Origin of the sequence: Zeaxanthinibacter sp. PT1 (genome assembly GCF_028464225.1) — a bacterium.
Taxonomy (GTDB): Bacteria; Bacteroidota; Bacteroidia; order Flavobacteriales; family Flavobacteriaceae; genus Zeaxanthinibacter.
The window spans coordinates 1-57,671 of sequence record NZ_JAQPCN010000002.1 but is presented as its reverse complement, the minus strand read 5'-3'; the positions used below and the strand labels follow the sequence as shown (position 1 = coordinate 57,671).

Below are 57,671 nucleotides of genomic sequence, written 5' to 3'. Positions count from 1 at the left end.
TACTGTATACCAGACGAATGAAGGTGTGATCACCTGCGCACCACTTGCATAACTGTGCAATCCGGCCAGGTAAAAGTTTACCCCGAAATAGGTCATCATAATACTTGCAAAGGCGATAATACTCAGGAAATTAAAGGTCCATCTGCCTCTTAGTCCCGGGATCAGCCTTGTATGGATCACGAAAGCATAAATCATAATAGAGATCAGTGCCCAGGTTTCTTTGGGGTCCCATCCCCAGTACCGGCCCCAGCTCTCATTGGCCCATTGTCCTCCCAGGAAGTTACCTATAGTCAGCATAATAAGGCCTACAGTAAGCGCCAGCTCATTAATGATGGTAAGTTCTTTTAGCGCATGAGACATTCGTTTTTTATTCTTTTTGTTGGTGAGGATCATCAGCAATAGGGACACTACACCCAGGATCATTCCTACGGTAAGCGGTCCATAGCTCGCCACGATCACTGCCACGTGGATCATCAGCCAGTAACTGTCCAGCACAGGCTGCAGGTTGGCAATAGAAGGGTCTACCCAGCTCTGGTGAGCTATCCATAATAACATACTGGTCACGAAAGCAGAAGCTGAGATGGTAAGCTCGCTTTTTCTCCCCAATAAAAGACCCATTCCCATGGTGGCCCAGGAAACGTACAGGATACTTTCATAGGCATCACTCCAGGGAGCATGACCCGAAATAAACCAACGCAGAATAAGTCCGCCGGTATGCCAGGCGAAGAACAACAGTATGACTCCCTTAAAGAAATAGGTCGCGACTCGCCAAAGGGATCTATCCTTGAAGATGCGGAAAATCAGTACGACGAACATCAGCAGACCAACCAAGGCGTAATACTTATACAACCGATTAAAAATGTCTAACTTGTTGTAAATGACCTCGGCTTCTACCTTTTCAGGAGAAGGAAGTATTTCATACCCATGATTTTTCTGGTTCTGCTCAAAGGCGGCTAATAGTTTGTCGGCCTCTGAATAATCACCGGTTTTGGTCGCTTCCCTGAGCGACATCAGGTAATAGGGCACTGCGTTCCTGACAAAATTAGCATAAAGGGAATCCCCTACCTGGTAAGATCCGGACCTGAACTCTGTGGCAGATATCCATTTATTATTTTCATCATTGAGCAGTGGGAAAACCTTTATGATCTCTCCACTGAGAGCCCTGTTCAGCAAGCCTAACCTGAGATCAACATCTTTAAAATCTTTCTGAAATTTATCCGGGGTGTTGGTCGCATAGGCTTCTTCCAGGTAACTGGCCAGTTTATACTGCCCTTTCTCATCAAAGAAATCCGTGGCTTTTACGTAATCCTGATCTTCTGGCACACCGATGACGTGCCTTATACTATCATTGGCACCTTTCTTATCCAAAGCGATGAAATCAGTATTGTACCAGGCCGGTGGATTCATCATCATGGAAAGCAGAACCTGGTCCGAATTCAGGTTTTTATAGTCGTCTTTAAAACTGAGTTTTCGCAGTAATTCGGAAGAAAAGGTATTGATGGGCTTCATTCGACCTCCATCATCCTGTATGACAAGCTTGCCGAATTTCTCAGCATGTTCCTCGGCTACAGTAGTAGCCTTTATGAGGGAATCTATCTGTTGCTGGGCGGGTGAGAGATCGTGTATGTGATCATCGTCTTGCTGGGAAAAGGCGGATGTACCACATAAGAGGAACAGACCGACCATTAAGGCAGCTTTTTTCTTCTTCAACTTGTCCAGAGAATTGGCTAAGTCCTTAAAGCGGGTCTTGCCGAAGAACATGATTCCCATCAAGCCAATATACAGTAAGAAATAACCAATATAGGTGATCCAGGTTCCCCAGAAGTCATGGTTTACGGAGAGTACGGTTCCTTTTTCATCCGGGTCAAAACTCGCCTGGAAAAAGCGGTATCCCTGGTGATCTAACACATGGTTCATATAAATATCATAATCAAATGGGCGCTCGTCTTCAACAGTCACTTTACTCATAAACGAAGCATATCCTTTTTCTGTCCCGGGGTATTTTTCCGCGATAAAATCATTCAGGGTGATGCTGAAGGGGAGTTCGTGAACTTTTGATCCATATCCCAGGGTAAATTCCAGTCCTCCTACTTCGAACTTGTCGGTAAAATTGGTAGATCCTTTACTTCCCAAAACCTTCTTCTGAACTTTCTCCCCATTTGTTTCCACTTGCAGGACCAAGGCATCCTGGCTCATGTCTGTAACTTCTTCTTCGGGGATCCTGACCACCCCGTATGTGCCTGTTACCACCGGGTCCGGGATAACAAACTGCATAGTACCAACGGTGTACAGTGCTCTTCGCTGCAAGGTTTGCAGGCTGTCTTTGATGAGTGTACCACGCTGCTGATCGGCCATCCTCAGGTAATCTCCCTCAAATGGAGAACGGATCTGGTAAGAATCCCCCTCCTGGAAAATATTGATGGCGCCCTCTGTGGGCTTATTAAGGGCAAACAGAACATTATGAATACTGGATACTTTCCCGGATTCGAGGAAATGTTCGTGCCTGTTCCCATCACCGGCCTCGACGATCTTCAGATAGGTCTTTCCTTCCTCCCCGGGAATAAGTCCTTCCTTTGCTCCACGTATGAATTCTACGAAACTGATCTTGAAATCCTGTCCTCCAAAATCTCCTTTCCAGGGTAGGTTAGATTTCATAGCCTCAGAGGTTACAATAAGGTCATCTTCCAGGGTCTTTCGCTTAACACTCCCGTCTATCTCCCCATCCACAAAGGCTGTCAGGTATGTTTTGTCAGAATAAAAGACATTTTCTGTCTTACCTTCCCTGATAGGCATCATTCCTTCAAAACTGATATACCGGGTAACGAAAGCCCCAATAATGATCAATATCCAGGAAACATGCAGCATTAATACAGCCCATTTCTCTTTTCGCAGTAAGCGGTACCTACCGATATTCCCGATAAAGTTGATCACGAAGAACAACATGATCAATTCAAACCAGGTGGCATTATAAATCCAGATCCGGGCAGTTTCAGTACTATACCAACTCTCTATAAATGTACCAAAGGCCATGGCCGTGGCAAAAGCGATAAAGAGTATTGCGGTAAAACGAGTGGAGAACAAGAAATTCTTGAAGATGTTTGTCATTATGGCTGAATGCTTTGCATTTACATATTCAGGCTGCAAAAATACAGCATTTACAACTATTTTATGCCAAATTAACATCTTAGTAGTATAAGTACCATAGGTAGGGCCACCAAGTATGGTGTTCATGGTGTAATTGCCGTTCTCCGCAGCTATAAATAGGCCAGGATTTTATTTAATGTGTATTTTTACCACATGATCAAAGTCGTACTTATCGGCACCGGGAATGTCGCCAACCAACTGTTCCAAACCTGGAGAACGGTACAGGAAGTAGACCTCATCCAGGTCGTCGGTAGAAGCGAGGAAAAACTACAATCATTTGCTCCCTTTACGGAGACCGGGCAAGTGCACAAAATAAATCAGGAGGCCGATATCTACCTCCTCGCCATCAGCGATGATTCCGTGCAGGAAGTAGCTGCCCAACTAAACATAAAGGATAAACTCCTGTTACACACTGCGGGAAACCTGTCCATTGATGTATTTGACAAAACGCAACGTTGTGGCGTTTTTTACCCACTTCAGACCTTTAGCAGTTCCCGGCAGGCCAATTTCAGGGAGATCCCTATCTGTATAGAGAGCCGGGATAAGGATGACATGGAACAAATAAGAAGGTTGGGGCATACGCTGTCGGAAAAAGTGGTCGAGATTTCCAGTGAGCAGCGACAGCAACTGCACCTCGCCGCCGTATTCGCCAACAATTTCACGAATCACCTCTTGAAAATTTCCCAGGAACTCCTGGAGGAGAACAAGTTAAACTTTGAGCTACTTCGGCCATTGATCAGGGAAACTACGGCAAAACTAGAACAACTTTCTCCATTGGATGCACAGACCGGCCCGGCCAGAAGAGCGGATTACGGAACCATGGATAAACACCTGGATCTCCTTAAAAATGAACTACATAAAGATATATATCGCCTGATCAGCAAATCGATCCAAACCAACTATGGAAACAAGTTATAAAACACAATTAAAAGACATAGACACTTTTGTTTTTGATGTAGATGGAGTGTTCACTGACGGGAATATCCTGATTACCTCCGAGGGTGAGTTACTCCGGAAAATGAATATGCTTGACGGATTCGCCGTACGCACAGCCATCGATGCAGGTTATGCTGTTTGTATCATTAGCGGAGGGAAGAATGAGGGGGTCCGTAAACGTATGCAAGGCTTAGGAGTAACCGACATCCACCTGGGTGTGCAATTTAAAGAAGAAGCCTTGGATGAGTATATGGATATCTATGCAAAAAAACCTGCCAATACACTTTATATGGGAGATGACCTACCGGATATCCCTGCGATGAAAAAAGTGGGACTTCCTGTTTGCCCGCAGAACGCCGTTGCAGAAGTAAAAGCCGTGGCCAAGTACGTTTCCCATAAATCCGGTGGAGAAGGTTGTGTCAGGGAGGTGATAGAACAAGTACTGAAAGTTCGGGGCGATTGGCCGGTTCACTAAAACTGATAACCATACAAGAATGTTGCACAGCTTACTAAAGGGAAATAAAATCATCCTATCCTCGGCATCTCCCAGGAGACAGCAATTTTTCCAGGAGCTGGGGATCCCTTACGAACTCCGGCTAAAACCAGTCGAGGAAATTGCACCGGATCATTTAAAAGGAGCCGCGATTGCCGAGTATCTCGCCCAGCTCAAAGCAGATGCACAGGCAGACGGGCTGGCCAAAGGAGAGATCCTGGTCACGGCTGATACCATCGTATGGCACCGGGACCGCATGCTGCCCAAACCAGCTGATCGGGAAGAGGCTGTACAGATGTTGAGGGATTTATCCGGGGATTGGCACCAGGTAATATCCGCAGTCTCCATGTCTACAGTTGAAAAAAGAGTGACTGATCACCGAACCACCGGGGTTAAGTTCAAGGTGCTTAGCGAGGAGGAGATTACCTATTATGTAGACGAGTATCGCCCATACGATAAAGCAGGGGGATACGGGATACAGGAATGGATCGGGCTGGTCGCCATTGAAGAGATCAGGGGATCCTATACTAATGTTGTTGGTTTGCCCACCACTATGGTTTGCGATATGTTAAGGCTAATTGCAGGCTGAAGCAAATTGGGTATTTTTATAAAAACTATTACGATGAAAAAGTCTTCTATACCGGGTGCTTTAACACTGGCTGCAATGTATGTCCTGTTGTTCTTATCCTGTAAGGATCAAGGCACAGGAACTGATGACATAGCAAAGAACCGGGCAGATGAGGCTAAAGATCAACAATTTGAGAAACCCGCCCTGACCCCAGATTTTAAGTCGTATTGGTTTGCCGGGGAGGCAGAGATCAGCTCTTACCAACTGGAGCAAGCGAGGTATGGGGAGCTGAGGGAAGGTGACGCAGCCCTGATATATGTAACAGAACCTTTTGTAAAAGACAAACAAGTTAAAGCCGATAATAGTGATCCTTCCAATATCACGGTACTGAAATTGAACAGCACTAAAAACTTTCTTACTGGGATCTACCCCTACTCTATCATGACCAGCACTTTTTACCCCTTAAACGGGCAGGCTCATGCCTTGAAAGTGACCAATAGTGTGCAGGAATGGTGCGGGCAGGTCTTTGCACAGCTCAACAACAGGGATAAGTTCCAGGTGAATGCTTATTCCTATTTTGAATCAGAGGGAGACCAGGAACTGGCTTTGGATAAGGATATCCTGGAAAATGAAATATGGACTCAGCTCAGGGTAGACCCCGAAAGCCTTCCCATCGGTGAGACCAGGATGATACCTTCATTTGAATACCTGCGGCTGGCGCATAAAGAATTGAAAGCTTACGGCGTCAGCACAAGCCGCTACGCTGATGGCGAACACATGGTATTTGAATTGCATTACCCGGAGCTGCAGCGCAGGCTGAAGATCATCTACCTGGGTGAATTTCCATACCAAATAGAAGGGTGGACCGAAACCTATCCCAGTGGCTTTGGAGATGCAGCGGAGCTGATGACTTCTACAGCGAAAAAAATTAAAACAATGAACATCCCTTACTGGCAGAGAAACAAAAATAAGGATGTAATTTTACGCGATAGTCTTGGATTATAAACCTCTATGAAAGAATTACTTTTTACATTTAAAAATGAACTGGCCAGCACGGGTATTATTCTGCTCCTGATGCTCTTGCTGAAATTTGGAATCACCAAAACCGTCCGAAAAGTAGGCCGACTCAGTGACATCCACGAGGTCCGCACCCGCCTCATTACAAAATACCTGTCTTTTGGACTGACATTCCTCGGAATCGTCGCGATCATCTTTGTATGGGGAGTTAACATCAGGGATATAGGCCTGGTTTTTTCTTCCATCTTCGCCGTGATAGGTGTAGCCCTTTTCGCCTCCTGGTCCATAATAAGTAACGTCACGGCAGGGGTGATTCTCTTCTTTACCTTTCCGTTCAAGATCGGAGACCGGATCAAGATCTTTGATAAGGAAATCGATTATGAAGGCAGCCTGCTCATCGAAGATATTCGCGCTTACCATATACACTTAAGAAAGGATAATGGGGAATTAATGACCTATCCCAACAACCTGCTCTTGCAAAAGGCAGTTTCCCTGATCGATACTTACGATCACACCCGTGAAGGCAGCGATGCTTTGTAATTGTTAAAGAAGTTTTAAATGGAAAAGCTTCGCTGTTAAAGTTTCTATATTTGAGTACCGACAAAAGCTAAACAAACATGCGTATTTTACTGGTTTTCCTTCTTGGATTACAATGTATTTCCTTTCCGGCACTGGCCCAGGCACCACCACCACAATCTTCCTCCGATATCTACCAGAACCTGAAAGAATTGAATTTCTTTGGGAGGGCCCTGTATATCGCTGCCCACCCGGATGACGAAAACACCCGCCTGATCGCTTACCTTTCTAAAGAACAGAAAGCCAGGACTGCCTACCTCTCTGTCACCCGTGGTGATGGAGGACAAAACCTGATTGGCCAGGAACTCAGGGAACTGTTAGGAGTCTTAAGAACACAGGAACTCCTGGCCGCCCGACGTGTAGACGGAGGTGAACAGTATTTTACGCGAGCAAATGATTTTGGCTACTCCAAGCACCCCGACGAAACCCTAAAGATCTGGGATAAGGAAGCGGTACTAGGCGATGTGGTTTGGGTGATCCGAAATTTTCAACCCGACGTGATCATCAATCGATTTGACCACCGGACTCCCGGTTCTACACATGGTCATCATACTTCATCTGCCATGCTGAGTACCGAGGCATTTGACCTTGCAGGAGATGCAACGGCCTACCCTGATCAATTAAGCGAGGTAGACCCCTGGCAACCTAAAAGACTGTTTTTTAATACTTCCTGGTGGTTTTATGGCAGCCAGGAGAATTTTGAAAAAGCGGATAAATCCAATATGCTGACCTTTGACACCGGGATTTATTACCCGGTCTTGGGAAAGTCTAATAACGAGATCGCCGCCCAGGCGAGCAGCCAACACCTTAGCCAGGGATTTGGCCGGATGTTACAGCGGGGCTCAGAGAATGAATATATAGAATTACTGAAAGGGGATTCATTTGCATCCACCAAGCAACTTTTTGATGGTATAGACACCAGCTGGTCCCGTATTGAGGCGGGCGAAGAAATCGGTCAGCTGTTATACCCCCTCGAGAATAATTTCAATTTTAAAGACCCTTCGGTACACCTTCCGGACTTACTGAAAGCACACGGTATGCTGAGCGCACTGGGTGACAGCAGTTGGAAGGATCAAAAACTTAGGGAACTGGAACAGATTATCCTGTCCGTAAGCGGCATATTCCTTGAAGCAGTTGCAGACGAGCCAAGCAGCTATCCCGGGGGTGCCGTGACCGTAGCGCTTGAAGTGATTAACCGCAGCAAGAATGATGTGACATTAGTTTCCGCTGATCTCACTGCTACTCCACTCCAATCGTTTGATAAAAAACTTGAGGACAACCAAAAATTAACCGAATCCCTGGAACTCACCATCCCTGCAGATGCAGCTTATTCCAGTCCCTACTGGCTAAATGAAAAAGGTAGCCTGGGAATGTATAAAGTAGAAGACCGATCACTCATCGGGCAACCGGAAACCCCAAGGGAGTTTAAAGCTGTTTTTAAACTGGATATTGCAGGTTATCCCCTGGAAGTGACACGCTCCATCATCCATAAATATTCAGAACCGGATAAGGGTGAGATCTACAGGCCATTTGAAATATTACCCGAAGTGACGGCTAGGTTCAGTGAACCCGTATTCATTTACACGAACGGGTATCCGCACCTGATCCCGGTTCGTATCAGGGCCAACAGGAACAATGTCAAAGGATCTATCGCCCTGGATACCAAAGATGGCTGGTCTACAGAGGAGACAAACATTCCTTTTGAAATAGCAAATAAGGGAGATGAGATCACCGTAAATTTCTCATTGACCTCTCCAACTACTGAAAGTGAAAGCGAGATCAGACCGGTTATCAGTCTTGACGGTAAGAAGTTAAGCCGTGAACTGGTGACTATAGATTACGATCATATTCCTACCCAATCAGTGCTCCTGCCGGCCAGCGCCAAAGTAGTACGCCTGGATATTAAAAAGGCCGGGGAAGATATAGGTTATATCGCGGGCGCTGGAGACCTGGTCCCTGAAAGCCTGAGACAGATCGGGTATAAAGTTAGTATGATAGACCCCGCTTCTATTCAAAAAGGAAGCCTGGACAAATACGATGCAATTGTGGTGGGGATCCGCGCCTATAATGTTTTGGATGAATTAAAATTTAAACAACCTTTCTTATTTGAATACGTAAAAAAAGGAGGCAACCTGATACTCCAGTATAATACTGCAGGGCGAAGGGATGCCGATATGGATTTCTTAGCCCCTTACCCGCTTCAATTGTCCCGTGACAGGGTTTCTGATGAGAATGCGCCGGTTGATATTATAGCCCCGGATCATCCCCTGGTTAATAAACCGAACCCCATAAATCAGGAGGATTTTGAAGGCTGGGTGCAGGAGCGCGGACTATATTTCCCGGGATCCTGGGACCAGGCCTTTACCCCCATTCTTTCCATGAATGATTCCGGGGAATCGCCAAAAAAAGGTTCCCTATTAGTAGCCCCATACGGAAAAGGCCATTATATTTACACTGGGCTGAGTTTTTTCAGGGAGCTTCCCGCCGGTGTCCCGGGCGCTTATAAATTATTTGCCAATATGTTATCTCTGGGCAAAAAGACCAAGTCCGAGAAACAAGCCACAAAAGGTTAGCATGGAAGAGAAATTTGTTTGGAAGAAATCTTACACCTGGGTATTATTACTGAATGCCACTTACATCCTCATTTTCTATTACCTAATGACGACCTTTAGCTAATATGGCAACACTTGATTGGATTATATTAGCGACCACCCTGATCTTTATCGTGGCCTACGGGGTCTGGAAGACCAAGGGTAGTAAAGATGTAAACGATTATGTTCTCGCAGGCAATACCACTCGTTGGTGGACTATAGGTTTGTCCGTAATGGCCACCCAGGCCAGTGCCATCACCTTCCTCTCTACTCCAGGACAGGCCTTCCATGACGGGATGGGGTTTGTGCAGTTCTATTTTGGACTTCCACTGGCCATGATCATCATCTGCATGGTCTTTATTCCAATTTACCACAGGTTAAAAGTTTACACCGCCTACGAATTCCTGGAAAATCGTTTTGACCTTAAAACCCGGACCCTGGCGGCTATCTTATTCCTTATACAGCGAGGTATGGCCGCGGGGATTACCATCTTTGCGCCCTCCATCATTCTATCTGCTGTTTTGGGTTGGGATTTGAGAACCCTGAATATCATCATCGGGATCCTCGTTATCATCTATACTGTCACCGGGGGCACCAAGGCGGTGAGCGTCACCCAGAAACAACAGATGTTCATCATTATGTCCGGGATGTTCATCGCATTCTTTTTTATCCTGGGATACCTGCCCGAGGATATCAGTTTTGGAAAAGCATTAAAAATTGCCGGGGCCAATGGTAAACTAGAAATTCTCAATTTTGACCTGGATACGGATAGCCGGTATACCATCTGGAGTGGACTAACCGGCGGACTCTTCCTTATGCTTGCGTATTTTGGAACCGATCAAAGCCAGGTGCAACGTTACCTGAGCGGTAAGTCGGTCCGGGAAATGCAGCTCGGCCTTATTTTTAACGGGGTCCTTAAGATCCCTATGCAATTCTTCATTCTCCTGGTCGGAGTTATGGTCTTTGTCTTTTACCAGTACAACAATTCTCCCCTGAATTTTAACCCGGCCGCTACCAATGCCGTAATGGAATCACCTTATGCTGATGATTACAAAATGCTGATAGAAGGCCACCGGGAGATAGAGCAGGACAAAAAGATGGCACAGGACCAGTTTGCTTCAGCCCTGGAAATAAAAGAATACGCCGCTATCGTGGCGGCTGAACAACAGATCGCCGAGATCAACGAAATGGAAAAGAATAACCGTGCGGCAGCCAGGACCTTGATTAACAAGGCAGATAGTACGGTAGAGACCAATGACAAGGATTATGTATTCATCCATTTTATACTACACCAGCTTCCAAGGGGACTGATCGGACTATTATTGGCTGTGATACTTTCTGCAGCCATGTCCTCAACTGCATCTGAGCTCAATGCCCTGGGAACTATCAGTGCACTGGATCTGTATAAACGCTATAAAACCGGTGATTTTACACAGGAACACTTTGTAAAGGTATCTAAGTTTTTTACCCTGGTCTGGGGAATTGTAGCCATCCTCATCGCATGTGTAGCCAACCTTTTTGACAACCTGATACAATTGGTGAACATTATCGGATCTATCTTCTACGGAAACGTGCTGGGTATATTCCTGCTGGCCTTCTTCTTTAAGTACGTAAAAGGAAACGCCGTATTTATAGCCGCCCTGGTAACACAGGTGATCGTGATCGTCGGCTGGTACTGGGACTGGATGTCCTACTTGTGGCTCAATGCATTCGGATGTGCTATGGTCATCCTGATCGCTTTTATCCTGGAAGGATTTGATCGCTTGCTCAATAACCCTCCCATCAGAACATAAAAAAACCCGGGATCTCCCGGGTTCTTAATAATATCGTCAGCTAAGGCTTACATCGCACCCCATTCTTTCAGGGAATCCTTATTCAGTTTTACGTAATCCTGGTTTCCTGCTTTCTGCGCAACTTCCAGTGATTTTTTAGCAGCTTCTATCGCCTTATCCTTCTTGCCCATTTTGGCATAGATCAGTGATTGTTTCCTCATGACCCAGAAGCCGTCAGGATTCATTTCTACCGCCTTCTCAATCCACTTGCTGGCTTTTTCAAGGTCCTTACCTTCTTCCAGGTAATAGCTCGCAGCGGCATAATAGTCATTTGCCCCCGGCCCGTTCATGACACGATCAATACTTGCCATAGCCTTTTCTTGGGTAGGTACTGTAAAAGGAACCCCTACATAGGTATTATCCCAGATGATCCCCAGGGTAGCTCCGTTGTTGTGAAGGTCATCGATAGTCATGGTAAAGGTTTCCACATCCATTTCCATGGTATGGACATCTGCAGTTGCCGTAGCAGCTACCTTGCTATCATCCCATTCCTGGGGAGTACCCCAGTTATTAGTGTCCGAGTAGAACATAACTTCCCAGCTACTTTCACCAGGCTTCGTAAAGACAGCATAAGTGCCGGCCTTCAGTGTCTGCTCGCCGATCTTTACGTCATCACTAAAAGTAATCTTTGTGTTTTCATTGGCCCCAGTACGCCATACTTCGTTGTAAGGCACGAGATTTCCAAAAATGGTTCTCCCTCGCATTGAAGGACGGGAGTATTCTACAGTTACATCAGTAAGACCTACCTTCTGTTCCAAGGTTGAAGAAGGACTGGGCGCAGGTGCCGAGATCTGGGCACTCATGCCCAACGTCAATAATACAGTGGACAGGAATAATGTTAATCGTTTCATTTTGTTTTGAAATTAGTTTGTATACCTACAAAGCTAGCCATAATGATAGCTGAAATTGTTAAGGAATCCTTAAATAAAGTATGGTTTCGTGGGCTGGAAGCTTATTTTGAGTTCGGTGAAGTGCGGATGTTCATGCTCATTTACTACGTCTTCTTAAACTTTAATGTATATGACGTTTTAATTGCTTCCGGCTGCGTCGTCTGCAGTGTCAATTGTATACAAATTAGCATCAAAGGCAGTAAAATTCTCAGAAGATAAGTAATACTTATTAGGACCTGCGGCAGTAATTGCCTCTACTTGTGAGAAGTTAATATCCAGTCCTTTCTTACGCACCTCCCCCGCAAAAATATTCTCTGTTGTCATTCCGGAAACACTTACGACAAACGGCTGCAGCAAGCGGGAATACCCGGAGAGGTATATGAATCTCGAATCTGCATTATATGTAGCCCCCGTGATCAGTCCATTGATAGTAAAAGTGCCGATGTGCCGGGCAATATGCTTACCGGGAGATTTTGGGATAGCATAGGCACGAGTGGTTTCGGACTGCCACGACTTGGTAAAGACCACCAGCTGATCCTCCATCACCAATAGCGCCTCGGCATCCCACTCGCTTCGACCAACTCGTTTAATCGCTTCCCGGTCTTCATAAGTGTATTCGATGCGCTCCGCAGTTACTTCGTCCTGAAGTTCCATATCTGACTTTGCTATTTTATAGATCACCAGGTCCTCCCTGTCCCCAAAAGTATTGCCGATATCTGCTATATAAACATAAGACTCATCCTGGTCCATGTCTTCCCAATCCCTGTTTTCTGCGTTTCGCAAGGCTACGGAACGGATGACGGCACCTGTATCGGTGTCTAGCTGGTAGATCCGGGCATCACGGCCAGAATCGTTATGGGTGTATAATTTCCCGTCGTAAAAGGCAAGTCCGGACGTTTCTTTTACTTCCGATGGCAGCTCGGCCACCACCTGGGTAGGCTGCTGTAACTGAAGGGAGAAGATAATCCATAGGTATATTAAAAACGGCAGCATAGCGGGCATTCATCAAATTTGGGCGAAAATTACAAATTAGGCAATCATCATGCCAATAACATAACAAATAGAACCCCTTATTTAAGAGCAGTTTAACTACCCAGGTTGAAACCCGAACATCTCACTTAAACAAATTTACTATTTGTTTAACATTTATAATTTTTTATTGAACAATAATCAGGTTAATTTTATGATTAAATAGCGTTATGTACCAAATCAGAACTACCCAGGCAGTGCCCATAACAGCAGGAAAAGCCTGGGACTTTCTTTCAGACCCTGAAAATTTAAAAAAACTGACCCCGGAACACATGGGTTTTCACATCCTCTCGGGGTCAGAACGACCGATGTTTCCCGGCCAGATCATCGAGTATAAAATATCGCCATTCCCCGGAATTACCACCCGCTGGGTGACCGAAATATCGCATGTGCAGGAGGGTGAATACTTTGTCGATGAACAGCGATTTGGCCCTTATGCTTTCTGGCATCATAAACATATGATACACCCTTCCCCGGAAGGAGTCGTCATGGAAGACATTGTAGACTACAAACTCCCTTTTGGACCTATTGGAAAATTGGGACATACCTTACTGGTGAAAAAGCAATTGAAACGTATATTTAAGTATAGATCCGAAAAACTCAGCCAGATGTTCGGCTCCATTCCAGGACAGGCCAATACCTTCGAATTAAAAACGATTTAAAATGAAAAAGAAAATACTGATGATCGGCGGTTCCCACGGGATCGGCAAATCCACCGTAAAAGAAATACAGGACACTCACGAAGTTCATGTGGCATCCAGGACCAATGACGGGCTGGAGGGTCTCAATGTACACTATCATAAATTGGATGTGCTGGCAGACGATTTAGATACCTCGGCTTTACCAGGCAGCTTAGACGGGTTTATATACTGCCCGGGTAGTATCACCCTGAAGCCCTTTAAAATGTTGAAGCTAGATGATTTCCGCTCAGAAATGGAACTCAACTTTTTCAGCCTGGTCAAGATTCTACAGGCCGTCATGCCCAAGATGACCGAAGGGGGATCCGTGGTGTTGTTCAGTACTGTAGCCGTTGGGACCGGGATGCCCTATCATGCCAGCGTCGCCGCTGCCAAAGGTGCTATAGAAGGCTTCGCCAGGGCCATGGCTGCCGAGTACGCTCCTAAGGTGAGGATAAATGTGATTGCCCCCTCACTGGTCGATACTCCATTATCCTCCCGACTCCTCAGCAACGAGAAAAAGCAGGAAGCTATGGCAGAGAGACACCCTTTAAAGCGGTTTGGAAAACCGGAGGACATCGCCGCCATGGCGACCTTCTTATTGAGTGACGGAAGCAGCTGGATGACCGGTCAGACTCTCAGTATTGACGGCGGTCTTGGTGTATTAAACCTTAACTAAGATGAAAGAACCCATCTCTATTTTCTGGTTCAGAAGAGACCTTCGCCTTGATGATAATGTAGGTTTTAGGAATGCTTTAAAAGGGGATTACCCTGTTATGCCGTTGTTTATCTTTGATACAGAAATACTGGATAGTTTACCCGAAGACGACGCCAGGGTGACTTTTATCTTTGAACGTTTACAGCAAATGAGGCAACAGTTGCAGGATGAACACGACAGTTCTATTGCACTGCTCCATGGAGAGCCCCTACAGCTCATAAAAGACCTGTGCTCAGAATACCAGGTAGCGGAAGTATATACCAACCATGATTATGAGCCCTACGCCACCAAAAGAGACCAGGAAATAAGAGATTTCCTGGATGATAATGATATAGTATTCCACACTTTTAAGGACCAGGTTATTTTTGAGAAAGATGAAGTGGTGAAAGATGATGGTGACCCTTATGTGGTTTACACGCCCTATATGAAAACCTGGAAATCCAACTTTAATACCTCTGATCATCTGAAGATCTATTACACTAATTCTTACTTAAACAACCTTGTAAAGCACAGCAGACTTCCCAATCTTACCTTAGCCGATATGGGGTTTAAAAAATCAGGTATACAGGTACCCGATTACGATGTAACCCCTACTTTGATCGATCAATACGAGGATACGAGGAATTACCCGGCAAAGGACGGTACCTCGCACTTGGGGCCGCATTTAAGGTTCGGTACGGTTTCTATCCGAAAAATGGTGAAGAAGGCATTGGATAGTAAAAATGAAACTTTTCTGAACGAGCTGATCTGGAGAGAGTTCTTTATGCAGATCCTATGGCATTTTCCGAATACCACGACCGATGCATTCAAGAAAAAATACGATCGCATCCAATGGCGCAATAACGAAGCAGAATTCGAGAAGTGGAAGACGGGGAATACCGGCTTTGAACTCGTAGATGCAGGCATGCGCCAATTGAACAAAACAGGTTATATGCACAACAGGGTACGGATGCTGGTATCCGGCTTTCTTTGTAAACATTTACTGATCGACTGGCGTTGGGGGGAGGCCTATTTTGCTGAAAAGCTCCTGGATTACGAGATGAGCAGTAATGTGGGGAACTGGCAATGGGCGGCAGGCAGTGGTGTTGATGCTGCTCCCTATTTCAGAATTTTTAATCCAATGACCCAGGTAGATAAGTTTGATAAACAACGAGCCTACATTAAAGCGTATGTGCCTGAAGTAGATACTGATGATTACCCCGAAAAAATGGTAGATCATAAGGAAGCGCGCGAACGCTGTCTCGCTACCTATAAAAAGGCTTTGAACCAGTAAATTGAAGCTGATAAAATTGATCAGGGCTCCACGTATATAATTTTTTCATCAATAGATTTTACTATCTTTAAAAACCTCGATTTTCGAGTTTTTGGTGATGCACACCTAAGGTGCTCATTACCAGTTATAAAGTTTTTGTTAAAGAACTTTAGACGTAAACAATATTGTACTAACCACTGAAATTTTTACCAAAAAACCGATGAAAAAAATTCTCCTTCCCCTCTTGCTGCTGATCGCCACCGCGGCATCTGCTCAGAAAATGAATACCCATAAAAAAGCCATTGTTGCTTCTGTAGAAAAACATAAATCAGAACTGATCAGGATAAGTGACTCTATCTGGGGCCTTGCCGAGACCGCTTTCGAAGAAGACCAATCCAGTAAGATATTGGCAGATTATGCCGAAAAGAATGGATTCACAGTGGAAAGAGGCGTTGCCGGAATGCCTACGGCTTTTGTTGCCACCTATGGTTCCGGTAGTCCTGTTATCGGGGTGCTGGGCGAGTTTGATGCGCTACCTGGAATTTCCCAGAAAGCTCAACCTACCAAAGAGCCGTTAAATGAAGGGGCCGCCGGTCACGGTTGCGGGCATAACCTCTTTGGAGCCGGTAGTCTTGGTGCTGCTATAGCGGCAAAAGAACTCATAGAGTCCGGGAAGCTCAGTGGGACCATTAAGTTTTTTGGCACCCCCTCCGAAGAAAAGTTTTTTGGAAAGATCTGGATGGTCAGGGAAGGATTATGGGACGATGTTGATGTGAATTTAAGCTGGCATCCCGGTGCCAATACCGAAGCCGATGTACAAAGTTCACTGGCATTAGTCGACTTTAAAGTAGAATTCTTCGGACAGGCAGCCCATGCATCCGCCGACCCGTGGAACGGCCGATCCGCATCGGATGCATTGGAACTCTACACCACGGGGATCAACTACTACCGGGAGCATATTAAACCAACAGTCAGGATTCATTACCACATACAGGACGGTGGCCAGGTGGTCAATGTTGTGCCGGATTATTCCAAATTATGGGTACGGGTTCGCGATACGAAACGCAGCGGAATGATGCCCGTATATGAACAAGTACGTAAGATGGCCGAAGGTGCAGCGATCTTGGCCAATGTGGATTACAAGATATCGCTTATCTCCGGGATCTACGAGGTGCTGGTAAACCGTGCCGGGGGTGAGATCATGCAGAAAAACCTTGAATTACTAGGCCCGATAACCTACACCGAAGAAGAGTCGGCTTTCGGAAAAAAGATACAGGAAGTTACCGGGAAACCACAGCTGGGAATGGACAGCGAAATAAAACCACTGCTGGATACCAAAGAAAACCCGGGGGGAGGTTCTACAGATGTAGGAGATGTCAGCTGGAATGTGGCTAATATCAACCTGAGTGTAACCACTGCTCCAAAAGATACCCCATGGCACTCCTGGGCGGTTGTAGCCTGCGGCGGCATGAGTATTGGTCATAAAGGGATGGTCTATGCGGCCAAAGCCATGGGAATGACCATGGTAGACCTGTTTGAGAACCCTAAACTGGTAGAAGCAGTTAAAAAAGAATACAAGGAGAGAAAAGGTGATGAAGTGTACGAGGCTATAGTCCCGGACGGACCACCTCCAATTGATACCAAATAAAATTATGTCTGCCGAAAATTCAGAATTGATCAATAATAAGGACTCCGGTCGTTATGAATTTCATATTGACGGATATACACCGTTTGTGGAATACCGTATCCAGGGAGAAACCATCCACCTGATGCATACCGAAGTTCCCGATGAGCTGGAAGGTCAGGGTATTGGCTCAAAACTTGCCCAAGCCGTCCTGGAAGATGTACAAGCCAAGGGACTTGATGTGAAGGTGGGATGCCCGTTTATTTCGCATTATATGCAAAAATCCGAAGAGTGGTAAACCGCATATCATATCCGACAATTACTAAATGCACCTATTTTAAAAAAGATGAAGCAATACTTTCTCCTGCTCGGATGCCTTGTTGTATTTGCAGCCAACTCGCAAACTTTTAATTTCACCTATGACCACTACTCTTACATTGTAGAGGATGTGGAAAAGACGGGCGATTTCTACACAGATATACTGCAGTTAGAAGAGATCCCGCACCCGGACAGGGCCCCGGGTTTTCGCTGGTTTCGCATCAATGGAAACACCCAGCTTCACCTGATCGAGAAAGACACCGTGATCCGGACGGGAAGTAAAAGTGTACACCTATGCCTGGCCATAGATGATTTAGAAACCTTTATAAAGTACCTGGAATCAAGGAACATCCCCTTCTGGGATTGGCCCGGGGAAAAAGGTAAAGTAAGCTTGCGCTCGGACGGAGTAAGACAGATCTACCTGCAAGACCCGGAGGGTAACTGGGTGGAGATTAATACTGCAGCACACTAAACAAAAAGTATACTAATGTCAGCTAAGATAAAACGTGTTTACCCCATGGGCTTCCCCTGGCAGACCCAGGATCCCTTTTTATTCTGTGTATATCACCTGGACCATTACCCTAATGGTAATGGTGAATTAGGTCCGGATAGCTCCCTTGAGGGCAGGAATCTGGGAAACGACTTTGATGGAAAGGACGGCTGGAGCATGTACCATGGCAAAGATATACCGGGATTTCCCTACCATCCCCACCGTGGCTTTGAGACCATAACTATTGTCAATAAAGGATTCTGTGATCATTCAGATTCTTTGGGTGCCGCAGGTCGTTTTGGGCAGGGCGATGTACAATGGATGACCGCAGGGAAAGGCGTTAACCATTCAGAAATGTTTCCCTTATTAAATGACGATAAGGATAACCCCTTAGAATTATTCCAGATATGGCTGAACCTGCCCAAAAAACATAAGTTTGTTGAGCCCCACTTTAAAATGCTCTGGCATGAGGAGATTCCGGTTATATCTGAAAAGGATGTACAAGTTAAAGTGATCAGTGGAAAGTACCGGGAAACCAAAGGCCCTGACCCTGCTCCGAATTCCTGGGCCGCTGATCCCGATAACCATGTCGCCATTTGGAATATTCACCTGGAACCCGGGGCGAGCTTCACTTTACCCGCTTCGATACGGGGAATAAACCGGGACCTTTACTATTACGAAGGGGGTGGTTTAACCATAGAAGGACAACAGCATGACAAGGGGCAAGCTGCCGAATTAGATTCTGGAGAAGAAATTCTCCTGGTCAATGGTAAGCAGCGCTCTCATCTTCTATTATTACAGGGTAAACCCATTGCAGAACCAGTAGCCAAACACGGGCCATTTGTCATGAATTCCCAGGCCGAGATACAACAGGCCATGCAGGAATATCGCTTAACACAGTTTGGTGGTTGGCCCTGGCGACATCCTGATCCCGTTCACGGGAAGAAAGAAGGCAGGTTTGCCCTCTACCCTGATGGCACTAAGGTGGAAAAATAATATTCAATAAATCATCCTGATCAGACACGGGTAATCTTAGCCCCGATCGCTCTGAGCCTACCTTCAATATCCTCGTATCCCCTGTCTATTTGTTCAATGTTATGAATTGTGGAGACTCCTTTAGCAGATAACGCGGCTATCAACAAAGAGATTCCCGCCCGTATATCGGGTGATGTCATAGTGGTAGCTTTCAAGGTCGATTTAAAGTTGTGACCAATCACAACCGCCCTGTGCGGATCACAAAGGATGATCTTAGCACCCATATCTAAGAGCTTATCTACAAAGAATAGTCGGCTTTCAAACATTTTCTGGTGAATGATCACTTCTCCTTTTGCCTGTGTAGCCATGACCAAGATGATACTTAATAGGTCAGGGGTAAGTCCTGGCCATGGAGCGTCAGCTATTGTTAGTATAGAGCCGTCTATGTAGTTCTGTATCTCGTAACCGTCCGGTTGTTCCGGAATAAAGATATCGTCTCCCTTACGCTGCAGGTCAATTCCCAGCTTACGGAACACGTCCGGGATCTGCCCAAGATCGTCCCAACTGACATTTTTAATGGTCAGTTCGCTGCGAGTCATAGCGGCAAGGCCAATCCAACTTCCTATTTCAATCATATCGGGCAGCATAGTATGCTCCGTACCGCCCAGTTCCTTAACACCTTCAATTTCGAGCAGGTTAGAGCCTATACCTTTAATCTTGGCCCCCATCCGGTTCAGCATCTTGCACAGTTGCTGCAGGTAAGGCTCGCAGGCTGCATTATAAATGGTCGTGGTTCCTTCTGCGAGCACCGCTGCCATTACTATGTTAGCAGTTCCGGTTACCGAAGCTTCATCAAGAAGCATATAGGTTCCCTTTAACTTTTTAGCCTCTACACCGTAGAAATGCTCTTCCTTGTTGTAACGGAATTTAGCCCCCAGGTTAATAAACCCGGTGAAATGAGTATCTAATCTTCTCCGGCCGATTTTATCACCTCCCGGCTTTGGGATATATCCTTTTCCGAAGCGGGCCAAGAGTGGGCCAACCAGCATAATGGATCCTCTTAAACCTCTTCCGTCCTTTTTAAACTGTTCAGACTGCAGGTAATCAAGGTTGATATCATCCGCCATAAAGGTATAGGAACCCTTACCTTTTTTCTGGATCTTAACACCGAGATCCTCCAGCAAGGCGATCAGCTTATTCACGTCTACGATGTCCGGAATATTGTGAATGACCACTTTTTCAGGGGTCAGTAATACTGCACAAAGTATTTGCAGTGCTTCGTTTTTGGCACCTTGGGGTGTTATCTCTCCTTGGAGCTTTATCCCTCCTTCAATTCTGAAAGTTCCCATACGTTAGATAGAAAATTGTTTAGTATCGCTTTTTACCGCGACCACCGGTTCTTTGACTTTTTTTGCCTGAGCTACTCCTGCTGGATTTGGCGGGCTTATTCTTTAAAAACTGACCGCTCTCCGTAAGATTCTCTCCATCAGAGGCCAGGTCGATCTGCCCGTCACTCAATTCGTAAAGGTGAGCAAAAATAGCCTTGTCGTCTACCACGTCCTTATTCCAGTTCAGGTAACATTTCTTCATGTGGTTGGCGATGGCATACTCCAGGCCGTCTCTCTTATCCCCTTCTTCCCAACTCACGGCCACATCGATCATTCGCTTTATATTGTTTCCATAGAAACGATATTTGGGATGGTTCTGGGGGTACTCTAAGGGATCCGGGCGTTGTTGCAAGGTCTCCTGTGATGTAATAGGAAAGGGAGAATCTACATCCAATTTAAAATCGGACATGATGAACAACTGATCCCATAGCTTATGCTGAAAATCGGGTACATCCCTCAGATGGGGTTGGAGGTTACCCATCACACTGATGATCGCCTGGGCTACTTTATTCCGTTCTTCTTTATCTTCAATGGATACGGCATAATCTACCATTTTCTGGAAATGGCGACCATATTCCGGAATAATGAGCTGCGAGCGCTCAGTATTGTATTCTAAGTTTTCTACGAGATTCAAATTGTAAAGTTTAAGCTTAAATTATTTGTCGGAAGTAAATCGACTGATGCAAAGTAACAAAATAATACAAGAATTACCAGCTTATAAAGAGATAACCCCTTCCACTTCTCCAACTTCTTTGTATTTGCTGATCACTTCATCCGGATTTTTCAGATGAATTGTAACAGAAAGACTAGTGTATTTACCTTTACTGGATTTTCTTGATTCTATTACAGCCCCCGTATTATCGAATATCCTCTGGATTTGCTCGATCTTTTCCGGGTCGCTGGGTACGATAAATTTATAGAGGTAATCGGTAGGCCAGCTATGGGTAGAACTTAATTCCTCCCTAAGCCTGCCGTAAAATTCTTCTGGATTATCCTTGCTCATGCTTTTCTTTTTGCAAATATATCGATTCGCCACCAATTTTTCCGGCTTGCTGGGTTTGATTACTTTTGCAGCAATATACCTACTACATTGAATCCAAAAAAAATAGTTATTACCGGCGCACCGGGTACAGGAAAATCTTCGGTTATTGATCAACTGGAGGAATGGGGATACTATTGTTTCCACGAGATCATCAGGACCATGACCCTTGAAGCTAAGAAGTCGGGGAGGAGCAGTCAACAGATAATAAATCCGCTTGCCTTCGTGGATGATCCTCACCAGTTTAATCTTCAACTCCTAAAGGGAAGGTTATCCCATTACCAGGAAGGATCTGCCCTGGACCAAAATCTGGTATTTTTTGACCGTGGCATCCCGGATGTCCTGGCATATATGGATTATTTTGGGCAGGAGTATGACAAGTATTTCTTACAGACGGCTAGCAACCATCGTTACGACACTGTATTTCTACTTCCACCCTGGAAGGAGATCTACGTTACAGATAACGAGAGATTAGAAACATTTGAAGAAGCTGTTGCGCTGCACCACGCACTACAAGACCGTTACCAGGCCCTCGGATATGCTACGCGAATCGTACCCGAAGGCACTGTAGAGGAACGCACAAAGTTGATCCTGGAAACCCTAAAGTCGGAGATCTGATGCCAACTCCGGGAGAATTACTTAAAACCTATTGGAATTACCCGGAATTCAGAGGATCCCAGGAAACGATCATTAATGCTGTACTTAGCGGGCAGGATGTCCTGGCTTTACTCCCCACAGGCGGAGGAAAATCTATTTGTTACCAGGTCCCGGCCCTCGCTTCAGAAGGGATATGTATCGTTGTCTCTCCCCTTGTGGCCCTGATACAGGACCAGGTAGACAGCCTGAAGCGCAAAGGGATTAAGGCATTATCACTTATAGGTGGACTTGCTTTTGAAGAAGTGCTCAACCGCTTAGACAATTGTCTGTATGGTAATTACAAGTTCTTATACCTCTCACCGGAGCGTTTGCAGCAGGATATCGTGATGGAGCGTATCACCCAGATGAATGTCAACCTGGTCGCAATAGACGAAGCCCACTGTATATCACAATGGGGGAACGACTTTCGTCCTGCATACCTGGGTTGTTCCATCATCCGGGAATTAAAACCCGATGTTCCGATGATCGCTTTGACCGCAACAGCCACTCCCCGTGTTGCAAAGGATATCATAGAAAATCTTAAACTGGCCGATCACCGCGTCTTTAAGGACAGCTTTCACCGGGAAAACATCATTTACAAGGTATTATGGGAAGAAGATAAGCACTACAGGCTTAAGCAACTGTGTGCCGATGCTCCGGGCAGTGCTATCGTCTATGTACGAAGTCGCAGGCAATCCGAAGAACTCGCGGCTTATCTCAACGCGCATAAACAGAGTAGCGACTTCTTCCATGGCGGTCTGCCGACAAAAGAGAAAACCGCCAAACTGAATTCATGGTTACAGGGAAGGACAAGGATAATGGTGGCCACCAATGCTTTCGGGATGGGAATCGATAAACCGGATGTATCCCTGGTTGTTCATTACCAATTGCCGGACAGTATAGAGAATTATTTCCAGGAAGCGGGCCGGGCAGGAAGGGACGGCAACCCGGCACAGGCGGTATTACTGACCAACAAAACAGATGAAAAGCAACTAAGACGTCAGTTTTTAGATACGCTGCCCGGCATCGATTTTTTAAAACACCTCTACCAGAAACTGAATAATTATTTCCAGATACCTTATGGTGATGGGAGTAATACCACTCACAACTTTCATTTTAATACGTTTTGCGAAACCTACAAACTGAACCCGGGTCTCACCTATAATGGCCTGCAGATATTAGACCAGCACTCGGTCATCGCCTTGTCCCAACATTTTAACAGGCAGACAGAGGTGCAGTTTACCAGTTCCAAAGGGCAGATCATGGCTTACCTGGATCAGCACCGGGGCCAGGCGCCTGTTATTCAGGTAATCCTGAGAACATACGGGGGCATAACCGATTACACCACCAGGATTAACGAGGTCCTGATCGGCAGAAAAGCCGGTGTCCCGGAGGAGGTGGTCATTAAAATTCTCAAACAACTACATACAGACGGCCTCATTGAATATGAATCAAAAGTAGGTGACCTGCAACTCACATTCCTGGTCCCTCGTGAAGATGAGCGCACCATTCATACCTTTGCCAAGGAGGTTAAAGAACACCAGCAACAGAAAACGCTTAATGTTGAGGCTATGCTCCGCTATGTGAATAATGACAAGCTATGCCGCAGCAGGCAGCTATTGAATTATTTCGGCGAGAAGGCCAGGGCAGACTGCGGGCAGTGCGATGTCTGTCTATCGGGTCATCGTCAGCAAGCAGAAACAAATCGGGATTATATAATTGCCCAGATACAGCTGCAATTGCAGGATAGTCCTTTAACGTCAAGAGCCTTGCTACGCCAGCTGAACTTTGATGAACAGCAGCTAATTAATACCTTACAGGAAATGCTGGAAGATGGCCTGATAGGCATTAACCAAATGAATCAATATTATTTACATTAAATGAATACATTAAAGATCATCTATATGGGTACCCCGGATTTTGCCGTGGCCCCATTGGAATTGTTGCTTAAAAACGGGCATACCATCAGTGCTGTTGTAACCGCACCGGACAGACCGGCCGGGAGAGGACGCAAAGTGCAGGAATCTGCGGTCAAGATCTTCGCCAAGGAGCATGGATTAAAGGTTTTACAGCCAACCAATCTTAAAAGCGAGGATTTTATCAATGAACTCGATAAGGTAGATGCCGATCTGCAGATCGTAGTAGCCTTCAGGATGTTGCCTAAAGTGGTCTGGCAGCATCCCCGCTACGGCACCTTTAACCTCCACGCTTCCCTCCTGCCCGATTACCGCGGGGCAGCCCCGATTAACTGGGCTGTGATCAATGGTGAAGATAAGACCGGTGTCACCACCTTTTTTATCGATGAGGAAATAGATACGGGGGAGATCATCCTGCAACAGGAAACTCCTATCGGAGCGGAGGAGAGTGCCGGGGAACTACATGATCGCTTAATGCAACTGGGAGCCAGCCTTGTCCTGGAGACCGTAGAGGAAATTGAGAAGGGCTCCGTAACTACCACTACCCAGAAGGAAGCGACCAAAATAAAGGAGGCGCCTAAGTTGAACAAAGAAAATACCAGGATCTGCTGGACAGCAGCTATGGAGGATATTTATAACCTTATCCGGGGACTGAGTCCCTACCCTGCAGCCTGGACCCAATTGATCAACGGGGATGAAGTCCTTAATGTGAAGCTCTATAAAGCCGCAACTGAAGCAGCCACGCATAGCCTGGAAACAGGTACTGTAATTACCAGTAAAAAAGAACTGAAAGTAGCCGTCGCCGGGGGTTACATATCGGTGCTGGAATTACAGATGCCGGGAAAGAAAAAGCTGCAGGTACAGGAGGTGCTCAACGGCTATAAGTTTGAAGAAAATGCTAAAATGAGCTGAAGTCCCGTTATCATTGACCTCAGAGAATATCGATGAAATGCTAACTTTATCAACAATGGTCCGAAGTTATTAACAAATACCGCGATTTACCCCCGTTTTACTTGCGTTAACCGCAAATCCGTATAAATTTGTTTAAGCTTTGATATTTTAACACTAATTAATTTCTTTAAATTATGAACAAGACAGAATTAATCGATGCAATGGCAGCAGATGCCGGTATTACTAAGGCAGCAGCAAAAAAAGCATTAGAATCCTTTTTAGGAAATGTAGAAGGCTCTCTTAAGAAAGGTAACAGAGTTTCTCTAGTTGGTTTTGGATCCTGGTCAGTATCCAGAAGAAATGCGAGAGAAGGAAGAAACCCTTCAACTGGTAAAACTATCCAGATTGCAGCCAAGAATGTAGTAAAGTTTAAAGCCGGTTCAGAACTGAGCGACGCTGTAAACTAAGCCATCCTCCAAAAAATATATAAAGCACTTCTTTAAGGAAGTGCTTTTTTCATTTAGGAGGGTTTGTGATAATTAAAGATTTTATCTTATTTTTAAGAAGTACATATACTGCGACCATGGTAGGATCTAAGCCGAATAAAGGAAATTTACTGATAGCGGAACCGGCCCTGACCGGGGATGTGTCCTTTAACCGGTCTGTTGTCCTGCTGGCAGAACACAATGACCAGGGTTCCGTGGGATTCATCCTCAACAAACCCCTTGATTACGATATCAGTGACCTGATCGCAGAGATTCATGTACCCTTCCAGGTATTTAATGGAGGTCCTGTAGAACAGGACAATCTTTACTTTATACATAAAGTCCCGCACCTTATTGAAAACAGCGTTGAAATTTCTGATGGTATTTATTGGGGTGGTAATTTTGACACTACGGTAGAGCTCATCAACAATAAGACGATCACCAGTAAGGATATCCGATTTTTCCTGGGGTACTCCGGTTGGGCATCGCTGCAGCTAGACCAAGAGCTGCTGTCCAAATCCTGGATTGTTCTTCCCAACCAGTATGAAGCCAGTATCATTGAAAAATCTTCTAATGCCTTCTGGAAAGAAAAGATGATGGAACTGGGAGGTGATTACGTGTTATGGTCCAATTCTCCCGAAAACCCAAGCCTCAATTAGCCTAAACGCGCCACAGCGTTTAATTTACCAATAAGATCAGCTGCTACTTTATTTCCGAAAGTAGCTTTCCTGTATTTGGTGACCGGCCTGATTCCCACAATACTGTTAGTGATAAATAACTCGTCTGCCTTCTGTAGTTCAAATGGGGATACCGGAGCTTCATCTATTTCGTAGTCTTCCAACTTATCAACCAGTTCAATCAGTTTCTTCCGGATGATACCGTTCAGACATCCATCAGACAACGGGGCCGTTTTGATTGTTTTCCCGTGCACCACGAACAGGTTTCCGTTCAGTGCTTCAACGATATGCTTGTGCTGGTTTATGATGAGGCAATTATCATAATCATTTTCTGAGGCAAATACACTGCCAACAACATTGAGCAGTTTATTGGAAGTTTTCAAGGTAGAAAGCGGGTCGGCATTCAGGGTATAATCCTTAAAGAGTTCTATCTCGTATTCCCCTTGTGGCAGTACGTAAAAAGGCTGTTCCAGGCGTTCAGTTTCAATTAAGAACGAAGTGTTATTATCTGTAGGGAGGTACCTTCCGCCGTCCTTCCTGAACACGGTTAACCTTATCCTAACCGGGGCTTGCTCCAGGTTTCCGGATTTAATGGTTTTTGATATTTCTTCTTCCAGGTATTCCATGGTAAAATTCATGGGGATCTCCATGCGCAGCATGCGCATAGAAGCCATCAACCTAAGGTAGTGGTCCTCCCAAAAATAGAGTTTCCCGTTAACGGCCCTCATCGTTTCAAAAAGGGCATCTCCGTAACGAAGTCCACGGTTAGTATAATTAAATATCTTGGAATCCTCGGGCAGTAATTGCCCGTCAAAATTGAACATAAAAAAAGCCTTGAAAAATTTCAAGGCCAAAGATACGGCTTATTGAAGGATTTCTTATTTGGATCCCAGGACCTGTTTCAGGTCTGATACCAGGTTGGTCCACAATAACTTTGCTTCCTCCACCTCGTCTTCCTCGGCAAAATCCGTAATGAACAGCGACACATCTTTGGTGATCTCATCAACAATGATCTTCATCTCAAAAAAGGAATCGTCATCACTTTCTTCCCATGCAAACTTTACATACTCGTCACTCTTTCTTTTCAGAAGTCGCGCTTCCTCCTCAGAACCGTCCCAAATAAAATTGAATACCTCTCCCCTGGAGTTCACATTATCGGCGAACCATTCGGACAGCCCTGAGGGTGTAGACAGGTATTGATATAGCAATTGGGGCGATGCCTGAATGACGAATTCAAGCTGGAATTTCTCCTTCTCGTTCATGTTATTGGCTGATTTACTTCGGGCAATATATAGAAATCTGTATGATAAAAAAATAATTAAATAGGAATATTTTTGCGCTCCTAAATTTTGAGGAACAAAAAATTAAACTTTATATTTGCAGCCCTTTAGGCGAGGTAGCTCAGGTGGTTAGAGCGCAGGATTCATAACCCTGAGGTCGGGGGTTCAAGTCCCCCTCTCGCTACAAGGCCTAAGGCCTGATTATCAAACGGATTGTGACTCGCAATCCGTTTTTTTATGTCTTGCATTTATCAGTTCTCTGCCAACATACACGATTGCACATGAAACCAAACTTCGGAGCGTCAAAGGACCATACTGAGTGTGTAGAGATAGAATTGATATAATGATTTTCCCATTCTTAACCCTTCGCAATCAAGGATTCCCATAATCCCCTCTCCTGAAAAGCCTGGTTATCCCAAAGGTGATTCATAATACTATTTTATTGTCGGAAAAGGGAGTACCATGAAAGGCACGGACATACGAAGTCCTATCTGCTTAATATTTGAGCTTAGAAAGAGACGCTCTATAAAGGTGTGCTTGTTCTTGACCATTGCCAGAAAATCGATATGATGCTCCGCTTGAAAATCGTTGATAGCAGTCCGAAAATCCTTGTGGGAAATGAGATGGAACCGGTGATCTATGTTCCCAAGAACTTCATCTAAAACCTCTTTGTTGTTTTCTTGCTGCTCAGAAAGTCCTGAGGCTGACTTTATGTGCAGAACAGCGATTTGCGATTGATGGTGGGTGGCTAAGAACTGTAATTCTTTTAATAGCTCATTCCCATAAGTTATTTCAAGGTCCGTCGCAAACAAGATGTGCTTGGGCGCATTGTACTCATAATCAGCAGGAACAGTGATTACAGGACACTTCAAACTCCTGATCACCTCTGTGGTATTGGAACCGAATAAAATATGTTTTGCCCCGGTCGTACCTTGTTTCCCCATGACAATAATATCTATCTGCTCTTTTTGAACGAGTTCTTTGATTTCTCCTGATACATTATTCATTGCCGAATGTGGAATAAACAAGTGTTCTGGATTCTTGGTTGTATTAGAAAGGCGCTCCACCAGGGCCGTCAACTGCTCCAAAGACTTTTCCTGGTTAGAGGGCTCTGGACTGCCATGCCATGTATACTGCTCAAAATGAACGGGCGGCTTTACAGCATTTAAAAGGTAAAATGCACATTTCTCATTCGCAAACAGTTGTAGTGCATATTGAATTGCATTTTCAGCATTGCTTGAGAAATCCGTTGATATGATGATCTTTTTCATAGAATAAAGATTATATACACTAAAAATAGTATTCAGATATTGGGTATACCATGATCCAGGTCAGTCAAATGGGGGTCACCGTAAACACTTGCTTATATTTTTATTACAATCCACGAATAGTTTAAAAATTGAAGGTTTTAAGAAGATGTTCGACCACTATATCATCTGGAAGAATGTGAATCGCGTAGTTACTCTAAAATCATCAGAAGATTCTATAGCCCTGACTTCCCAAGTCTCCTCAGACAAAACCAGGTAATCCACCTTTGTGATAGCTTACAAACTTTATATTGGGATTGATCATTATTCTCTGTTAAAAACTACTTTCTTTGCTCTTAGAGGTTAAGTTTTCCATGAATTATTTTCACTTTCCAGCAGCCATATGATAGTAGTATACGAATACATAACTTTAGAACAGTCAGAATCAATTCTCCTTTTGTATTAACCCTTGATAACTGCCACAGGTCTCAGTTTTGCCACTTTCTTTGCTACTCCGGAAGCACAGACGGTGCCCACTACCTGGTTGACATCCTTATAGGCAATTGGAGCCTCTTCCGCTATACCCTTAAAGGATCCTGCTTCCACATAAATTCCCTTTTCTCGGAGCTTCTGCTTTAATACGGGAGCATTTACCAGCTTTTTAGCCGCGGTCCTGGATAGTCTCCGGCCTGCACCATGGCAGCACGATCCAAAGGTTAGTTCGCTACTCTTGTCTGTTCCGACCATAACATAGGAGCAGGTGCCCATGCTTCCGGGGATGATCACCGGTTGGCCAACGAATTTATATTTCTCCGGCAGTTCTTCAAATCCCGGACCAAATGCCCTGGTAGCTCCTTTTCGGTGGACAATTACTTTTATAAGGCTGCCATTTACTCTATGTGATTCAACCTTGGCGATATTATGCGCCACGTCATACATTAATTTAAGTGCTGCCTCTTTTCCAAATATATTCTTCCATGCTGTCCTGGCTTCCCAGGAAACAATTTGCCTGTTACACCATGCATAGTTTGCGGAGGCGCACATGGCCTTAAAGTAATCCTTTCCTACTTCAGAATTAAAAGGAACGCAGGCAAGTTCCCGATCCGGCACCTGGATTCCATAGCCAGGCATTGTTTTCATGATCTCACGAATATAATCCGTTGCCACCTGATGCCCGAGTCCCCTGGACCCCGTGTGGATCAAGATTACTACCTGACCATCTGAAAGTCCCAAGGCTTTGGCTGCATCCTGATCAAAGATTTCCTCAATATAATCTACCTCCACAAAATGATTTCCTGATCCAATGGTACCCAACTGATCTGCCCCCCTTTTTTTGGCCATATCGGATACCAGCGCAGGATCTGCCTCTTCCAGACAACCGTTACTTTCGGTATATGCCAAATCTTCAAGCTCTCCATATCCCTGCTCTACAGCCCATGCCGCTCCTTTTCTCAGCACCTCGTCCAGGTCCTCTGGTTCCAGGTGTATTGTTCCCCCTTTCCCCATACCCGAGGGTATCTCTTTGTTCAATTCCTGGGACAGCATTTCCAGCTTGTCCTTAATATTGGATATTTTCTGGGATGAAGTGAGTAATCGAACTCCACAATTAATGTCGTACCCTATCCCTCCCGGAGATATTACTCCCCCGGGGAATTCTGTGGCCGCCACTCCCCCTATCGGGAAACCATATCCTTCATGGACATCTGGCATGACCAATGAAGCCATTTGGATTCCGGGTAGAGATGCTACATTTACCAATTGCACTAAAGATCTATCTTCCATGATAGCCTCAAGGAGTTCTTCTGATGCCAGTACCCTGGCGGGTACCCTCATCCTAGAATTGAAGGCCTGAGGTATTTCCCAGAGAAAATCTTCAATTCTTATTATATCTTCTTTCCTGATCTTCACCTTTTAAATATCGAAAATGATTATAGTCTCCCATCTATTATCCTTGTTCATCACCACCTGTGCTTCATGATAGGTCACGGCTTTTATTTCCTCGTCAAATCCATTCGTTCTATACCCCTGGACGACTGCTATAGCGTTATTGTCAGATAGCTCGTTAAAATAGATCTCGCAAAATATTCCTTTGCTCGTATAGGAATGTGAAAGAACATCCGATAACAGGTCGATCATCAAACATGTCTTATCAGCCGCTTCTATTGCTACTTCAACTTTAAGATTCATAATTCCCTTGGAATTACATGCCCCGTCCTTAAGGATGTTTGCCATCCCCAGTACTCCTGCTGCAAGAATTTCTTTAAAACTTGAGCCTTCAATTTTCATCCGAATGTCTGCGGTATGAGGCAAGTATTTAATTTTCATTTCCTGATGGCTTTGACAACGACGAACGATCCCTCTCCATGGCCCGGCAGCGGAAATTGCAGCTGTTCTATATCCTCTAGCTTTCCAAATAGGGTCTGACTATACTCTGGATCTACAAAACCGGTCTCCCTGAGTAAGGACGCTATTCTGCTTACTTTATAAAAGCGAGCATCCCTGTAAAAGTTACTATGCTTCTTTTTTGCCTCATATGCTTTAGCCACAGCTTGGTCGCTATCGAGGAATCCCATGATTAAAGCTCCCTTTGGTTTTAAAACTCTCCGGGCTTCTTGCAAAGCCTTCTTCAGGTCTTTCAAAAAGCATATCGTTACAAACAGCACAAAATCGAATTGTAGATCCGCGTACGGAAGCCTTTCTGCCATTGCTCCCATGATTTCAATTCCTCGCTTCCTAGCCAGTTTTGCCATTTCTTTCGAAGGTTCAATGCCCTCCTTAATTCCGAGGGGTTGAGAAAATCTTCCGGTCCCCAATCCAATCTCTATCCCTTGAATATTTTCAGGAAGTTTAGCGAATTGTTCCCTGAGTGCCAACAATTCGGATTGAAATACCTCCTGGTGATCCTCGTACCATTTTTCGTATTGCGCCACATGGGCATCGAATAAATCTGTTGTTGTCATAGCTCATTAATTTTAATGTTCGAATAACTTTGAGTACCAGATGTAAGAAATTCGACCGTACTTCTCAGTTGAAAAAGGAATTATCATTCCGGCGGTTATATTATGCAGTGCCAAAAACAATCTCATTTTCTAATTGATACATATATTTAACGTTATTGGACAGGCGCATAGCGAACATCAGTCCGGAAACTTTCATTACCGTTCTCATGGAAAAGAAAATTTCACCTGAGAAGTCAAATAGTGGCAGACGAATCCTTCAACATAAAGATCCTAGAAACCGAATTATTGAGTTCAAATACATCAGGAAGATTGAAAGTACAATAGTAGACTGTGATGTAAAATGATTTATGTCAACCTGGTAACAAACACCAAATTTCAGCTTCTTTAAAAGCATGAATAAGAGGGAGGATGGATTGATATTTCAAACCAAACCAGTGACACATATTTCTTCAACTGAAAGATTAAATAAATTCGTATAAAATACTGATTTTCAATATTTAAAACACCGTTAATAGAAAATATTCTATAACGTATTACGGAAGACGTGCAGCTCACTTCGCTTCGATATAGTCTAAAAATTTTATGAAACCCAATTGCCTTATTAATGTAATCCGGATGCCACTGCTATACATTTAAAGAAGTTTAAAATTAATTGGAATACTGTAGGGGACTTTTACCGGTCTTCCCCGTTGTTTGCCCGGGGTCATCCTTGGTAGTGAAGCGATGATCCGTTCCGCTTCCTTCTCCAATAGTTTATCGGGCCCCCTGCTGCGAATATCCGTTACATAGCCTTCGGTATTGATAACGAATTGTACGTAAACTCTACCCTGTATTTCCATCTCGGCCGCGATAGGCGGATATTTAAAATGTTTACGCACGTGAAGTTGTATCTGGTCCTGGAAACATTGTCTTATTTCATCTTTAGTACCCTGTGCACACCCGGGGAAGACAGGCACATCCTCGATTACTGCGAAGGGTACGGTAATCTCCTCTTCCTCTTCGTCTACCACTACCTCATCTACAGTCATTACACGTTCGGCGACCGCGGCTTCCTGGTCTGTCTCTGTACTAAGGATCAGCGTCTCCTCAATTTCCTTGGTATCCTCCACAATTTCGATCACCGCCGGGGCCGCGGGCATAACGGGTGGTGGGGGTAGTTTTATACTTTTAGTGATGGGCACTTCTTCATCCAGATCCGATTTTTCCAGGTAAGACATGACGATCTCATTCTGGACAGTTTTATAACTTTTATATTCTAATGCCCTCCAAACAGTAAAAAGCACTATGGCCAGCCCTATCACAAAATAGAGCCCACTATACCGGTCCAAATCTGCCCTGGGATTCTTTTTTACTTGCATGACCACTAAAATTTGACATTCAAGTTAGCCCCAATACGCCTTTAAAACACTGATTTTGGTCAATATACCTAAGAATTTAAGGCCATTTTAATGGTATAGAACAGGAATACTATGGCCATAAGCTGGGTTGCCATCTCCCCCTCGCTTTAAATTTAACCCTGTACCATGGATAAACATGCTTTGAGGAATATTTTAGGTTTTAAAAACAGTATTAAGGTTGCCAAAATTTTTTTCGGGGTATACTACCCTCCCCGCCCCGTTTTTAATTTAACCGTGTTCCCTGCAACTAGCATACATTTAAGCATATTTAAATTTTCATGGATGTTCGGTTATGTGAATTCCGAATCGGGCGGGTCTTATTAACCCACAGAAATAGCTGCAAAAAACTTCCTTTCCGGGTAATAAGGAACTGCAACTGTATTGTCAGGTGCTGATTCTACCCGCTATCCATAATTAATTGTCCGCACTTTAGAAATAAAGTACCTTTATTCTATGAAGAATATCATTTCCGAAAGGGTAGCGGATTTCCTGAAAAAATACCCTCCTTTTAACGAGCTTCACGAAAAAGACTTGCAGCAGCTCTCCCAGGAGGTGACCATCGTGCACCGAGACAAAGGACAGGTGGTTTTTTCCGGGGGCGAAACAGCCCACCCCCATTTCTATGTTGTGCACAAAGGTGCTGTAGAACTGCGTAATGAAGGCAACAATGAAGTGATCGACCTCTGTGATGAGGGAGACATCTTTGGACTCAGACCCTTACTGGCCAAGGAAGAATACATTTTACAGGCCAAAGCCTATGAAGAAAGTATCCTTTATGCGATCCCTATAGAGACTTTTAAGCCGTATACCCAGACTTACGAAGAGATCGGTAATTTCCTGATAGAAAGCTTTGCCTCTAATACCCGGAGCCCCTATGCTAAACTACAGGCCGAACAAATAGCGGCAGTTATCGGCAGTAATTCTACTTTAGACCAGTCGTCCCGGATGCTCGATTTTCAACCGGTAAGTTTCACCAAGAAGCCGGTCTGCTGTAAGCCTCAAACTACTGCAAAGGCAGTTGCAGAGATCATGACAAAAAAGAAAGTGGGGTCAGTACTGGTCGTAGAGGATAAATTCCCCCTAGGTATCATCACGGACAAAGATTTAAGGAATAACATAGTTACCGGCAAATTACCGGTTACAGCAGAAGCCTCTGAGATCATGAGTAGCCCGGTTATTACCTATCCCGCTAACCTGACGGTAACCCAGGCACAGATGGCAATGATGAAAAGTGGGATAAGCCATCTCTGCCTGACCGCAGACGGCACTACCGATTCTAAAATTGTAGGGGTGATCTCCAAGAATGACCTGATCGTTGCCCTTGGAAACAACCCCAGTGTGCTGATCAAAGCCGTTAAAAGAGCCACCAAAGTTAAACAGGTTAAGGCTGCTCATAAAGGCATTATGCGGCTGTTGCAGGGATATTTAGACAATAATATACCTATGTCTATCACCCTGAAAATCATCTCTGAGCTCAACGATGCCTGTGTTAAACAAGTGATACATATCTGCCTGGAAAAAATGCACGCTCCTCCCCCAGTGCCTTTTGCCTGGCTGGCTATGGGAAGCCAGGGCCGGAGAGAGCAATTACTAAAGACAGACCAGGATAACGCCATTATCTACCAGGATGTGGAGCCGAAAAAAGAAGAAGCCACACAGGGCTACTTCCTAAAGTTTGCCACTAAGGTGAATAAAGCCCTGCAACAGATAGGGTATGAGTACTGCCCGGCAGAGATGATGGCCTCCAATCCCGATTGGTGCAAGAACCTTGCTGCATGGAAGCTTACTGTGAGCGGCTGGATCTCAAACCCGGGCAAGGAGCAGGTACTGCTCTCCTCTATCTTTTTCGACTATAATTCGGTTTACGGGGATTCTAAACTTGTGGACCAGTTATCCCAGCACATTTTTGAGGCGACAGAAGATTATCCGAAATTCTTCTACCATTTGGCAGAAGGCGCTTTACAAAACCCATCTCCATCCGGATTCTTCAGAGATTTTTTGGTGGAACAGGATGGGGCACATAAAGATTTTTTCGATCTTAAGCGAAGGGCTCTTATGCCCTTGACCGATGCAGCAAGGGTGCTGATTCTCTCCCAGAAAATTAAATCGATCAGCGGCACCGTAGAACGTTACGAGAAAATGGCAGAATTGGAGGAAAACAACAGGGAATTGTACCTCTCTTGTTCTTACGCGACGAAAGCCCTGCTGAAATTCCGGGCCAAGCAGGGAATGCTACATCATGATTCAGGCCGTTTTATTGCACTGAATACACTTTCTAAAGAAGAAAAAATAAAGCTTAAGCGAACCTTTAAAACGATTAAGGAAATACAGACCCTGATCGCTGTTCGCTTTAAAGTATCAAATAAGGTGGTATGAGCGGAATCAGCATTTCAAGGTTCTTTTCTCGCCTCTGGCGTTCCATTACCGAAGCTTATAGCGATGATCTCTATCAGGATCCCTGGAAGTTTGAGTTCGTGGTCCTGGATACGGAAACCACGGGATTTGATTATTACACGGACCGGATATTATGTGTAGGAGCATTGAAATTGAGAGAGGACAGGATCAATGTCAATGATTGTCTGGAGATTTACCTCGATCAACAACACTACAACCGGGAATCGACCGAGGTTCACGGCATCCTTAAAAACGAGGGCAGGGATTGTGTGCAGGAGCGGGAAGCCATGCTTAGACTGAGCAACTATATAGGCGATGCTATTATCGTGGCACATCACACACGGTTTGATATGACCATGATCAACAAGGCCTTAAAAAGACAAGGGTTACCTGCTTTGAAAAACAGGACATTGGACACCTCGAAGATGTACCGGAAGACCCTCATCACTTCACCTTTATTGCGAAAAAAACAATCCTATTCTCTCGATGAACTGGCAGATAAGTTCAACCTGTCCAAAAAAGACAGGCACACCGCTTTGGGTGATGCCTATATTACAGCATTGGCCTTTATCAGGATCGTTAAAATTCTGAGGAAAAAATATCTTAATCTTACCGTAATGGATCTGATGTAAACAGAGATACTAGTGCTTCAAGTAATTAAGCACATTTTTACGTATACGACCTTGAATATCAGATACATCTGATTTAACAAAAGCCTCCCCTGTGATCTTTTCATACAGCTCAATGTACCGCTCAGAAACCGTTTCAATATACTCATCCGGCATCTCCGGCAGGGTTTGTCCTTCCAGTCCCTGGAAGTCATGGCTGATCAGCCACTGCCGAACAAACTCTTTAGACAGCTGCTTCTGGGGTTCTCCTTTGGCCTGTCTTTCTTCGTAACCCTCCGCGTAAAAATACCGGGAAGAATCCGGCGTATGAATCTCGTCAATCAGCAGGATTCGACCATCCTTCGCTTTCCCGAACTCGTACTTGGTATCGACCAGGATCAAACCTCTGTCTGCCGCGATCTCGGTTCCCCGCTTAAACAAGGCCCGGGTATATTCTTCTAATTGCCTGTAATCTCCTTCTGAGACAATACCACGTTGCAGTATGTCTTCTCGGCTGATATCCTCGTCATGATCTCCCTGTTCTGCCTTAGTGGCAGGCGTAATGATAGGCTCTTGGAATCGATCATTCTCTTTCATCCCTTCAGGCATGGCTACCCCGCATATGCTTCGTTTCCCTACTTTGTATTCCCTGGCCGCATGTCCGGACAAATAACCCCGAATGACCATTTCTACTTTAAATGGTTCACAGGCATGACCCACGGCTACATTGGGATCCGGAGTGGCGAGTAGCCAATTGGGAACAATATCCTTGGTGGCGTCCATCATTTTGGTGGCGATCTGGTTCAGGATTTGCCCTTTATAGGGAATCCCCTTAGGCATCACCACATCAAAGGCCGATAACCTGTCCGTGGCGATCATGACCAGGATGTCTCTTTCCAATCGATAGACTTCCCGAACTTTTCCCTTGTAAACCGAAACCTGGCCGGGAAATTTATAATCTGTGGAGGTAAGCGTATGTTTCATTAGTTCTGGTGCTCAATATTCTTATAGGCATCGATCACCTTCTTAACCAGTTTATGACGGATAACGTCTTTGTCATCCAGTTGTATCATCCCGATACCTTCAACATCCTTAAGGATTAACAATGCTTCTTTAAGTCCGGAAATTACCCTTCGGGGAAGATCGATCTGCCCGGGATCGCCCGTAATGATGAATTTAGCATCTTTCCCCATACGGGTCAGAAACATCTTCATCTGTGCGTGAGTGGTATTCTGTGCCTCATCGAGGATAACAAAAGCATGGTCAAGGGTACGTCCCCTCATGAAGGCCATAGGAGCTATTTGTATGGTACCATTCTCTATATATTGAGCTAATTTCTCTCCCGGGATCATATCTCGCAGTGCATCGTACAGGGGCTGCATATAGGGATCCAGCTTCTCTTTAAGATCCCCGGGCAGGAATCCGAGATTCTCTCCAGCTTCTACTGCAGGCCGGGTAAGAATTATTCGTTTTACTTGCTTATGTTTCAGTGCCCTGACTGCCAGTGCAACACCGGTATAGGTCTTACCGGTACCTGCCGGCCCTGTAGCAAATACCATATCGTTCTTTAAACTGAGGTCAACCAGTTTACGCTGGTTAGCTGTCTCTGCCTTGATCATACGGCCATTGACGCCATGCACCAGTATATCCCCGCTCTTAGCCGATGATTCGTAGTCTTCCTTCCCTTCTGCCGTCAGGACGCGTTCAATGACATTTTCGTCTATCTTATTGTACTTTGCAAAATGGGTGGTGAGCATATGGAAACGCTTGTCAAATTCATCCAGGCGTTCTTCATCCCCATATACCTTAATCTTACTTCCCCTCGCCACGATCTTCAGCTGAGGAAAGTGCTTTTTCAGCAGGTTGATATTCTCATTCTGGTGCCCGAAAAACTCTCTGGGGCTGATCTCGGTAAGTTCTAAGCTAAGTTCGTTCAAGGATGGATTTTTTTAGAGATAGTTACCCACAAATAATATTTCGCGCAGCACTATATTTGTGTAATTTTGTTAAAACAAACTTAACCAAATTTTGGTTTGAATCGCCAAAAAAATATCAACAGTGTTGCATGGCAATCATTACATTAACTACTGATTTTGGAACTAAAGATCATTTTGTAGGAGCCATAAAGGGTACCATTTACAGGGAACTTGAAGATGCTAAGATTGTAGATATTTCTCATAATATCAGTCCTTTCAACATACAGGAGTGTGCCTACATCCTGAAAAATTCTTACAAAGCATTCCCGGAAGGAACCATACATATTGTTGGAGTGGATTCTGAGCCCACGGAAGAAAACAAACATGTAGCGGTATTGGTAGACGGTCATTATTTTATCGCGGCCAATAACGGGGTAGTCAGCCTGATAACCACGAGCATTAAGCCGGATAAGGTCGTGGAGATCAAGATCCCCAATCCCGCCCATGGGTCTTTCCCCGTATTGGACGTTTTTGTACAGGTTGCCTGCCATATCGCCCGTGGAGGAACCCTTGACGTTGTTGGCAAGAATTTCAACGAACTCAGGGAACTCAAAGAATTTTCGCCCCGAATCACCAATGACGGGCAGACCATTATAGGCAGTGTGATCTACATTGACAATTACGGGAACGTGATCAGCAACATCCAACGCAGCCTTTTTGATGCCTATCGCGCAGGCCGTAAATTTGAATTACAGGCCAGGAATAAACGATTGTACGAAATACACAATAAATACAGTGATATTATAAATTTTGATTTGGAGCCCCAGAGCAGGAAAGGTGCCGGGGATCTCCTCGCACTTTTTAATTCTGCGGGCTATATTGAACTAGCCATTTATAAAAGTGACCTGAATACCGTAGGTGGTGCATCCAGCCTGTTAGGTCTGGATTACCGGGATACTATCATCGTAAACTTCTTATAAATGTTCATTAGGATTGTAAAACTGACATTCAAAAAGGAAAATATTGCTAGTTTTGAGCAACTTTTTGACCAGACTAAACAGCAGATCAGGAATTTTGATGGTTGTCTCTTCCTCGAGCTTTACAAAGACAAGAATAACGAAGGGATCTTTTTCACCTACAGTAAGTGGGAGAGCACGGATCATTTGGAAAAATACAGGAACTCTGAATTTTTTAAAAAGGTCTGGAGCCAGACCAAGCCCATGTTCCGGGAAAAAGCCGAAGCCTGGAGCGTAGACCCTGTCAAAACCTTAATATAAGCTCATGCTTGCAATTTTTAAAAGAGAAGTCACCTCCTTTTTCACCTCCCCGGTTGCCTACCTTGTCATCGGGCTATTTTTACTACTGAATGGCCTGTTCTTATGGGTGTTCAGTGGTTCTTATAATATCTTTGAGTATGGCTTTGCCGACCTCGGGCCCTTTTTCCTGCTCTCGCCCTGGGTGTTACTGTTACTTATCCCGGCCATCACTATGAAAAGTTTCGCCGAAGAGAAAAAACTGGGTACGCTCGAGTTGCTATTTATCAAACCCATTTCAATCAGTCGAATGGTCATGGGAAAGTTCTTCGGAGCCCTGGCATTGGTTATTTTAGCCCTGCTCCCTACCCTGCTATACGTGGTCACCATTTCAGAACTTGGCATTGCCGGCAGCAGTCCTGACGGTGGTGTTTTGCTGGGTTCTTATATCGGCCTTTTATTATTGGCTGCTAACTACACCGCAATTGGCATGTTCACCTCTACCCTGACAGAAAACCAAATAGTAGCATTTATCCTGGGCCTTAGCCTGTGCTTCCTGATGTATTACGGATTTGAGGGACTGGCAGGATTGTTTGAGGATGGGGAAAATGTACTAGCCGTTGAACAACTTGGGATGCAGGCACATTTTGACAGTATTGCCAGGGGGGTATTGGATTCAAGGGACCTGTTGTACTTCCTGGCAGCTACCTTCCTATTCCTGTCATTAGCCATTGTAAGACTCCAAAACCAGAAGAGATAATGACAAATAGCAAAATAAAACTGGCCCTCCTGGCCCTGCTGATTTTTATACTGGTCCTTATCCTGGGTAATTTCTGGCATATCCGCCTGGACATGACAGAGGATCAGCGGTTCACCCTATCAGGACCGTCCTTGGAACGCGTGGATGCGTTTGAGGGTCCAGTCGTAGTTGACGTACTTCTCAGCGGCAGCTTGCCTCCTGAATTTGCCCGTTTACAAGTTGAAACGCGACAGGTGCTCGAATCTTTTGCCTCGGAAAACAGGCTGGTAAAATTCAATTTTGTGGATCCGCTGGAGAACCCGGAAACTGCAGAAGCAACCATTGCCAATTTGCAGGGGCTGGGACTAACCCCGGTAAACGTTACCGTTGAAGACGGCAGTAAAATGTCCCAGGAATTGGTGTTTCCATGGGCCATGGTCAATTACCAGGAAAAGACGGTGAGGGTGCCCTTGCTCAAGAATAAACTGGGAGCGGATATGGAGCAAAGGATCACCGGTTCTGTGCAGAACCTGGAATACGCCTTTGCTGATGCTTTTACCAAACTACTGGTCCGGGATAAAAAGCGTATCGCGGTGATCAAAGGAAATGGCGAATCGGCAGACATGCGAATCGCAGATTTCCTTGGAAGTTTAAGGGAGTATTACAACCTGGCGGCCATTACCCTTGATTCTGTGGCCACAAGCCCGCAATCTACCCTGGAGCAGCTTAAGAGCTATGACCTGGCTCTTATCGCAAATCCAACAGAAGCGTTTACGGATGCTGAAAAATATATCCTTGATCAGTATATCGTGGGGGGAGGTAAATCACTCTGGCTGGTTGACCCGGTCGCCATGGAGCTGGATAGTCTCTTTAATGAAAAAGGGACCGGTATAGCCCTACCCAGGGATCTGAACCTGGACGATCTCTTTTTCAGGTACGGGTTACGGTTGAACCCTGTGCTGGTAAACGACCTCTATTTTACCCAGATCGTATTGGCCAGCGGGGAAGGCTCGGGATCCCAATACAACCCGGTTCCCTGGTATTATAACCCCATGGTATTCTCTGCCAATGACCACCCGGTTAATACCAACCTGGAGGCTTTGAGAATGCAATTTGCCAGTACTATTGACACCCTGGCTACCGGCCCAAAGAAGACTATACTTTACCAGAGTTCTCCTCTGTCCCGGGTGGATGGAGCTCCATTACAGATCAGCCTGGATATGATCAATATACCCCCGGATAAGGAACGTTATGCTCCCGGGAATTTTCCCCTGGCGGTTCTACTGGAAGGTGAATTCACCTCGGCCTATGCTAACCGGGTAAAACCTGTAGCCATGGACAAATCGCTCACTACAGGACCTGGAAGTAAAATGATCGTTATTGCTGACGGAGACCTGATCGAAAACCAGATGCGCAACGGGAGACCATTAGAACTCGGTTATGACAAATGGACCAACAACTTCTACGGGAACAAGGATTTCCTCGTCAATAGCGTGAATTACCTGCTAGACGACAGCGGACTTATAAACATACGCACCAAAAATATAGACATCCCCATCCTGGACCAGGAGAAGGTTGCTGAACAGCAAGTAAAGTGGCAGCTCATAAACATCGGGCTTCCCATAGGTGTTATCCTGATGCTGGGTTTGGGAGCTAATTGGCTGAGGCGAAAAAAATACGGTCGCTAAGTGTTGATAAGTTTGTTTTACACACTAAGACAATTGGGATATATTTGCTTAATTGCAATTCCAAAAAATATAAGCGTACATACTGCGTATGCGCAATTTTTGAATTAAAAATCACTCATGAAATTTCTTGTTTCCAGTACTTATTTATTAAAACAACTACAAGTTTTAGGAGGCGTTATCAACAACAGTAACACCTTGCCTATTCTAGACAATTTCCTTTTTGATCTCAAGGGTAATCAGCTTACCGTTTCCGCATCGGACCTGGAAACCACCATGAGTACCATCCTGGAAGTAGAATCTGAATCTGAAGGAGTGATCGCGGTTCCTGCGCGTTTATTGCTGGATACGCTGAAAACCTTCCCGGAGCAACCACTATCTTTCGTGGTAGAGGATAACAATACCGTAGAGATCAGCAGCAACCACGGTAAATATGCCCTGGCTTACGCAGACGGGGCCGAGTTCCCTAAAGCGGTAGAGCTCTCTAACCCGAGCTCCACTACCATTATGGGGGATATCCTGGCAACAGCGGTAACCAAAACGTTGTTCGCAGCCGGTAACGATGATCTTCGCCCGGTGATGAGCGGGGTGTTCTTCCAGTTCTCTACGGAAAGCCTGACTTTTGTTGCTACAGATGCCCATAAACTGGTGAAATACCAGCGGAAAGATGTTACTGCATCCGAGGTGGCCGAATTTATCATGCCTAAAAAGCCTTTGAACCTGCTGAAAGGGATACTGGCGGGCAGCGAGGAAGAGGTGAAAATTGAATATAACGAGAGCAACGCCAAGTTCAGCTTCGAGAAAACCGAACTTATCTGTAGGCTGATCGATGGAAAATACCCGAATTACGAAGCCGTGATTCCAAAAGAAAATCCCAACAAACTGACTATTTCCAGGAACCAGTTCCTGAGCTCGGTAAGAAGGGTTTCTATTTTCTCTAATAAGACCACGCACCAGATCCGTCTTAAAATAGCCGGTGCCGAATTAAACATTTCTGCAGAGGATATCGATTACAGCAACAAAGCAGAAGAGCGCCTTACCTGTACCTACCAGGGGGACGATATGCAGATCGGGTTTAACTCGCGCTTCCTGGTGGAAATGCTGGGGAACCTGAATGCCGATGAAGTTTCACTGGAAATGAGCCTCCCCAACAGGGCGGGTATCCTTACCCCTATTGACGGGCTGGATGAAGGTGAACATGTGACCATGCTGGTGATGCCGGTAATGCTAAACAACTAAGAATTCAACATTAATAATGTCAATCCTGCTTTAAAGCTCTTTTAAAGCAGGATTTTTATTTTCAGATTTATTTAACTGCAACTACATAGATTGCTTAATTATCTGAAATTCTTGTCTCTGAGCTGGGTTAAATTAGAGAGATGGATTACATAAGGTAGAGAATTTTAAACCTCCTCATTAAGCTATTCATCTAATTTTCAGGCTGTAAATCTGAAAAATAATCTGCATACCTATAAATTCCTTTATCTTTAGGGACATACTATTGACCCCAAATCAAAACCTACTAAAATGATGAAATTTGTTCTTTTTGTCTTAGCCATACCTATTTTAATATCAACTGGCAACGATCCTTTAACACATTCCGATCAATCAACCGAATCGATCATGGTCGAGGAAATAAGCACTGCCATACCTCCTTCTAAGTCATGTAACTACTTCAGCACGAAATTAATGGCTGGTCAGAACTTAAAGGTCGGTGAAATTTCTATAACTGTGGACAGGGCGGAATACTTCATAGTAACTTATACTATTACTGAACCGGGATATTGCTTAAAAGAAACACACTTATCCGTAGTCAATCAATATGCTGATTTTCCTGTAAACCAATCCGGGAGTCCGGTCGTCGGTGATTTTGAATATTCAGAAAACCATACATGTTCAGATGAAGTATCTTATACCATACCTATGGCAAAAGGATACGTTATTGCTGCACATGCTGTGGTTAAGGGTCAATCTTCATCATCTGAAACCGCATGGGCTGAAGGATGTAATTTTGCCGGTGATAATTGGGCCATGTATTTCAACGCCGCAAACTTAATACCGGGCTAATAAACAGAAAATCATCTTGGAACTTAAAGGTAATTCTTGACATTCTTAAACCTCGGGAATTACCTTATAGTTCGTTGAAGAAATTGCAGCCTTAACTTCCTATTAATTAATAAAGGGGATCGTCAGAAAATAACTGGGTTCCTCCTCATTACTAGCTCTTACGGCATTCACAATGGGCAATACGAAGCCCAATATTCCCGCTCCGATCAATGTGAGTATACCTAAGCCCAAGAGGAGGATGGCCGGAATACTGAGAATTACATATAAAATGAGGCTGAGCTGCAGGTTTACGGCTGCCTTGCCATGAACATCCATCCCTTCTACCTTATCCTTGCTGGTCAGCCAGATGATCAGGGGAACGATTAATCCGCCAAAGCCGATCACGTAACACAGCAATTGGGTTAAGTGGGTGATCACGAGTAAGGAGGTATCTTTTCTTAGGCCGGTTTGGTTAACAACTTCCATTTTGACAGGTATTAAGTGAATAATCAGTTACTTATCAGACGCAGGAACTACGGTTTTGTTACATGTTCTACAGGATTTCACCGCTGAATGCTTTTCGCTACTTTTGCATAAAATTACTTTTTATGGTGCAGCAGGATACAATTGTGGCATTAGCTACCCCTTCCGGGGCAGGGGCAATTGCCGTGATCCGGGTTTCCGGGAACGAGGCGCTCTCGATAGCTTCGGGGCTATTCCGTTCAGTCAGCGGGAAAAAACTGGATGCCCAGAAAACACATACTATCCATTTAGGCCATATCATTGACGAAAACCGAACCATAGACCAGGCACTGGTCTCTGTATTTAAAAATCCTAATTCCTATACCGGGGAAGATGTGGTAGAGATCTCCTGCCACGGCTCTCCTTATATTCAGCAAGAAATATTGCAGTTGTTCCTGAGGAACGGATGCCGGATGGCACAAGCCGGAGAATTTACTTTACGGGCCTTCCTCAACGGGAAAATGGATCTCAGCCAGGCAGAGGCGGTGGCAGACCTGATCGCCTCGGAGAACGAGGCCTCGCACCAGGTTGCCATTCAACAGATGCGCGGAGGTTTCAGCAACGAGATCGCAAAACTCCGGGAAGAGCTGCTCAACTTCGCCTCCCTAATGGAACTGGAACTCGACTTTGCCGAAGAAGATGTGGAATTCGCAGACCGCAGCCAGTTTAAGGCCCTCATCGGTAAGATAGAGGAAGTACTGAAACGACTGATCGATTCGTTTGCCGTGGGCAACGTGATCAAGAACGGCATCCCCATTGCCATCGTAGGGGCCCCTAATGTAGGGAAGTCTACCCTGCTCAATGCACTATTAAAAGAGGAGCGGGCCATTGTCTCGGAGATTGCAGGAACGACCCGGGACACCATAGAAGATGAAATTTCGATCGGGGGGATCGGCTTTCGTTTTATCGATACCGCCGGGATACGGGAGACCACGGATGTGGTCGAGGGCATCGGGATACAACGAACCTTTGAGAAGGTTGATAAGGCCCAGGTGGTAGTCTATTTGTTTGACACCACGGATGCTGATGAGAACGCGAAGGTAGAAGTGGAAAAGATCAAGAACAAATACCCGCAGAAACCGCTGATCGTGATCATGAACAAAGCGGACCTGCTCAGCGAAGAACAGAAGAAGCATTGGAAACAGCAGATCCCTGAAGGCCATTTCATGTCTGCCAGTACAGGTGAAGGCGTAGAAGAATTAAAAGAACAGCTCCTTAATTTTGTCAATACCGGGGCACTGCGGAATAACGAGACCATAGTGACCAATAGCAGGCACTACGACGCCCTTCTAAAAGCCTTGGAAGCCACCCAGAAGGTACGTATGGGAATGGAAGACGATTTACCGGGAGACCTGCTCGCTATCGATATCCGGCAAGTGCTCTTCCACTTTGGTGAGATCACCGGGGAGATCAGCACGGACGACCTGCTGGGGAATATTTTTGCGAACTTCTGTATCGGGAAATAATTTAATCAATGGAGTGTCTGACCTAAATATTCAAAAAATAGCCAACTTAATGTACAACTGGCTATCGACAAAAAAATAAATTAAAAAGTAAAGAACATGAAAAATCTAATCAGAATAGTACTATTTATCATTCCCGTATGCATCTATTCCCAACATGACGAGTACAAGATCTCGTCGTATAAGGATAAAGGTAATAAGGCACCTAATATTCACTATATAGGCGAGGCCTGGTTGAACGGGATCCTGCGGGCCGATGATGAAACTGACTTCAATATTACCAAAGCGACCTTTAAGGCAAATTCTACTTTAGACTGGCATAAGCACTCCTCGGCGCAGGTCTTAATTTATATAGATGGTGAAGGATATTACCAGGAAAAAGGAAAAGATCCTGTTATCCTTAAAGCGGGAGATGTGATCAGATGCAAGAAAGATACGGAGCATTGGCACTCATCAACCAAGGAAAATGATGTTACCTATTTGGCAATATATGGTGGAGAACAACCTACCACCTGGACCGAAGTGCTTTCCCAGGAATACTATGATAGCGTAGCGAAGCAACTAAAGAAATAAGCCTGTTAGCTATAGGTAACATTCTTTTATTATTTCTATTTGTCAATGATTTTCAGGAAAATGTAAGCACATTGACAGGATAAATTTTCTCCCTTACAGCACTAGAGTCGGTCACGGCCTTGGTTTCGGATCAAGTACTATGCCTGGATTGTAATATCCTGGAAGATATCCAGGTATAAAGAGGCGTGGAACACGACGGTATTTACTGGAAATCAAAAGTAGAAGCCAGGCGGCAGGCCCGGACATGGTTAAAGCGTATTCTAGTTATGGCGTAAAGTTGAAAGAACAGTAGAATTTTAACATATGTAATTATATATTACACAGTTAATTACCGCTATTCTTTGAGAAAAATTCATAATTTAATAGAAACAATTTCAACCATGGCAAACTACACCTTAAACATCAACGGGAAATCCCGGGAAGTGGATGTTGACCCTTCAACGCCCATGCTCTGGGTACTACGCGATCACGTTAAGCTGGTCGGGACTAAGTACGGATGCGGTATCGCCCAATGCGGGGCCTGTACTATCCACCTGGATGACAATGCCGTACGCTCTTGTCAATTACCGGTTTCGGCAGTTGGCGATAAAAAAATCACCACTATTGAAGGATTATCCGAACATGGAGACCACCCAGTCCAACAAGCATGGCTGGAGGTCGATGTTCCCCAGTGCGGTTACTGCCAAGCCGGGCAGATCATGAGTGCAAGTGCATTACTCAAGAATAATTCCAATCCTACCGATTCGGAAATCGATACTGCCATGGATGGTAACATTTGTCGCTGTGGCACTTATACCCGTATAAAAAAGGCCATCAAAACAGCTGCAGGGAACTTATCCTGATCCACTCAAAAACAACCATCATGACATTACTTAAAACGCATATCGGAAGAAGAGCATTTATAAAGAATACCAGCCTTGCCAGTGGGGGTTTAGTCCTTGGATTCAGTTTCCTGAATTCCTGCAAACCGGAGCAGGCAGAAAAAATGGCGGTAAGGGAAATGCCCAAGGAGTGGTTCGAAATCAATGGCTACCTGAAAATTGGCGACAATGGGTTGGTAACCATCATGTCTCCCAACCCGGAGATAGGGCAAAATGTAAAAACCTCAATGCCCATGATCGTTGCCGATGAGCTGGAAATTGACTGGAAGGACGTCATAGTGGAACAGGCTCCGCTCAACACCAATCTCTACAGCTGGCAGGTAGCCGGTGGCAGCAGATCGATCAGCAGTTCCTGGCAGAGTCTGAGGATGGCCGGAGCAACGGCAAGACAAATGCTTAAACAAGCCGCAGCAACAGCGTGGCAGGTGCCTGTGGAAGAAATTAGGGCAGTTGAAGGTGTACTTACCCACGAGGCTAGTGGAAAATCCGCTGGCTATGGCGAGATGGCTTCCGCAGCTGCTAAAGAAGCAGTGCCGGAAGAAATTAATTTAAAAGATCGGTCCGACTTCTCCATCATAGGGACCTCGAGAAAAAATGTAGACGGCTTAAAAATCGTAACCGGTCAGCCACTATTTGGGATCGACGTGCAACGAGAAGGGATGCTGATCGCTACAGTTGCGCATCCTCCGGCTTTCGGGATGCAATTGAAATCCCTGGATGCCGAAGCTGCTAAGAAAATGCCAGGGATTCGAGACGTGTTTTCCATCACTCTGTTTGATGATGACTTTAAACGCAGTGCTTTTCACCATACCGCTTTTAATACCCTAGTAGCTGTTGTAGGCGAGAGTACTTGGGAAGTCATGCAGGCAAAAAAGGCATTAAATATTGAATGGGAAAAGGCTCCCAGTGCCTCGATCGGCATGACCATGTTCGGGAACGACATGGAAGTCAATTACCCAGCCGGTCTGGAGAATACGACGACGCACCGTGAACAAATGGAAGCACTGAATGCCAAAAAAGGGAGGGTCGTCCGGAAAGACGGTAATCCTGAAGCAGCATTTAAGAATGCTGCTAAAGTCATCGAGAGGAGTTACACCTGTCCTTTCCTGGCACATAATACTATGGAGCCCATGAATTTCTTCGCCCATGTTACCGAAGATCATGCCGAACTGCTGGGGCCAACCCAGACACCGGAATGGATGGAACCGGCCATAGCCGAGTTACTGGGCTTACCACTGGAAAAAATAGATATAAATATGACCCGCCAGGGCGGTGGCTTTGGTCGCAGGCTCTATGGTCATTTTATGATTGAGGCTGCAGCCATCTCGCAAAAGGCGAAAGCACCCGTGAAGTTGGTGTATAGCCGGGAAGACGATATGTCCCAGGGGACTTACAGACCTTCCTATTACGCCACCTACCGTGCGGCTCTTGATGCTGACAATAATTTAACTGCCTTGCATGTAAAAACTGGGGGCATTCCGGAGAGTCCGTTATTTGCTAACCGCTTCCCGGCAGGTGCATTAGACAATTACCTCGCGGAGGATTGGACCATAGAATCCAATATTACCACCGGTGCTTTCAGGGCACCACGATCTAATTTCATCGCCGGAGCCGAACAGTCATTCCTGGACGAAGTTGCCGAAGCAGCCGGGAAAGATCCTATTGAAATGAGGCTGGAATTGCTAAAAAAAGCACAGGAAAATCCCGTAGGTGAAAACAACGACTACGATGCAGAAAGATATGCCGGGGTATTGGAGCTGGTCAAGGATAAATCAAATTGGAATGCTTCTCCAACAGGTATGCACCGAGGAGTTTCCGCCTATTTCTGTCACAACAGTTACGTGGCCCAGGTATTGGATATCGCTATGGAAAATAATGAACCCGTAGTTCAAAAAGTTACTACTGCCATTGATTGTGGTATCGTGATCAACCCGGACGCTGCCAGGAATTTAGCGGAGGGGGGCGTGGTAGACGGTATTGGACACGCGATGTACAGCGCTATTACCTTTAAAGACGGAGCCCCTGAACAGACTAATTTTGACAAGTACCGGTTGATCAGGCATAGTGAAGCGCCAAAGGAAATCGAAACTCATTTTGTGGACAATGGAATTGACCCGACAGGCCTTGGCGAGCCACCCTTCCCTCCCATCATGGGAGCCCTGGCAAATGCCTTGTATAAAGCCACTGGAAGAAGGCATTACCATCAGCCGTTTATAACAGATAGGCCACCAATCGTGGGCTAAGCTAAGTTCTATGTTAGGAAGAGGTAAGCGTTAGTTATAATGAAGCGCCAAAATGAGAAGAACCACAAGGTGATGTGCCAGCTCCTTTATGACTGAACAAGTGGGATACAGATCATAAATTCTGTTCCCTCCCCCGTCTGACTTTTTGCACTGATCACTCCGTTGTGATTATCGACAATCTTCTTAACTATAGAAAGTCCAATGCCCGTACCTATATACTTGTCCTTGGGGTGCAGTCGCTGAAATACTTCGAAAATTCGGTCTGCGTATTTTTGTTCAAAACCTATCCCGTTGTCACCGACCGTTATACAGCAATACTTAATCCCGGCTTGAGCCTTTTTGTGTTCTAAGCGCTTACCATTGACAATCTCACCTTCTATCTTTATTTCAGGTGATTTTTCGGGATGTGCAAATTTCAGGGAGTTTGAGATCAGATTAAATAGCAGTTGTTGAAACTGAAACGGGATCACGGGGGCAGTTGGCAGTTGACCAATAGTGATCACAGCGTTCAGCTCTTCTAATTCTTCCTGTAAGGTGCCAACTACTTGTTGTGATAATTCGGTCAGGTCGGTGATCTCAAAATTACGTTCTTCAGTACTGGTCCTGGAATAGGCCAACAGATCCTGAATTAAAGCCTGCATTCGCTCCGCTGCTTGCTGCATCCTTTGAAACTTATCCTGGCTTTTATCTGATAAATTCTCATAATCCTTCGACATGATCTGGGAACTGAAGGTCTGTATCTTTCGTAAAGGTTCCTGTAAGTCATGACTGGAGATATACGCAAATGCTTCTAATTCCTTGTTCATTTCCCCCAGTACCTTGTTCGACTCTGCCAGCGCCTTAGTCCGTTCAGACACTTCTTCCTCTAATTTTTGGGTAAAGGCCTTCTGTTCATCAATATTGACCCCGGTACCGATATAACCAATGAGTTGATCATCTTCGTACCTTGGAACCGCCCGGACATGAAACCAATGATATTCACCGGTAATAGCTTGGCGAACCCTATGTTCATATTCGAATGACTTTTTTGAGTTTTGAGCCTCACGAAAGGTTTCTTGAATTACAGAAATATCGTCAGGATGCACTACATCTTTCCAAACGTGATCCAGGAATTCTGTTAATTCATCAAAGCCCATGAAGTCCAGCATCTGGCTGTTGGCATATTCCACGTTTAGGTCAGGATCTGCCATCCAAACCCATACTGGGGCCTGTTCTGCAAGCAACCTAAACTGTTGCTCACTGGCCATTAACTGTTGTTCTGCTATCTTCCGTTCAGAAATATCCCTTGCAATAGCGTGCATATATGGGGTCCCACCAAGAGTAATACCAGTTAACGTTACCTCTACTGGGTAAGTCTCCCCCTTTTTATTGATATGTACGGTCTCAAACATGGGGATTGAATCTTCCTGGGCTTTTTTGAATAAAGCTCTAAATCCTTCTAAGTCAAACACCGTATCCACATCCGGGACTCTTAATTTCTTAGCTTCGTCCTCTGTATACCCCCATTTTTTAATTGCGGCATTGTTGAGGTACTCAAATGTGCCGTCTTCACGCATCAAAATAAACGGGTCTATTGCATTTTCCGCGATGATTTTAAATAGCTCGAAGTTCTCTTCAATCCTCTTTCGCTCAGTGATATCGGTAAAGATGCCGATATAACCTGCAAATGCTCCGTCCGGATTAAAACGGGGCGTGGCATTCGCCAAAATCCAACGGAAATCTCCATCTTTTGCCCGAACCCTTACCTCACCCGTAAACGGCGCTCTTTTCGCCAGGGATCCAAAATAAAGGGTTGAGAAGGGCTCTAAATCATCAGGGTGTACGTAATCGGACCATCCGGTTCCGGTTAATTCACTCATTTTAGCCCCGGTGAGTCTTGTCCAGGCAGGGTTAAAATAGGTTGCATTGCCTGATTCGTCACCAGTGACGATAAATAAGTCCGTATCCTCTGCCATACTCCGGAAGCGCTGCTCGCTATTACGAAGGTTCTTTTGCTTTTCAAGTACCTGGGTGGTTTCATTACAGACCGTAAGTACCGCTGTAATTTCTCCATTTTTGTTATGTACAGGGCTATAACTGTAGGTCCAGTAAATATCTTCCACTACCCCATTACGGAAAAAAGGGATCAATTGATTTTCACGATATACTGTGCCATCCCCTTTACTCACTTGCCTAAGTAAAGGCTCGATATCCGGCCAGATTTCAGACCATGCCTCCTCCCCTTTCATCCCTAATATAGAAGGGTGTTTCCCACCTGCTCCGAGACTTGGTCTATAGGCATCATTATAAAAACATCTGTAATCTTTTCCCCAAAACAAGAACATTGGGAATTGTGAATTCAGAAGGATATCCAGCGTAATTTTCAATTCATCCGGCCATTTTATTGGATCACCCAGCTCAGTTTCTTCCCACTCATAATCCCTCGTGAGCTTGGCCATTTCACCATCCCCACGCAAGAAATAAGGAGTGTTTGTTGTTTTAGACATAATTATCGGACTGGAAATATTTATAGATCGACTGAATATCAGTCATTTACGGGAATTATTATAAACAGTTAAATTCTTTTATTTTTTAATAAATACCAAGAGAAATGGTCAATTCCTTAATTAGAGCAGTAGTTGACAGAAGCTTATCTTAACAAAAATAAATACATTTTAATTCTTCTTGTGTGAAATTTGTGATGAAAATTGACACAATCAAGCAAATGCACCCTATCTATTACATCCATATTTACAGCATAGGTGAAAGCATTTCTTTGAAAATTACAGGTCTAATGCATTGGGCAATACGATGGTGAATTGTGTACCTTGGATCTGTTTAGTATTAACGAGAATGCGACCATTATGCAGCTCGACAATCTTTTTACAATAGGCGAGGCCTAAGCCTCGTCCACTGTTTTCATGAAATTTTTGCATCAGACCAAAAATACGATCGTTGACGTTTGACGGAAATCCTGAAGCATTGTCCTTGAATTGAATCTGTAAGAAATCCATGTAGCGGTAAGCACCGGTAAGCGACCTGTAGTAATTATCAGTCACTATCTCAGAAGCGATCTCAATTTCAAGGGGTCTTTCTGGGTTCCTAAATTGCCACGCATTGGAAAGCAATTCCCTGAATACCCTGGTCAGTAATTTAATGTCACCGTAAACTCTTTTTTCCTTAAGTCCGCCAAGATCAGGCATTAAATCCTCATTTCCAATCCTACTGATGGCAGCACCGATCATTTCCTCCAGGTTTCCTACGGCAGCGTTTGTCATCCGCTCTTCCAGGGAGTGAAAGTTCTGTAAGCGAGCTATCAGTTCATGAGCATATTCTGATAAACCGAGAAGCTTGGCTAGGTATGTCTGCATTTCAGGATTCAGTTCTTCCTTGCTGGTTTTCCCTTCTAAAAGACCTGCGAAGAGGCGAACTTTGCGCATGGGTTCCTGTAAATCATGGGCGAGAATCTTGTTGAATTCGACATGCTCCCGGTTGATGCGTTTTAAATCATGCAATTGTCTTTCCAGGAGGTCTTGGTTCCTTTCCAGCCTTGATTTCAGATCCTGTAAAAGAACATTCTCTTTAAGAGCCTTCTCTGCCGTGTCCTTAGCTTCTATGATGCTCTTTTCAAATTTATTGCGCTTGGCTATCTGAATGCCTGCAGCGTGAATTTCGCGTTGTCCCTCCTCTCCTTTTAATACAAGATTAAGGAGTACCGGAAATTCTTTACCATCTGCCGTGCTGAAGGATAAAAACATTTCGTTCACATTACCTTGCATCATCAGCATAGGTAAGAAGTGTGTTTTAAAAAAAATTCTGCTGCCCATTGTCAGCAGATCCTCAAATCGATAATTAGAAATCAGCTCTTCACGCTGGTATCCCAATGCCTTTAAAAGCAAATCGTTCACCTCAGTGATCAGTCCATTTGCCTTAAAGCTGAATATGTAACAGGGGGTGTTTTGGGCAATTTCTTTCATGAGATCGCTAACTCTGTTTCGAGGTAACGCGATATACATTCTATGGTTTCCGTCGGATGACTCATATGTGGGCAATGGCCCGTGGCTTTCATGTAATAAATAACACTATGCTCTAATTGGTCATTAACGTATTGACCAACATCTTCAGGAGCAATATCATCTTCGGAGCACTGGAGTACAAGGCAAGGAACTCTAACTTTTTTTAAATCATCACGGTTATCAGAGAAAAAAGTAATACTGGCAAAATTCTGGGTGATCTCCTTATCCATAGAACAAAAACTGCGTTCCAGTTCTTCGGTTAGACCGGGCTGTTCATTATTCTTCATGACTACCGGTGCAAGGAAACTGGCCCAGCCGACATAATTATTATTCATCACCTCCATAAGGCCTTCCAGGTCTTTTTCTTCAAAACCACCGTGATATCCTGGTTTATTGATATAACAAGGAGAAGGACAAACGAGAATTAACGATCGGAAATATTCCGGGCGTTTGATCGAGGCTAGCATCCCGATCATGGAACTAACAGAGTGACCTATTAGGATAATATCTCTAAGATCTAGCGTCTCGCAAATATCCAGGATATCGAGAGCATATCCATGGAGGGAGCTGTACCGTTCTTCATGATATTGGGTGAGGTCTGATTCCCCGCAGCCTACATAATCAAATAATACAATTTTATAGTCATTGATATATGCTGGAATCACATGCCGCCACATGGTCTGATCACATCCAAAACCATGGGCGAACATCATCACTTGCTTACCTTCACCTAGTACTTTTACATTATTTCTCTTCAGAACGTCCATGGTCTTCTGTTTACACCAATTAAAGATAAGTGATTCGTTGATTTTTCATTTCTTTCTTAAATAAAAAGTTAAACAAAATTATAGCGATTGGAATAAAATCCTCCTTTAAGCCAAATTTTAAGAAGAAATTTCTTAAATATTATGCTGATAACTGTAAGCAATGCCATTTTTGTTTAAGATTTTTACTATCCCTTGATTGATTGGGGACAAGTCCGTCCCCTCCAAGGTTCTAAGTTATTGGCTATCACTGATATTTTCTTTCATTAAGCTGCATTTATTTAATAAGTAAATACTCATTCCATATAATTTTTTTATCGGGGTATACTGCCCTCCCCTCCCCGGTTTTAATTTAAGTCCGTTCCCTGCAACATCCTGGCATTAGCTGTTTTCATTTTTCCATATTAGATTTTACACGAGCTGGATATTTGGGGTTAAAAACTTTCCCCTCCCCGGTAATAAGTTATCTGCTCCCATTGTAACAAACTTGCATTATGTGTTATTTAACATTCAAGTAAATCCCAATCTATATGATTATTCGACTGGGGTATACTACCCTCCCCTCCCCGGTTATAAGTTATCTGCTCAGCCTGCAATATGCTTGTATTCGGAGTTGTTTATTTTAAAAAATCTCGTTTTATCTATCCTGGGATTTTTGGGGTCAAAGACCCTCCCCTCCCCGGTCATAATATAACCCGACTCCCTGCAGAATACATGCACTCTAGAATTTTTAAATTTTTCTTGTTATTCAGCATCCATTCCTGCCATGAGCTGAATCACACTCCCATACTAATCTATCCATAACTATCCAATCTCGTCCCCTATTAAAGATCACTTATTATTCTTCTTGTAGGTTAAACAAAAAAAGAGGGCCATTGCCCTCTTTTTGTGCAGCTATATAAAATACATTATTGTGAACCGTCCTTACTCATATGTGGTTGGAGCGAAGCTTCATATTCTTCCATCTCCTGAAGGATCAACATTTTCATTTCCTCATCCTCCATCATTTTATCAACAACTTTTTTTCGCATTTCAGGATCTTCGGTCATTTTAACGATCATTATGTCTACCATTTCAGGATCATTGGCCATCTCTTCCCTTAACTGGTCTTTCACGGCGTTCCTGAACTCCTGGTCTTCCATCAATTTGTCTCTAACATTTAGACAAAGCTCCGGATTCTCATTGAGTTTTTGTTGCATCATGGATTTCATTCGCTCCTGTAAGTCAGGATGGTTTGCAACTAGTGCACTTACTTTGCCACTCTCCATCATATCCAGGTGATCTTTGATCAGGATAAGTTCCGCCTGCCTGATGTTATGAGCTTTTTCCAAAAGGTCTGTAAAATTACCTTCGTCCGAGACAATGGTCTGGAACATCCTTTCTTTATAATCATCGTCTTCCAACTGTTCCGCGGTAGACTTGTTTGCTCCGCAACTGGCCATTAACAATGCGGTACCTGAAATTAAAAGTGTATTTCTGAAAAGTCTCATGTTTTTATAATTTAGGTTAATAGATAGTCAGGTCACTTTAGGGCAACCTCAATTTGGACACAGGTATTTTGCTTGTGCCTATTATTTCTTCGCAAGTCAATTTTGCGAAAAAAATTAATGTTTAGCTTTTTGGGGTGATTGTTTCTTTGACAGAGCCACAGTTAGCCATCTTCTCGCCAAAGTAAGGGTTTCGGATTTCCTTAGAATCTGACAGCCAGTAGGCCCCTTTATTATCAAAGGCCATGGGGCAATATTGCTTATAAATCTGTCCGTTCTGAAGGTTATCGTATATCAGTGGCTCCAGTTCATGGGTGAACTCAGAGAAGAGTAGACGCTGTGTATCAATATCCTTAGCCCTGGAAATATCTGCTGCCAATTTTCCAATTTCGGGGTGACCTTCCTTTAATCCACGAGCCATATTTGCTGCTGCTACAGAAACAGCTTTTTCATCGGCATCAAACAAAGCGGATTTCACTTCCAGGTAATGGTGGAAAACATCGCCACTTAATCCGGATTTAAAAGAGGTTTCAGCCATATCGGTGGTCATTTCACCCTGGGTGTCTATTTCTGATTCCTCTACGGTTATTTCTTTTTCTTTTTTCTCTTCCTTACAGGAAAATATCGTTAGTGATATCAAGAGTAATAAGGTGATACGCGTTACTGTTTTCATTTATCTAAATATTTAAAGGCAAGATGTAAAAATTAGCCCTTTCTTACGTTCGTTTTTGACTTAAATGTTAATGGAATATATAGACGATCCCCGATTTTAATAGTTTATAACAATTGAGGGTTCCATTCAGAAACCCTATTTTTGCAGCTGAATTGCAACCAACATGATCCACATATTCAGTAAGAAGCACTTCCTGGTCGACCAGCTGGAGAATTTTGTAGATATACACAATCATATCTTGCCGGGAATAGATGATGGAGCTAAAACTGTCGATGATTCTTTAGCGCTTATCAGGGGGTTTTCAGAATTCGGGGTGAAGAACTTTGTCGCCACCCCGCATATTATGCACAACTACTACCCCAATACCAGGGAAAGCATTGAAGCGGCACATCTTTTGGTTAAGAATGAGCTAATTGAATGCGGCATGGATGAGATTGAACTGGCATTTGCCGCTGAACACATGATCGACGAAAATTTTATTCCCATGGTCGAGCAAGGGGGGATGTTGCCATTAAGTTCGAGCTACCTGCTTGTTGAAATGTCTTACCTCCAGCCACCTATTCATTTTGATGAAGCTATAGTTAAGGTCGCCAGCAATCATTTATTCCCAGTGCTGGCCCACCCGGAGCGCTATGCGTTCTTACACCAGCGATTCGGGAAATACCAAAAATTCAAGTCGGAGGGCATCTTGTTCCAGCTGAACCTGTTATCCCTGAGCAACTACTATGGTAAAGAAATACCTAAGGTTGCTCAAAAATTACTGGAAGAAAATATGATCGATTTTATCGCTTCTGATGTTCACAATATGCATCAACTACAATCCTTGAAAGAGGTGACCATTTCCAAGAAAATCCTGAAAATGGTCACACCGGTCATCCACAAAACGATTCAGTCTTTCTATTAGACCTATTTCTTCACCACCAATTGTTTATAGAATGATTTACCATCTGCTGTCAGGAATTGCAAGTGGTAGGTACCTTCTTCCAGTCCGTCAACATTTACTGGGTGCTGCTGCATTCCGGCTGTTGCGACACTAGATATTTTCTGAGTTCTGACCAATCGCCCTGTAGCGTCAAAGATCAATATTCTATCCAGGCGAGGTAACTGTTGATCCAAGACGACGTTAGAAATTTCCGCTGTCGGGTTTGGATACAGGTCTACCTTATAAATATCCTGGTTCATGGAGATGATCAATGGGTCTTGCTGTGCTATTTTACTGGTATTTCCGCAATTGGTCGCAGGGTTACCTAAACCGCTGGGAGTATTCCCTGTCTTGGTAATGTAGACCTTATCCAGACCTACCCCATCCTCGCGATGTCCAAAGTCGATCGTATTGATCCCATCCACCAGCTCGTAGGTCACAAAGTTGGTCCGTTGCTCCTC

The 57,671-nt window shown here is 44.5% G+C and carries 54 protein-coding genes and 1 tRNA gene (1 of these 55 running past the window's edge); 33 read left to right on the top strand and 22 right to left on the bottom strand.

Annotation, left to right across the window (positions count from 1 at the left end; all coding sequences use genetic code 11):
- Positions 1-3,105 carry the 5' portion of a cytochrome c biogenesis protein CcsA gene (gene ccsA, locus PP178_RS07305; protein WP_272593683.1) on the bottom strand. 84 nt of this gene lie to the left of the window's left edge, so 3,105 of the gene's 3,189 nt are visible here — the first part of the coding sequence; it begins with the start codon at positions 3,103-3,105; the stop codon falls past the left edge of the window.
- A 192-nt stretch (positions 3,106-3,297) separates the two neighbouring features.
- Here ccsA and PP178_RS07300 point away from each other — a divergent pair, with 192 nt between their 5' ends.
- The 7 genes from PP178_RS07300 to PP178_RS07270 all read left to right on the top strand — a co-directional run bounded on the left by PP178_RS07300 (position 3,298) and on the right by PP178_RS07270 (position 11,118).
- Positions 3,298-4,062 (top strand): Rossmann-like and DUF2520 domain-containing protein, encoded by a 765-nt coding sequence (locus PP178_RS07300; protein ID WP_272593682.1) that lies wholly within the window; start codon positions 3,298-3,300, stop codon positions 4,060-4,062.
- Positions 4,046-4,555, top strand: a complete 510-nt coding sequence (locus PP178_RS07295; protein ID WP_272593681.1) for a KdsC family phosphatase — start codon at positions 4,046-4,048, stop codon at positions 4,553-4,555. The genes PP178_RS07300 and PP178_RS07295 overlap by 17 nt, the downstream gene beginning before the upstream one ends.
- A 19-nt stretch (positions 4,556-4,574) precedes the next feature.
- Entirely contained in the window at positions 4,575-5,162 is a 588-nt protein-coding gene (locus tag PP178_RS07290; RefSeq protein WP_272593680.1) for a Maf family nucleotide pyrophosphatase, read from the top strand.
- 33 nt (positions 5,163-5,195) lie between these two features.
- Complete coding sequence (locus PP178_RS07285; RefSeq protein WP_272593679.1) at positions 5,196-6,146, top strand: septum formation inhibitor Maf; 951 nt, start codon at positions 5,196-5,198, stop codon at positions 6,144-6,146.
- A 6-nt stretch (positions 6,147-6,152) separates the two neighbouring features.
- On the top strand, positions 6,153-6,698 hold the full coding sequence (locus tag PP178_RS07280) for a mechanosensitive ion channel domain-containing protein (protein ID WP_272593678.1): 546 nt from the start codon (positions 6,153-6,155) through the stop codon (positions 6,696-6,698).
- Positions 6,699-6,775: 77 nt separating this feature from the next.
- Positions 6,776-9,307 (top strand): PIG-L family deacetylase, encoded by a 2,532-nt coding sequence (locus PP178_RS07275; protein WP_272593677.1) that lies wholly within the window; start codon positions 6,776-6,778, stop codon positions 9,305-9,307.
- Positions 9,308-9,411: 104 nt separating this feature from the next.
- Positions 9,412-11,118, top strand: a complete 1,707-nt coding sequence (locus PP178_RS07270; RefSeq protein ID WP_272593676.1) for a sodium:solute symporter — start codon at positions 9,412-9,414, stop codon at positions 11,116-11,118.
- A 47-nt stretch (positions 11,119-11,165) separates the two neighbouring features.
- Here PP178_RS07270 and PP178_RS07265 read toward each other — a convergent pair whose 3' ends face one another.
- Both PP178_RS07265 and PP178_RS07260 read right to left on the bottom strand, forming a co-directional pair.
- The gene (locus tag PP178_RS07265) at positions 11,166-12,008 is read right to left on the bottom strand and encodes a DUF2911 domain-containing protein (RefSeq protein WP_272593675.1); all 843 of its coding nucleotides are present in this window, start codon (positions 12,006-12,008) and stop codon (positions 11,166-11,168) included.
- Between the two features lie 177 nt (positions 12,009-12,185).
- Positions 12,186-13,049, bottom strand: coding sequence for a hypothetical protein (locus PP178_RS07260; RefSeq protein WP_272593674.1), 864 nt, complete (start codon positions 13,047-13,049; stop codon positions 12,186-12,188).
- A gap of 197 nt (positions 13,050-13,246) precedes the next feature.
- Here PP178_RS07260 and PP178_RS07255 point away from each other — a divergent pair, with 197 nt between their 5' ends.
- The 7 genes from PP178_RS07255 (at position 13,247) to PP178_RS07225 (ending at position 19,151) form a co-directional block, all read left to right on the top strand.
- Positions 13,247-13,738, top strand: a complete 492-nt coding sequence (locus PP178_RS07255) for an SRPBCC family protein (RefSeq protein WP_272593673.1) — start codon at positions 13,247-13,249, stop codon at positions 13,736-13,738.
- A gap of 1 nt (position 13,739) precedes the next feature.
- Complete coding sequence (locus tag PP178_RS07250) at positions 13,740-14,432, top strand: SDR family NAD(P)-dependent oxidoreductase (protein WP_272593672.1); 693 nt, start codon at positions 13,740-13,742, stop codon at positions 14,430-14,432.
- A 1-nt stretch (position 14,433) separates the two neighbouring features.
- Complete coding sequence (locus tag PP178_RS07245; protein WP_272593671.1) at positions 14,434-15,744, top strand: cryptochrome/photolyase family protein; 1,311 nt, start codon at positions 14,434-14,436, stop codon at positions 15,742-15,744.
- Between the two features lie 199 nt (positions 15,745-15,943).
- Positions 15,944-17,371: an amidohydrolase gene (locus PP178_RS07240; RefSeq protein ID WP_272593670.1), complete on the top strand. Its 1,428-nt coding sequence runs from the start codon at positions 15,944-15,946 to the stop codon at positions 17,369-17,371.
- A gap of 4 nt (positions 17,372-17,375) precedes the next feature.
- Entirely contained in the window at positions 17,376-17,645 is a 270-nt protein-coding gene (locus PP178_RS07235) for a GNAT family N-acetyltransferase (RefSeq protein WP_272593669.1), read from the top strand.
- Between the two features lie 48 nt (positions 17,646-17,693).
- Positions 17,694-18,137, top strand: a complete 444-nt coding sequence (locus PP178_RS07230) for a VOC family protein (RefSeq protein WP_272593668.1) — start codon at positions 17,694-17,696, stop codon at positions 18,135-18,137.
- A gap of 15 nt (positions 18,138-18,152) precedes the next feature.
- On the top strand, positions 18,153-19,151 hold the full coding sequence (locus PP178_RS07225; protein ID WP_272593667.1) for a pirin family protein: 999 nt from the start codon (positions 18,153-18,155) through the stop codon (positions 19,149-19,151).
- A 20-nt stretch (positions 19,152-19,171) separates the two neighbouring features.
- Here PP178_RS07225 and murA read toward each other — a convergent pair whose 3' ends face one another.
- The 3 genes from murA to PP178_RS07210 all read right to left on the bottom strand — a co-directional run bounded on the left by murA (position 19,172) and on the right by PP178_RS07210 (position 21,521).
- Complete coding sequence (murA, locus tag PP178_RS07220) at positions 19,172-20,479, bottom strand: UDP-N-acetylglucosamine 1-carboxyvinyltransferase (RefSeq protein ID WP_272593666.1); 1,308 nt, start codon at positions 20,477-20,479, stop codon at positions 19,172-19,174.
- Between the two features lie 19 nt (positions 20,480-20,498).
- Positions 20,499-21,152, bottom strand: a complete 654-nt coding sequence (locus PP178_RS07215; RefSeq protein ID WP_272593665.1) for a DUF4290 domain-containing protein — start codon at positions 21,150-21,152, stop codon at positions 20,499-20,501.
- Positions 21,153-21,233: 81 nt separating this feature from the next.
- Complete coding sequence (locus PP178_RS07210) at positions 21,234-21,521, bottom strand: DUF493 family protein (protein WP_272593664.1); 288 nt, start codon at positions 21,519-21,521, stop codon at positions 21,234-21,236.
- An 87-nt stretch (positions 21,522-21,608) separates the two neighbouring features.
- On the opposite strand from PP178_RS07210, the gene PP178_RS07205 reads away from it, so the two are divergent.
- From PP178_RS07205 to PP178_RS07185, 5 genes are all read left to right on the top strand, one after another.
- Positions 21,609-22,175: an ATP-binding protein gene (locus PP178_RS07205; RefSeq protein WP_272593663.1), complete on the top strand. Its 567-nt coding sequence runs from the start codon at positions 21,609-21,611 to the stop codon at positions 22,173-22,175.
- Positions 22,175-24,073, top strand: coding sequence for a RecQ family ATP-dependent DNA helicase (locus PP178_RS07200; RefSeq protein WP_272593662.1), 1,899 nt, complete (start codon positions 22,175-22,177; stop codon positions 24,071-24,073). Before PP178_RS07205 ends, PP178_RS07200 begins: the two co-directional genes overlap by 1 nt.
- Positions 24,074-25,021 carry a methionyl-tRNA formyltransferase gene (fmt, locus tag PP178_RS07195; protein ID WP_272593661.1) on the top strand — a complete coding sequence of 316 codons (948 nt, stop codon included), beginning with the start codon at positions 24,074-24,076 and terminating at the stop codon, positions 25,019-25,021. It begins immediately after the preceding gene.
- A 173-nt stretch (positions 25,022-25,194) separates the two neighbouring features.
- On the top strand, positions 25,195-25,467 hold the full coding sequence (locus PP178_RS07190) for an HU family DNA-binding protein (protein ID WP_272593660.1): 273 nt from the start codon (positions 25,195-25,197) through the stop codon (positions 25,465-25,467).
- A 116-nt stretch (positions 25,468-25,583) separates the two neighbouring features.
- A complete protein-coding gene (locus PP178_RS07185; protein ID WP_272593659.1) occupies positions 25,584-26,144 on the top strand; it encodes a YqgE/AlgH family protein in 561 nt (186 codons plus the stop codon).
- On the opposite strand, the gene PP178_RS07180 is transcribed toward PP178_RS07185, so the two are convergent.
- Both PP178_RS07180 and PP178_RS07175 read right to left on the bottom strand, forming a co-directional pair.
- Positions 26,141-26,986: an aminotransferase class IV gene (locus PP178_RS07180; RefSeq protein ID WP_272594093.1), complete on the bottom strand. Its 846-nt coding sequence runs from the start codon at positions 26,984-26,986 to the stop codon at positions 26,141-26,143. The genes PP178_RS07185 and PP178_RS07180 overlap by 4 nt on opposite strands.
- A 54-nt stretch (positions 26,987-27,040) precedes the next feature.
- On the bottom strand, positions 27,041-27,424 hold the full coding sequence (locus PP178_RS07175; protein ID WP_272593658.1) for an START-like domain-containing protein: 384 nt from the start codon (positions 27,422-27,424) through the stop codon (positions 27,041-27,043).
- A gap of 128 nt (positions 27,425-27,552) precedes the next feature.
- Here PP178_RS07175 and PP178_RS07170 point away from each other — a divergent pair.
- Positions 27,553-27,626 (top strand) — tRNA-Met (locus tag PP178_RS07170).
- A gap of 250 nt (positions 27,627-27,876) precedes the next feature.
- Here the strand turns inward: PP178_RS07170 and PP178_RS07165 are convergent.
- The 5 genes from PP178_RS07165 to PP178_RS07145 form a co-directional block, all read right to left on the bottom strand.
- Entirely contained in the window at positions 27,877-28,713 is an 837-nt protein-coding gene (locus tag PP178_RS07165) for a universal stress protein (protein ID WP_272593657.1), read from the bottom strand.
- A gap of 438 nt (positions 28,714-29,151) precedes the next feature.
- Complete coding sequence (locus PP178_RS07160; RefSeq protein WP_272593656.1) at positions 29,152-30,597, bottom strand: RtcB family protein; 1,446 nt, start codon at positions 30,595-30,597, stop codon at positions 29,152-29,154.
- Positions 30,598-30,600: 3 nt separating this feature from the next.
- Positions 30,601-31,014 (bottom strand): archease, encoded by a 414-nt coding sequence (locus PP178_RS07155; protein WP_272593655.1) that lies wholly within the window; start codon positions 31,012-31,014, stop codon positions 30,601-30,603.
- Entirely contained in the window at positions 31,011-31,649 is a 639-nt protein-coding gene (locus PP178_RS07150; protein ID WP_272593654.1) for a class I SAM-dependent methyltransferase, read from the bottom strand. The genes PP178_RS07155 and PP178_RS07150 overlap by 4 nt, the downstream gene beginning before the upstream one ends.
- A gap of 632 nt (positions 31,650-32,281) precedes the next feature.
- The gene (locus tag PP178_RS07145) at positions 32,282-33,007 is read right to left on the bottom strand and encodes an energy transducer TonB (protein ID WP_272593653.1); all 726 of its coding nucleotides are present in this window, start codon (positions 33,005-33,007) and stop codon (positions 32,282-32,284) included.
- Positions 33,008-33,499: 492 nt separating this feature from the next.
- On the opposite strand from PP178_RS07145, the gene PP178_RS07140 reads away from it, so the two are divergent.
- Positions 33,500-35,422 (top strand): DUF294 nucleotidyltransferase-like domain-containing protein, encoded by a 1,923-nt coding sequence (locus PP178_RS07140; protein WP_272593652.1) that lies wholly within the window; start codon positions 33,500-33,502, stop codon positions 35,420-35,422.
- Positions 35,419-36,072 (top strand): 3'-5' exonuclease, encoded by a 654-nt coding sequence (locus PP178_RS07135; RefSeq protein ID WP_272593651.1) that lies wholly within the window; start codon positions 35,419-35,421, stop codon positions 36,070-36,072. The genes PP178_RS07140 and PP178_RS07135 overlap by 4 nt, the downstream gene beginning before the upstream one ends.
- 9 nt (positions 36,073-36,081) lie before the next feature.
- On the opposite strand, the gene PP178_RS07130 is transcribed toward PP178_RS07135, so the two are convergent.
- Positions 36,082-37,032, bottom strand: coding sequence for a phosphoribosylaminoimidazolesuccinocarboxamide synthase (locus tag PP178_RS07130; RefSeq protein ID WP_272593650.1), 951 nt, complete (start codon positions 37,030-37,032; stop codon positions 36,082-36,084).
- A complete protein-coding gene (locus PP178_RS07125; RefSeq protein WP_272593649.1) occupies positions 37,032-37,985 on the bottom strand; it encodes a PhoH family protein in 954 nt (317 codons plus the stop codon). The genes PP178_RS07130 and PP178_RS07125 overlap by 1 nt, the downstream gene beginning before the upstream one ends.
- Positions 37,986-38,113: 128 nt before the next feature.
- Between PP178_RS07125 and PP178_RS07120 the strand changes: the two genes are divergently transcribed.
- The 6 genes from PP178_RS07120 (at position 38,114) to PP178_RS07095 (ending at position 43,708) form a co-directional block, all read left to right on the top strand.
- Positions 38,114-38,944 (top strand): SAM hydrolase/SAM-dependent halogenase family protein, encoded by an 831-nt coding sequence (locus tag PP178_RS07120; protein ID WP_272593648.1) that lies wholly within the window; start codon positions 38,114-38,116, stop codon positions 38,942-38,944.
- On the top strand, positions 38,945-39,241 hold the full coding sequence (locus PP178_RS07115; protein ID WP_272593647.1) for a putative quinol monooxygenase: 297 nt from the start codon (positions 38,945-38,947) through the stop codon (positions 39,239-39,241).
- Between the two features lie 4 nt (positions 39,242-39,245).
- A complete protein-coding gene (gene gldF / locus PP178_RS07110; RefSeq protein ID WP_272593646.1) occupies positions 39,246-39,977 on the top strand; it encodes a gliding motility-associated ABC transporter permease subunit GldF in 732 nt (243 codons plus the stop codon).
- A complete protein-coding gene (gene gldG / locus PP178_RS07105; RefSeq protein ID WP_272593645.1) occupies positions 39,977-41,644 on the top strand; it encodes a gliding motility-associated ABC transporter substrate-binding protein GldG in 1,668 nt (555 codons plus the stop codon). Before gldF ends, gldG begins: the two co-directional genes overlap by 1 nt.
- Positions 41,645-41,761: 117 nt before the next feature.
- Entirely contained in the window at positions 41,762-42,880 is a 1,119-nt protein-coding gene (gene dnaN, locus PP178_RS07100) for a DNA polymerase III subunit beta (protein ID WP_272593644.1), read from the top strand.
- 288 nt (positions 42,881-43,168) lie between these two features.
- The gene (locus PP178_RS07095) at positions 43,169-43,708 is read left to right on the top strand and encodes a hypothetical protein (protein WP_272593643.1); all 540 of its coding nucleotides are present in this window, start codon (positions 43,169-43,171) and stop codon (positions 43,706-43,708) included.
- Positions 43,709-43,810: 102 nt separating this feature from the next.
- Here the strand turns inward: PP178_RS07095 and PP178_RS07090 are convergent, their stop codons facing one another.
- Positions 43,811-44,173, bottom strand: coding sequence for a DUF4870 domain-containing protein (locus tag PP178_RS07090; protein WP_272593642.1), 363 nt, complete (start codon positions 44,171-44,173; stop codon positions 43,811-43,813).
- Positions 44,174-44,295: 122 nt separating this feature from the next.
- Between PP178_RS07090 and mnmE the strand changes: the two genes are divergently transcribed.
- The 4 genes from mnmE (at position 44,296) to PP178_RS07070 (ending at position 49,369) form a co-directional block, all read left to right on the top strand.
- Positions 44,296-45,675 carry a tRNA uridine-5-carboxymethylaminomethyl(34) synthesis GTPase MnmE gene (gene mnmE / locus PP178_RS07085; protein ID WP_272593641.1) on the top strand — a complete coding sequence of 460 codons (1,380 nt, stop codon included), beginning with the start codon at positions 44,296-44,298 and terminating at the stop codon, positions 45,673-45,675.
- 96 nt (positions 45,676-45,771) lie between these two features.
- Positions 45,772-46,245: a cupin domain-containing protein gene (locus PP178_RS07080; protein WP_272593640.1), complete on the top strand. Its 474-nt coding sequence runs from the start codon at positions 45,772-45,774 to the stop codon at positions 46,243-46,245.
- 380 nt (positions 46,246-46,625) lie between these two features.
- Positions 46,626-47,087 carry a (2Fe-2S)-binding protein gene (locus PP178_RS07075; protein WP_272593639.1) on the top strand — a complete coding sequence of 154 codons (462 nt, stop codon included), beginning with the start codon at positions 46,626-46,628 and terminating at the stop codon, positions 47,085-47,087.
- Between the two features lie 20 nt (positions 47,088-47,107).
- The gene (locus PP178_RS07070; RefSeq protein ID WP_272593638.1) at positions 47,108-49,369 is read left to right on the top strand and encodes a xanthine dehydrogenase family protein molybdopterin-binding subunit; all 2,262 of its coding nucleotides are present in this window, start codon (positions 47,108-47,110) and stop codon (positions 49,367-49,369) included.
- A gap of 86 nt (positions 49,370-49,455) precedes the next feature.
- Here the strand turns inward: PP178_RS07070 and PP178_RS07065 are convergent, their stop codons facing one another.
- The 5 genes from PP178_RS07065 to PP178_RS07045 form a co-directional block, all read right to left on the bottom strand.
- Entirely contained in the window at positions 49,456-51,855 is a 2,400-nt protein-coding gene (locus PP178_RS07065) for a PAS domain-containing sensor histidine kinase (RefSeq protein ID WP_272593637.1), read from the bottom strand.
- A gap of 276 nt (positions 51,856-52,131) precedes the next feature.
- Positions 52,132-53,325, bottom strand: a complete 1,194-nt coding sequence (locus tag PP178_RS07060) for a sensor histidine kinase (protein ID WP_272593636.1) — start codon at positions 53,323-53,325, stop codon at positions 52,132-52,134.
- Positions 53,322-54,131, bottom strand: a complete 810-nt coding sequence (locus PP178_RS07055) for an alpha/beta fold hydrolase (RefSeq protein WP_272593635.1) — start codon at positions 54,129-54,131, stop codon at positions 53,322-53,324. The genes PP178_RS07060 and PP178_RS07055 overlap by 4 nt, the downstream gene beginning before the upstream one ends.
- 905 nt (positions 54,132-55,036) lie before the next feature.
- Positions 55,037-55,618, bottom strand: a complete 582-nt coding sequence (locus PP178_RS07050; protein WP_272593634.1) for a hypothetical protein — start codon at positions 55,616-55,618, stop codon at positions 55,037-55,039.
- A 121-nt stretch (positions 55,619-55,739) separates the two neighbouring features.
- Positions 55,740-56,288 carry a DUF3347 domain-containing protein gene (locus tag PP178_RS07045; protein ID WP_272593633.1) on the bottom strand — a complete coding sequence of 183 codons (549 nt, stop codon included), beginning with the start codon at positions 56,286-56,288 and terminating at the stop codon, positions 55,740-55,742.
- A 163-nt stretch (positions 56,289-56,451) separates the two neighbouring features.
- On the opposite strand from PP178_RS07045, the gene PP178_RS07040 reads away from it, so the two are divergent.
- Positions 56,452-57,192 carry a tyrosine-protein phosphatase gene (locus PP178_RS07040; protein WP_272593632.1) on the top strand — a complete coding sequence of 247 codons (741 nt, stop codon included), beginning with the start codon at positions 56,452-56,454 and terminating at the stop codon, positions 57,190-57,192.
- Positions 57,193-57,194: 2 nt separating this feature from the next.
- Here PP178_RS07040 and PP178_RS07035 read toward each other — a convergent pair.
- On the bottom strand, positions 57,195-57,671 hold a 477-nt coding region (locus PP178_RS07035), incomplete at its 5' end, for a T9SS type A sorting domain-containing protein (protein WP_272593631.1).

Coding starts and splice junctions, on each gene's coding strand:
- PP178_RS07190 (WP_272593660.1), top strand. CDS start 25,195: ATGAACAAGACAGAATTAATCGATGCAATGGCAGCAGATGCCGGTATT.
- PP178_RS07275 (WP_272593677.1), top strand. CDS start 6,776: ATGCGTATTTTACTGGTTTTCCTTCTTGGATTACAATGTATTTCCTTT.
- PP178_RS07165 (WP_272593657.1), bottom strand. CDS start 28,713: ATGAAAAAGATCATCATATCAACGGATTTCTCAAGCAATGCTGAAAAT.
- PP178_RS07180 (WP_272594093.1), bottom strand. CDS start 26,986: ATGTTCAATTTTGACGGGCAATTACTGCCCGAGGATTCCAAGATATTT.
- murA (WP_272593666.1), bottom strand. CDS start 20,479: ATGGGAACTTTCAGAATTGAAGGAGGGATAAAGCTCCAAGGAGAGATA.
- PP178_RS07225 (WP_272593667.1), top strand. CDS start 18,153: ATGTCAGCTAAGATAAAACGTGTTTACCCCATGGGCTTCCCCTGGCAG.
- gldG (WP_272593645.1), top strand. CDS start 39,977: ATGACAAATAGCAAAATAAAACTGGCCCTCCTGGCCCTGCTGATTTTT.
- PP178_RS07255 (WP_272593673.1), top strand. CDS start 13,247: ATGTACCAAATCAGAACTACCCAGGCAGTGCCCATAACAGCAGGAAAA.
- PP178_RS07095 (WP_272593643.1), top strand. CDS start 43,169: ATGATGAAATTTGTTCTTTTTGTCTTAGCCATACCTATTTTAATATCA.
- PP178_RS07055 (WP_272593635.1), bottom strand. CDS start 54,131: ATGGACGTTCTGAAGAGAAATAATGTAAAAGTACTAGGTGAAGGTAAG.
- PP178_RS07070 (WP_272593638.1), top strand. CDS start 47,108: ATGACATTACTTAAAACGCATATCGGAAGAAGAGCATTTATAAAGAAT.
- PP178_RS07135 (WP_272593651.1), top strand. CDS start 35,419: ATGAGCGGAATCAGCATTTCAAGGTTCTTTTCTCGCCTCTGGCGTTCC.
- PP178_RS07155 (WP_272593655.1), bottom strand. CDS start 31,014: ATGAAAATTAAATACTTGCCTCATACCGCAGACATTCGGATGAAAATT.
- PP178_RS07065 (WP_272593637.1), bottom strand. CDS start 51,855: ATGTCTAAAACAACAAACACTCCTTATTTCTTGCGTGGGGATGGTGAA.
- mnmE (WP_272593641.1), top strand. CDS start 44,296: ATGGTGCAGCAGGATACAATTGTGGCATTAGCTACCCCTTCCGGGGCA.
- PP178_RS07090 (WP_272593642.1), bottom strand. CDS start 44,173: ATGGAAGTTGTTAACCAAACCGGCCTAAGAAAAGATACCTCCTTACTC.
- gldF (WP_272593646.1), top strand. CDS start 39,246: ATGCTTGCAATTTTTAAAAGAGAAGTCACCTCCTTTTTCACCTCCCCG.
- PP178_RS07295 (WP_272593681.1), top strand. CDS start 4,046: ATGGAAACAAGTTATAAAACACAATTAAAAGACATAGACACTTTTGTT.
- PP178_RS07265 (WP_272593675.1), bottom strand. CDS start 12,008: ATGAAACGATTAACATTATTCCTGTCCACTGTATTATTGACGTTGGGC.
- PP178_RS07290 (WP_272593680.1), top strand. CDS start 4,575: ATGTTGCACAGCTTACTAAAGGGAAATAAAATCATCCTATCCTCGGCA.
- PP178_RS07200 (WP_272593662.1), top strand. CDS start 22,175: ATGCCAACTCCGGGAGAATTACTTAAAACCTATTGGAATTACCCGGAA.
- PP178_RS07270 (WP_272593676.1), top strand. CDS start 9,412: ATGGCAACACTTGATTGGATTATATTAGCGACCACCCTGATCTTTATC.
- PP178_RS07050 (WP_272593634.1), bottom strand. CDS start 55,618: ATGAGACTTTTCAGAAATACACTTTTAATTTCAGGTACCGCATTGTTA.
- PP178_RS07230 (WP_272593668.1), top strand. CDS start 17,694: ATGAAGCAATACTTTCTCCTGCTCGGATGCCTTGTTGTATTTGCAGCC.
- PP178_RS07185 (WP_272593659.1), top strand. CDS start 25,584: ATGGTAGGATCTAAGCCGAATAAAGGAAATTTACTGATAGCGGAACCG.
- PP178_RS07060 (WP_272593636.1), bottom strand. CDS start 53,325: ATGAAAGAAATTGCCCAAAACACCCCCTGTTACATATTCAGCTTTAAG.
- PP178_RS07040 (WP_272593632.1), top strand. CDS start 56,452: ATGATCCACATATTCAGTAAGAAGCACTTCCTGGTCGACCAGCTGGAG.
- dnaN (WP_272593644.1), top strand. CDS start 41,762: ATGAAATTTCTTGTTTCCAGTACTTATTTATTAAAACAACTACAAGTT.
- PP178_RS07150 (WP_272593654.1), bottom strand. CDS start 31,649: ATGACAACAACAGATTTATTCGATGCCCATGTGGCGCAATACGAAAAA.
- PP178_RS07080 (WP_272593640.1), top strand. CDS start 45,772: ATGAAAAATCTAATCAGAATAGTACTATTTATCATTCCCGTATGCATC.
- PP178_RS07145 (WP_272593653.1), bottom strand. CDS start 33,007: ATGCAAGTAAAAAAGAATCCCAGGGCAGATTTGGACCGGTATAGTGGG.
- PP178_RS07075 (WP_272593639.1), top strand. CDS start 46,626: ATGGCAAACTACACCTTAAACATCAACGGGAAATCCCGGGAAGTGGAT.
- PP178_RS07285 (WP_272593679.1), top strand. CDS start 5,196: ATGAAAAAGTCTTCTATACCGGGTGCTTTAACACTGGCTGCAATGTAT.
- PP178_RS07115 (WP_272593647.1), top strand. CDS start 38,945: ATGTTCATTAGGATTGTAAAACTGACATTCAAAAAGGAAAATATTGCT.
- PP178_RS07130 (WP_272593650.1), bottom strand. CDS start 37,032: ATGAAACATACGCTTACCTCCACAGATTATAAATTTCCCGGCCAGGTT.
- PP178_RS07300 (WP_272593682.1), top strand. CDS start 3,298: ATGATCAAAGTCGTACTTATCGGCACCGGGAATGTCGCCAACCAACTG.
- PP178_RS07175 (WP_272593658.1), bottom strand. CDS start 27,424: ATGAACGAGAAGGAGAAATTCCAGCTTGAATTCGTCATTCAGGCATCG.
- PP178_RS07235 (WP_272593669.1), top strand. CDS start 17,376: ATGTCTGCCGAAAATTCAGAATTGATCAATAATAAGGACTCCGGTCGT.
- PP178_RS07280 (WP_272593678.1), top strand. CDS start 6,153: ATGAAAGAATTACTTTTTACATTTAAAAATGAACTGGCCAGCACGGGT.
- PP178_RS07245 (WP_272593671.1), top strand. CDS start 14,434: ATGAAAGAACCCATCTCTATTTTCTGGTTCAGAAGAGACCTTCGCCTT.
- PP178_RS07260 (WP_272593674.1), bottom strand. CDS start 13,049: ATGCCCGCTATGCTGCCGTTTTTAATATACCTATGGATTATCTTCTCC.
- PP178_RS07120 (WP_272593648.1), top strand. CDS start 38,114: ATGGCAATCATTACATTAACTACTGATTTTGGAACTAAAGATCATTTT.
- PP178_RS07250 (WP_272593672.1), top strand. CDS start 13,740: ATGAAAAAGAAAATACTGATGATCGGCGGTTCCCACGGGATCGGCAAA.
- PP178_RS07210 (WP_272593664.1), bottom strand. CDS start 21,521: ATGAGCAAGGATAATCCAGAAGAATTTTACGGCAGGCTTAGGGAGGAA.
- fmt (WP_272593661.1), top strand. CDS start 24,074: ATGAATACATTAAAGATCATCTATATGGGTACCCCGGATTTTGCCGTG.
- PP178_RS07045 (WP_272593633.1), bottom strand. CDS start 56,288: ATGAAAACAGTAACGCGTATCACCTTATTACTCTTGATATCACTAACG.
- PP178_RS07240 (WP_272593670.1), top strand. CDS start 15,944: ATGAAAAAAATTCTCCTTCCCCTCTTGCTGCTGATCGCCACCGCGGCA.
- PP178_RS07140 (WP_272593652.1), top strand. CDS start 33,500: ATGAAGAATATCATTTCCGAAAGGGTAGCGGATTTCCTGAAAAAATAC.